Consider the following 57671-nt stretch of genomic DNA (forward strand, 5'->3'; position numbering starts at 1 on the left):
CACCACACCGACAACGCACACGGGCTTGACATCGGTGAGGTTTAGGCTGTTCCCTTTTCGCTCGCCACTACTGGGGGAATCTCGATTGATTTCTATTCCTGCAGGTACTGAGATGTTTCACTTCCCTGCGTGGGCTTCGCTCCACCTATGGATTCAGTGGAGGATAGGCGGCATTCATCGCCTGGGTTTCCCCATTCGGAAATCCCCGGATCACGGCCTGCTTGCGGCTCCCCGAGGCTTATCGCAGCTAGCTACGTCCTTCATCGCCTTCTGATGCCAAGGCATTCACCGTACACCCTTAGTAGCTTAACAATTCTCTTTGCTCCTGACACACATGGTCTTCTCAAGACCTATTCAATTTTCAAAGAACAGGAATGAAGGTCCAACCCTCATTCACGACTGAATAGAGCGAGTAACGAACAATCTCGAAACTTTTTTCTTGGTGGAGCTGGGCGGAATTGAACCGCCGACCCTCTGCTTGCAAAGCAGATGCTCTCCCAACTGAGCTACAGCCCCAAGCTTCGCTGGTGGCCCGATCGAGACCGCGGCGGGTTCGATTCCACGCTGCGACTCAGTTGGTGGGCCTAGGTTGAGTCGAACAACCGACCTCACCCTTATCAGGGGTGCGCTCTAGCCAACTGAGCTATAGGCCCAGCCGATCATACTGCCGGCACGGGACAGAGACTTGCGCGCTTGATGTCCCCATCTCGCCCGCGTGGTGACATCGAACCGCTCCCTCGTCGCTATGGGACTTTGGTAAGTGTACTGAAAAGGTGGCCCCCGAATCCTGGTTTTCTGAAGGAGTGTACTCCTTAGAAAGGAGGTGATCCAGCCGCAGGTTCCCCTACGGCTACCTTGTTACGACTTCACCCCAATCACCGGCCATACCGTGGGCGTCTGCCTCCTTGCGGTTGGCGCCAACGACTTCAGGTACAACAGGCTTTCGTGGTGTGACGGGCGGTGTGTACAAGGCCCGGGAACGTATTCACCGCGGCGTGCTGATCCGCGATTACTAGCGATTCCGCCTTCATGAGGTCGAGTTGCAGACCTCAATCTGAACTGAGGCCGGTTTTTTGCGATTGGCTCCCCCTTGCGGGTTTGCAGCGCTTTGTACCGGTCATTGTAGCACGTGTGTGGCCCCAGGCATAAAGGCCATGCTGACTTGACGTCATCCCCACCTTCCTCCCCGTTCTCCTGGGCAGTCCCTTCAGAGTGCTCAGCTTGACCTGGTAGCAACTGAAGACAGGGGTTGCGCTCGTTGCGGGACTTAACCCAACACCTCACGGCACGAGCTGACGACAGCCATGCAGCACCTGAGCACGCTGCCCTTGCGGGCTCATTACCCTTTCAGGCTTTTACTACGTGCATGTCCAACCTGGGTAAGGTTCTTCGCGTTGCGTCGAATTAAACCACATGCTCCACCGCTTGTGCGGGCCCCCGTCAATTCCTTTGAGTTTCAACCTTGCGGCCGTACTTCCCAGGCGGGATACTTACTGCGTTAGCTGCGGCACCGGCGGTAACCCGCCGACACTTAGTATCCATAGTTTAGGGCGTGGACTACCAGGGTATCTAATCCTGTTTGCTCCCCACGCTTTCGTGTCTCAGCGTCAGATACGTTCCAGAGCGCCGCCTTCGCCACCGGCCTTCCTCCCGATCTCTACGCATTTCACCGCTACACCGGGAATTCCGCGCTCCTCTCCCGTCCTCTAGCCTGGCAGTCCCCTCTGCGCTTTCCGGGTTAGGCCCGAAGCTTTCACAAAAGGCTTACCAAACCGCCTACACACCCTGTACGCCCAGTGAATCCGAACAACGCTTGCCACCTTCGTATTACCGCGGCTGCTGGCACGAAGTTGGCCGTGGCTGCTTCTGGAGGTACCGTCCGAGCGGTTGCCCGCCCCATCTTCCCTCCCGAAAGGGGTTTACAATCCGAAGACCTTCATCCCCCACGCGGCGTCGCTGCGTCAGGCTGTCGCCCATTGCGCAATATTCCTTACTGCTGCCTCCCGTAGGAGTCTGGCCCGTGTCGCAGTGCCAGTGTGGCTGATCGTCCTCTCAGACCAGCTACCCGTCAAAGCCTTGGTAGGCCGTTACCCTACCAACAAGCTGATAGGACATGAGCCCATCGAAGAGCGCGATACCCACGGTATCGCTTTCCTTCCGAACCCGAGAATCCGGAAGCGTACGCGGTATTAGCCAGCCTTTCGGCTGGTTATTCCCCACTCGACGGTAGGTTACCCATGTATTCCTCACCCGTTCGCCGCTTTACAAGTGTATTGCTACACCTTCTCGCTCGACTTGCATGTATTAGGCGCGCCGCCAGCGTTCGTTCTGAGCCAGGATCAAACTCTCAAAAAAGGTTTTATTGGAATTGGACCCGAGGGCCACCTTTTCAATACACCTTACCTTGCTCATTACTCACTCTATTCAGTTGTCAAAGAACCGTCGCGTTCATCACGCGAGCCGTGCAATTTACTACTCGCGTGCAGCCCTGTCAAGGGGCTACAAAACAATTTTTTTGATCGGGTGTTTCCTAAGAATCCGCTGCGATGTTTTGGTATCGCGATCGGCCACTAGGCAGGATCAAAAACGTTCATCAAAATAACAATACTTCGCGGAAGAGTCAAGCCCTCTTGCGCCCCGGCTTGAAAGAAGATCTCCTGGATACGTAGAAATATCGCCCACTGACTTAACAGGATAACCTTCATAACCAGCGGCGAGCAACGATCGATGGTTCCGGTCGCAGTTTGCTCACTTGCATACTTGCATGATCACTCGCGATAATAACACGTGAATCGAAACCGGTCTGGCTGTGTGCTGACGATAGGACAGTCGTTGACGATAGGACAGTCGTATGGATGATTGGCTGAAATTGAAGCGACGTACCTTGCTGAAGCTAGGTGGGGTTGCAGCCGTCGCGGGCATGACCGGTGGCTGCGACTCAATTGGTTCCGTGTTCGGTCGCATGTTTGCCATGCCCCCGCGTGACACGAACTACTTCACGCCGAACAACAAATTTTATGTCGTCAACTATTCGGATTCGCCATTCAGCGTGTCGCGCGATCTACGGCAGGATGAATGGAAATTGTTCGTGAAAGGAGAGGTCAGGAAGCCGCTGACGCTCGGCTGGCGGGATCTTTTAAACCGCGATAATTTCGAGCAGGTGTCCACGCTCATGTGCATAGACACGTTGCCCGGCGGAGACAGTCTCGGGAATGCGCGCTGGCGCGGCATCTCACTGAAGAAATTATTGCAGGATGCCGAGGTCGATGAAGAGACGACACGCGACATCATCTTTCGCGGCGCGGATGCCTATGACGACAGCATTCCCTTTGAACGCGCCATGCAGGACGACGTCATGCTCGCATTTCTGATGAACGGCGAGAAGTTGCCGAAGGAGCATGGCTTTCCACTTCGGCTGCTTGTGCCAGGTCTCTACGGCATTAAGAATGTGAAATGGATTGTCGAAATCGAAGCGTACGCTGGAGATTACAAAGGCTATTGGCAGCGCAAGGGATGGACTGACGACGGGACGATCAAGATTTTCTCTCGTATCGATTCGCCCGGACATTATCAGGCGTTGCGCGGCCCCGACCAGCGATTCCGCGGGATCGCCTTCGGCGGACCAAATTCCATCAGCAAAGTGGAAATCAGTTTCGATTCGGCCAAGACGTGGGATTCGTGCGAACTCGAAACGCCGATGTCGCCCTATTCGTGGGTGATTTGGAACTACACCTGGCGTCCACCACACCGGGGCAAGTTCCAAGTTGCAGTGCGCGCCTGGGATACGAAGGGGCAGCTTCAGATTGCCGAACTCATTCGGCCTCAACCGGCCGGTTCGAGCGGGCTGCACACGATCATTGCAGATGTGGAAAGTGTAGAGAAACCGGCCTGATTGCTTGCGCTCAAGGCCAGAGCCATTTCGGTCCGCCGTAAGAACTCGCAAGGTAATGCATTCCGTTTCCTGCGTGCTCGTCTAGCTGCTGTAACGCGTAGAAACCCGGCTGCGGTTCCCCCATCCCCCACATCAGAATGTGGAGGTTTCCCGATCCGCGCAGCGCGGTCGGACCTCGCTCGGGTTTCTGCTGCGAACATCAGCACGGCTCACCCGCAATGTCACGGAATGCACCACCTTGCGTGATTCACAGCATGCCAAGCGGAATATAAATACAGAGTTTTGCGCCGCCCATTACCTAGAATAAGGGCACCCATTCAAAAACTCCTCAAGCCGGTGTCTTCCAAGATTTTTGAGAGGCGCTCCGTTTTCGGAAACGAAACAAAAATATTTGACGCTGTCTACATAAATAACCGCCGAATACCCCTTATCAGTAGTAAAGCGAAACGCAATGTCGACCAAAGTTAGAGATTTTCCAAGGTCCTGCAGCCCGATGATCATTTCTCGGTCAACGGGGTCTACAAAAACAATGTTTGGAACCGGTTCCACCGGGAATCTCAACGCCGAGTAGTTTAGATGGACCAACCGGAGATGGATCTGTAAAAACAATTAATGTCCGCCCCATCGAGGCATGAGTGAGAATGCCAAGATCGAAGGCCAAGATATCCCATTCCCTATCCTTAAAAGACTCCTTAGGCCTTGATTGGACGGATAGTCTGTATAACTTCTTCCTCCTGCTGGAAGTCGATTTTCATCGGAAGATCCAGAGGACCAAAACGTGAGTTTCTGCCCTTGAGTAGCTAGCCCAACTACATAAATCCCGTTGACACCACAGAAATTAATATCTTCCTTTGAAAGAGCGCGCAGTAACGTCAATTCGGTTGTACTAAAATTCAGTTCGAGCATCATAGTTGAAATATATCAGGAGCCGTGGCGGCGGGAACTCTTAAGGGTTCGGTTTGAAGCCGTCTGTCACGCAATAGGTGGGGGCGAGTTCACCGCCGTGCCCTTCAGACTTGTGAGTCCAGCGGCGCAGGATGCCTGCTTTATCAAAGGTCAGCACATATTCATCGCACCAGGTCCCCGCGGTTCCCCACTGATTGTAGGGCCCAGGATCTTCATAATATACGTGGTACACCCAGATTGGATTTCCTTCCTTGCCGGTCGCCGTCTGATACGGCTTTCCTAGATGCTGCCGGACCTCTTCCTCAGTGGCATGATTCTGCGCCGATTCAAGGTAGAGGGTTTCCTTCGCGATGAATGCTGAGCAAGCTGTTCCGAGTAGCGCCATGCCGATTAAGGCTGCCTTGGCGATTGCATCCATATGTCTATTGTCTATCCCTGGACCGGCACTGCATCTCTCCCTCCGAGGCTCTACTTATACATACCGCTATCTGAGTGAGGATCTATCTGTCACAGAAACATCCCATTGCGCCGCCTACTTAATCATCTCGCAATTCTATTTCGGTCCCCCTTCCGCCCGCACTTTCGCGAAGGACACGGCAAACTGATCGATGATCGTGCGCAGGCCCTTCCGCACCGCTTCAGAGACTTCATCCTTCGGCCCGTATCCCAGCAGGGCTCGGTTCCACAAGCTGCCCGGCGTATTCAGCGTAATGTAAGACCCCGCGTTGCAATCCACATGATAGGCGACGATGTATTCTTCCCCGACGGTCCACACTTCGCACGTGAAGAAGCCGAGCTGATTGAGCCGTTCTGTCCCGTCCCCGGACGGCCCGCGAGAGCCTTCAAGCGGAATCCCTGGTACTTTGTTGAGAAATGCCGAACGTGTCAAATCGGTGAGATCTCCGCCCTTGAGGCCGATCTTTTCCGCCGTTCCCTGCGTCTGCACCTCTACGGAGACAAATTTCTTAATCTGTCTTAAATCCGAAAAAGGGGCCGGTTCAGGACTCGCTCCTTGGGTGGGCGTGACAGACAATAAATCCATCGCGCAGATCAACAGAAGACTCACTACGAGCGTCACACATGCCGCATGCCTCAATATCATTTCTCCCTGCCTTGGCAACAACCACAAGAACACAACGCTTACTGCTACTGTAGTTTGCCATAAGTCCGTTCAGCTATTCATCATAGTCCAATGGAAAGTTCATCGCAAAACGCTTGCGAGTTTCCTATGCCACTCGGCATACCTACTCCACCGCTTGTTCTAACACTTTTCCCACCGGATCAAGCCGAGCCGACAGGTCCGGCGGCAGGCCGTGCCGCTCTTGCAGCAGCGTTGAAGCGTTATAGGTCAGCCACACCTTTCCGTCCTTGTCTTCCCACGCCAAGGCCTTCATCGGGAGATCGATGGCGGTTGTCGGCTTGGCCACCATTAAAGCAGTTCCTCCTTTGGGATTGCCGAAAATCAGTAGCTCCGTCGGCTTCATTTCCAACCCCGCCTTCTTTGCTTCTTCCGCGTGATCGATGCGGGCAAAAATCGCCATGCCTTTCGCCGTCACGGCCTGTTCGATCCGGTGGATTGTGTCCGGAACAGAATATTTACTGGCCTTTGTTATCAAGTTGTCGCCCGCGTGCGCAGTGCCGGCACAGAGCGCCGCGAAACTCACGCCGACATAAATCAGGCCCCGCAATCCTTCATCAACGATTCTCATGGTCGCTCCTTTCTTGGAGGAAACATGCTCACTCGTGCCATACCATATTCGCCGGCTTCAGGATAGAGGGACACGGAGCAAGCCATGGGCGAAACACGCGTCGATTTCGAGCATCTTGTGGAAGACCTGCGGGATGCCTATCCATTCAGCACGAAGAAACGATGCTGACCGAGATCATCGCCAGCTCATTGGATTCCGGCGCGGTCGAATCATCATCACGGTAGGTCTTGAACAAAACTTTCACCACCGTAGATGACGGCTCGAGCATGCGGCGCGCCGAGATTCGGCGATATCACGACATCGCGGCCAGCACCAAAAATCCGCGGACATGGGATCGGGTTTGCCGGCGTGGGCATCAAGCTAGACTTGCTGGTGTGCGAAGAAGTCATCACCGAAACCAACCGAGGAAGACGCATATTGCCACTAGATGACATTCGGCCTCACGGCCTCGTGCGCCGTGGAATTGGCTGCCTCCGCCGGGTTGATGCCCGAGCGGGGCACGGCGATGCGACTCCGGTTGCACACGCCGCCCTCTTCGCTTCTGGATTCCGGCTTTGTCGAAGAAGTGCGCCGTGGATGGTAGGTCTACATCGGTTTAGCTTCGCTTACACTTGGTGGCGGAATGCTGCTTCCCTCGGGACCCGATGTCTTTTAAGCATTTCGGCCTCCGTCGCCGTTGTTTCTCGCCATTCGCCAGGCTTCAGCTCACCTAGCCTAATCGGCCCGATCGCGATCCGAATCAGTCGCAAGGTCGGATGCCCGGCGGCTGCGGTCATCCGACGCACCTGGCGATTCATCCCTTCATGCAGCGTGATTTCCAGCCAGGCGGTCGGCACCTGTTTACGGAACCGGATCGGCACCGGCCGCTCTGGAAGCTGCGGCTCATTGACATGCAATCGGACTTCAGCAGGTCTCGTCCGCCGGCCGCTCAGCATCACGCCACGGCGCAATTCCTGCAATGCTTCATCGCTTGGAAACCGTTCCACCTGCGCCAAATACACTTTCGAAAGCTCATGCCGGGGATCGGTGATCGCATGCGCCAACCTCCCGTCAGACGTTAAGATCATGAGACCTTCACTGTCCTGATCCAGTCGCCCTGCGGCATAGACGCCGGAAATCTTGACGTATTGAGCCAATGTCGCTCGCCCGTGTGAATCGGTAAAGCATGGCAGGACTCCATAAGGTTTATTAAACGCTATCGTATGAATCACGGAGCGCCTCCTCTTCACAATGCTGATGAGCCAATGAAACAGACGGCTATGAGAAGTTGCGAACGGCCTCGCCGTCGGTTATGTTGTGTCGGCGATCGAATCCTCTCATCTCGTGGACGACTATTCACTTATGAAGACAATCCCAAAGACTGCACTTTTGATCGGCCTGTTGACAAACCTGCTGCTTGCTGACCCGGCACTGGCCGGTGTCATCCGCGTCTCTCTTCTACTCACGGGAGGCGGATGTAACGCTCAGCGCCAGACCCTGTCCGACCAGCTCAGCAAGATTCACGGTATCGTGTCGGTGGACGGCCGGAGTGTCCCCGATCACCTTCTGATCGATGTCGAGGATAATACGGCGACAGCGGAACAGCTGGTACTCCGGGCAAACGAGGTTCTGGTCACCACCGCCTGCAAAGCGGAAGAAATGAAGTCCTGTATCAGCGCTGAACTTTCCTTCGATCAGAGTAGACCTACGCAACAATAGCGCACACGGTCGCTGTGAATAAATTCCTGATCATTTTTCGCGTGCCGGATTTTCATTGACCCATCTCATATCCCGCGCTCCAGATCCACCTGCTCCTACTCATTCCTTGGGCGGTTCGCTATCGGCCTGTGATCGAAAGGGCCTACGACGGGTCAGGCTTTCGCGCTTGCGCAGCTACCGGACCATTTCTACAATAGCCTTATCCAGGCCGCTGGTATCGAAACCTTAACAAGGAGCAAGCCATGGCACGCACGCTGTTGCAACTGGCCGGTGTATTGTCCTTGAGTCTGTACCTGGGTGGGTGCTCAACCACGGAAACCGTCAGTGATTTTCTTTCCTCCACCACCCCAGGCGATTGGTACACGCGTGACGGACTGCCCAAGGCAGAACACAGAGTGGATGTATTCCTGGCGACGAACCTCAATAACGTCATGACCGATATGGCCAGAGGGAACGGAGAATATCTCGACTCGCTTGCACGACTACTGCAGATGGATTCCACCGGTCACGCACTGTTTGCCGCCAGACTTCAAGCGCACTATCCTCTTCTGGCCGACAAGGATTGGATAGCTGTCGGCAAGACAGTAGCGGCTATATCGCAAGCCTCCGCTGACTGATAAAAGGCTCCGTGACCAGCCACCTGAGTCTGTATTTCTGGTCTTGTCTGGGTGAGGATGCCGGAACAGAGGGGTCAATTGAGACGCCGAAACCTGGCCCCGTACGTCTCGACGGCAACTTCCTCGGCAAGAAGGCTGGATTTATGCGCCGCGCGAATGTTGGTTTGAACGATCAATGTGCCGTCTCGCTCAACTTTCAGGTTCCGCGCGGTCCTCGTGATTCGCCATAATTGCTCAAAGCTGCTTCCCCGCGATTCTCTTGCCTGCCGGATGGTGATTTCGCCGTGCGAGCACACGACCGAATCTCCCGGCAGCAATGGCATACGTCCCGCAGCTCCACGGTCGTAGAGCACGCTGGCTAATTCGATGGTCTCATCCTGCACGAGCTGGACCTCATAGGGTTTGACGCCGTCTTCGGCCGGCCAATCCAGTCCCAGTAAACGATCCAGCGTCACCTTCGCCGTGACTTTGTGAAAGTACGGCGGCATGCCGGGCAAGGGGTCGCCAAACATCTCATAGGTTCCGTTCAGATTCGGACAAGCGGGATCCGACAGGTTCGCCATAGGTGCTTGGCCGGCAGGAACGACTCCAGGTCGCTGACAAGCCGTGATAAGAGGAAACAAAAGGAGGAGAAAAACGACTGATCTGAGTCGCAGCATAGGTATGGCGATCCCTGTGGTGGAGGCCAAAGTCTACCGGATACCGCTCCAGCATGTCCAGCTTACTTCCATACCTTCTTGCCCCGCTTATCCACCTTTTTCCATATCGACCGGAAGGACGCCCGCACCTTTTCTCGCCGTTGCCGTTGACGCTCCACCAGTTGTCCTGCCGCAAAGGCCGCGCGTTGCCCTTTGGATTCCGCGAACAAAGCCCGCACCTGCTGCTCACCGACCACCGCATCCTGGTGCTTGCCCAACTCGTCCTGCAACACCTTCACACAGCGAATGAATTTCGCGGCGCCCTTCCCCGCTGTCGATTGCGCCAGTTCCGCGGCATAGCGGGCTCGCTTTGCCTTAATGCGCACCCGATGCAATTCAACATCGGTCGGCACTGGATCCAACCGTTCGGCCGCCTTGCGCAACTTCTTGAACTCTCTGGCGGCGATGTCGTTGAGGGTCACATCAGTATCGATCAGGCTCGGCGCTTTCGCCGCCCCCATCATCCGATCAATAAATTCGAGATACCGCTCGCTGCGCAGACCGGCGACAAGATCTCCTTGCTTCGCTTGCCGCTCCGATTGAAGCTTTCTCATAAACCGGACGAGCGGCAGACGATCCTGCGGATCCAAGGCTTTGGCGTCCCGGCGGAACGAGGCAATCTGCACGTCAAGGTCTCGCACCTGCCCGAGAAGACCACCAAGCCAGGTGAGGTCCTTGCGAAGCGGATCGGCCCATGCCTGCGCCACCAGCGGTTGAGCAGCTCGAAGAATAGCGCGCAGCCGGCGCGTCGCAACCCGCATCTGGTGTAGCTCCTCGGAATCGCCGCCCCATCGAGTCCCCGGGTCGTGAGCAAGCAAGGCCTGGAGTTGCCGCATCAAGCTGTACGACAAATGGTCGCTGGGTGGAGCATCATGCGCCGGTGCCTGCGGCGCCGGGCGTATCGGAAGGTCCAACGCCCGGAACAGCTTGGGCCTGCCGTCGTGGTCCTCGGCCCCGGCCTTTCGGAGCGCCTCCTCTAACTCCGCAAGGATGCTCGCCCTACCCTTCACCAGCTCTACTTCAATCTCACGGAAGCGGCGGTCAACTCGTCGGCCATCCAGCAGGCTGACTTGATCTAGCACGACATCCGCGACACTCCCATCGCCCTTTGTCACCCGGATGCCTTTTCGCGCTGTTCCAAGCGATGCAATTTCCGTTAACGGCTCCTTCCGAACATGGACGAGCAATAGATCCTGGAACGGCGCGGGCGGAATCCCCGAGGGCCCCGCCATTTCCAGTTCTCTGCGCGCTCCCGTGACCGGAAGCTTGAGTTGCCACACCCCTGTGCGCTGTTCGGTCCGGCGGCGAAGCGTGATGCCGGCATATGCCAGCCGATAATCGCCTGTATCGTAATACTTCGAGGTGAACCGGCGAGTCGGCAGCGGCTTGCCGAGTTCGGGAGGGATTGTGAAGGAGGGGCCGGTAGCCAGCTTAAGCTCGCGTTCGACCAAGGCTTTGATCGGAACGCTGACCGGGGATGGGCTTCTGGATGAAGATGAAGAGGTTCGACCGGACTTTGGCATGTACGCCCCCGCAGAACTGAACGGAGTTGTAACAGATTTCGGGCCCGTTATTCACGTCTCGACCCACCGCATTCGGCTCCTTACCGGATGAGCTGCGCCTTGCAGGAGGCGGAATTCATCCGGTGGTCCCTGCGAAGGAGGTTCCGCCGTGCGCTTGACTTGTCCGTACCGTTGCGTCACGCTGGCACGCTGGTTGTTGTTGTCTCCACCGAATCCGGTCAGGTCGCGATGCGCTGGCAGGGGCAGAGGGAAAGCGGGAATATTGAAGATCGCCGCGGGATGACGCCGGCGCGCGGCGCGGGCATCGGGTTGGGCGGGATCGTTCTCGTGCTGGCCGTGAGCTTTCTTACCGGAACTAATCCGCTTCAGATCCTCAACCTAATAAGCGGTGTACAGGAAATGACCGGGCCGTCCATCGATCAAGAGCCCGGCCCTATCGGAGCACCGAAGGATCAATTGGGCCGGTTCGCGGCCGTCGTGCTGGCGGATACGGAGGACACCTGGGAACAACTTCTCCCTACGATTGGTCGGCAATATCAAGAGCCTCGGCTGGTGCTCTTTACAGGCGCCGTGCATTCCGCCTGCGGGACGGCCTCATCGGCGGTGGGCCCCTTCTATTGTCCGGGAGATCGCAAGGTCTATTTGGATTTGACATTTTTTCGTGATTTGAATCAACAGCTCGGCGCGCCGGGAGATTTTGCCCAGGCTTACGTGATCGCCCATGAGATCGGCCATCACGTCCAAAACCTGCTCGGCACCGCGGAGAAGGTCACCAGACTCCAGCGTCAGGCTTCGAATTCCGAGGCGAACGCACTGTCCGTCCGCATGGAGCTCCAGGCGGACTGCTACGCCGGCGTCTGGGGATACCATGCTCGGCGAGGCAAGAATCTGATTGAGCCGGGAGATTTCGAGGAAGGATTGCGCGCCGCATCCGCCATCGGCGACGACCGTCTGCAACAAGCCGGACAGGGGTATGTTCAGTCGGAAAGCTGGACGCATGGATCGTCAGAGCAACGGATGACGTGGTTGCGTCGCGGCCTCCAAAGCGGTGATCCCGCGGCGTGCAATACGTTTGCGGACAGCCGGCTGTAAGGCCCGACAGCCAAGGACCACAAGCAATACCTGTCAGGCCTTGAGAATACGTCTTATCGCCTCTTGATAGACTGCTAGATCTTCTCACTTGCCGATCGCCACAACCTCCACGATGACTTTCAATTCCACGATCCGGTAGACGATCCGGATGGATTTCTTCGTTACATACAACTTGGTATTAGCCGGGAAGATCAAGACCGGCCTCTTTCCCAAGGTGCTCTCCGAGGTGAAGAGAAGTTTCCAGTTTTTTTAATTGGCGGGCGACGTGCTCCTTCACCGAGCCGTCAGGTTTTCTGAAATCATTCGCGGCATCCGCCCCAAGTTTCTCGAGTCAGAATCACACAGCAGAGCAATAGAGAGGCACGATTGAGGCGGGACGTTTGAATTCACGCTGAACCAGCCAGGCAGGTTTTGTGTCCGAATAGAGAAATCCGATCGGCTTCTTTAGGCCGGTTTCAAAATCGGGGAACATGTCGATAGACTGGATGGCGCGTAGGATGGTCGGTGGGCCTACCGGCTCCAAGCGTAACGGGATGACGACACTCCCGTTTTCGCTGGATAATTGTCGTGTAAGGACGGCGGTCCATCCGCGTTGGACTGATTGTGATTGCAGAGAAACCTTCGATAGTAAGGCAAGTAGATATCCGGCTTCCGTAAGTGCCTCATCGACCTTCTTGACCCAGTTCTGGGCGGGAACCCATCAGCACCCGGTAAATTCCCGCTTCTGCGGGAATCACGAGAATGTGCGCCGCGTTTTTCGCAGCCGCACTAAGGTTACGCGGCAGATTGGAAGATCGATGAGTGGAAAAGGAAGCGCGTGAAAAAATGGAGGGACTAGAACCCCGTCCCGATACTGATGCCGCCGCCGGTTCGCGTGCCGCCGCCTCCCCCAAATCCAAACACACCCCCGAAGACGCCAAAGACCGGTCCGCGGCTCCGTCCATACGGGTCAGGTTGGTCTTTCCAAACGTAGAGATGTTTGATGTCCATCGTCGGATAGCGGTACTCCGACTCATCCAACCGCCCCGTGTCGACTCCCGTGACCTCGGCCACCATTGTGATCGGCGTGCCGCCCGGCAACGTGGCCGGGTCTGTAAACTGATGATCCAGCGCCAACAGACGTCCCTGTGACTCAGTCCGCTGCGCCACCGGCCGCTGGTCGCTATCAAGCGGAAGCTGGAGAATCTCAAGTTGCGTACCGTCTTTCAGGCGTTTCGTCGTCAATACTTCGCCGCCCACCACGAAGGTCCGTCCCCGGTACGAATCAGGACTCGCAATGACTTGGTCAAAGGTCAGAGTTTTATCGATCTGCGGTTCCAATGAGTCTGGGATGACATCGGACGACGCGCAACCGGCCCATGGCAGGATACAGCTTGACAGAACAAAGAATAAAGCAAATGCGCGCATAGCGTAGTCTCGTCTCTTCTTCTTTCTTATCGAGTTATCGGAGCTTGTTCAACCATGGTTCCAGTCACACTCCTACTCCGACTATACTGCATATCGCTATCCGGTATCCAACAATGGGAAAGGACCTCTCTATGTCTGCTACATCGAAGTTCACCTTGAACCGGCTCTTACGAGCGTGGCATGGCCCCGCACTTCTTTTCAGCGCTGTAACTCTGGCGGTCTCGCCCATGGCCCGTGCCGAATCAGATCACTTCAGCGCCGCACTTGATCGCGCGAAACGCGCCACGATTGGCGTCTTGGAAGAGACGCAGGATCAGCGGACTCCTGACAAGCCGGGAAAAATCGCGATTCGGGGGACGGGATTTCACCTCCGCGACGGCTATCTCGTCACGGCGCGCCACGCCGTCGAGAGGAACGGCTCGATGGGCAAGACTATTCCTCCCCAAATCCGCGTCATGACCACGGACCTGCAGGAGTTGCCCGCAACACTCGTCGGAGATAACGCGTATGTGGACGTCGTCGTCTATCGCGTCCCCGACCAATATCGGCCAGCCCTCGGAGCGGCCACCGGCTTTGCCGCAGCCGAAGGCAAACCGGGCGACGAGGTGTTCACCGTGGGCTATCCTATGGGATGGGGACCGACCATGGCATTTGGACGACTCGGAAATACCAACACTTTTCTCCAGACAGTCGATACCCGCCTGCTTCAAGCCGACCTGTCCGTATGTAGCGGGAACTCGGGAGGAGCCCTGTACAATTCCGCCGGCGAGGTCGTGGGCCTCATGCATGCCATCATTCAAACGGAAAAGGATCCGAAGGAAGCGCACTGCAGCCGAATGGCGTTTGCCGTCCCCGCTCCACTCGCGCAACGCATCGTTCAGGCCGCACTCGACGGCAAGCCGCTATCGTTTTCGCGCCTCGGAATTCACATGACAAGCGTGAAGGAGGGGACGAAGTGGCGCGTGGCGGTGCGCGAGGCGGTCGAACCGGCTAAATCGGCGGGCGTGCAGAAGACCGACATCGTTGTAGCAATCGACGACACCGACATCGCCGACGCCGCTCAACTCAAGAATTACCTTATTGAACGAACAACCCCTGGCCAGCAAGTGAAGCTCCGGGTCAGGCGTGGCGACGTGGAGCTGACCTTTCCCATCACGTTGGCCGGTGGATAACTCCTATGACGATGGCCGGCAGAGAGCCAAGCTCAGAACGTGGCCCCTATCCGGGGAACGTTTGATACCAGCCGTCCATGGCAACGATACGGACCGGCATGTCGAACAGATCGGTAAGGACGGGCGCCGTCAACATCGCCTGTTTGTCGCCGTCCGCTATGACTCGACCCTTCTTGAGCAGGACCACGCGGGTGACCTCGGGCGGAATTTCGTGAATGTGATGCGTGACGAGAATCACGGTTTTCCCTTTGCTCATGAGAGCACGGATAATCTGCAAATAATGAAAACAGGCTTGCAGATCGAGTCCGCTCGTCGGCTCGTCAAGCACCAACGCCTCCGGATCGTGCACGAGCGCCCGTCCCAATAGAAAGCGCCGCTGCTCGCCGGTGGACATTTCACCGAACGGCCGGTCTTGCAGATGGACGATCCCCAGGTCTTCCATGACTTCGACCGCCCGGGCCAAATCCCCATAGCTGAAGGCCTGATGCTGATAGGTGTCGACACTGGCGTAGTGTCCGGACAGGATGACGTGGATCCCGTGGGCTCCGTCCAAATACCGGTGTTGCAGGTCGTTCGAAATAATACCCAGGCGCCGCCGTAGTTCCCACACGTCCCATCGATCGCAACCAAACAGTTGAAACATCGTCTGGTCGCGCGGCATCGGATGCGTCTCAAGCGACAAGAGCCTCAAGAGGGTGGATTTGCCCGCCCCGTTCGGGCCAAGGATCGCCGTATGGATACCCGACGATATGCGCAGAGAGAGATCGGCCAGAACCTCCCGTTCTCCACGACAGACCGAAGCATGTCGGATATCCACGATCGTCACAATGCCGGCTTCTCCACGCCGCGTGTCGAATTACAGGATATGGGCATCAATTCTCCGCCATGCACGAAGGACTGATGCTGCCAGTCCCGCAGGATTCCTTCCTTGTCGAACCGCAACGTATACTCGTCGCACCATGAACCAAGCGTGGACCACGAGCTTTGGCTCATCGGTTCAATGTCCCGTACTTCATAGATCCAAACCGGCTCCCCGGTATTGGTCATGCTCATCAGGTGTGGCTGGCCGAGATGCTGCCTCACCTGCTCCTGGGTGGCTTGATTCATTGCGCTGCGCAAATACATGGTTTCCTTCGAGTGAAAGAGCGCGCATCCGAGCGTGATCAGCAGGCTGCCCACCGACAGGATGGCCACGACAACCCGCATATGCGCCTCCTATGCCTGTAGACCGGGATAACTAAGTCTCATCCGGCAATTCAATCGCTTTTTGTCACTGCAAGCCGGTATTCGATGTCGCTGCGATCGGCGCCTTGCCCTCGCCGGATACGCAAGAATCCGGCATCAGTTCCCCGCCATGGAATTGAGACTTGTGCGTCCAGCTCTGCAAAATCGACTGATCGTCAAAAGTCAGAACATACTCGTCGCACCAGAGGCCCGTCGATGTCCAACGGTTTCCTGGATCTTGTTCCCGAAACTGGTAGATCCACATTTCCTTGCCGTGGAACCCACGGGTCTTTATAAGGGGCATGCCGAGGTTCTGTATGACCTCGCCTTGACCGGCTCGACCTTCCGCACTGCGCAAATATCGGGTCTCCTTCGGGAGCACCAACGCGCAACCGGACAGCATCGCGACCATCACGAGAGATACAGGAGCGAAGCGCTTCATCCTGCACCTCCTTTGCCAGACGTATGCCATTCTACCCGCCCGCGGGACCGTGAACCAGCGGCGGCGGAGCTGGACTGGGACAAGGTTTTCTAGCGACTTGTTGAATGTAATTGACCGGGCGACAGCTGCCTGCTCCATACAGACAGCAGGTCATTCGCACCATCGTGGCGAATTAGGCAGGAATGGGTACTAAGGAAGCCCGGAGTAAGAAACATTGCACGGTGGAGACCGGAACTTTTTATCGAGCACGGATAACGATCCAACATTGGCCACGTTGTGTGCCAATGTTAAAGCCCCGCCGGGGACTTGACGCCGTCACGCTACTCGATCAGATCTAGCTTGATGCGGAGCTCTTTTAACTGTTCCGGACTGACGGCGGAGGGCGCCTCGGTCATCGGACATTGCGCCTTCTGCGTCTTGGGGAAGGCAATGACATCGCGAATCGAATCGGCTCCGCCGAGCAACATGATCAGCCGGTCCAAGCCGAACGCGATCCCGCCGTGCGGCGGCGCGCCATAATCGAGCGCCTCCAGGAGGAAGCCGAACTTGGCGTGCGCCTGATCCTTCGTGATGCCGAGGAGGTCCAAAATGCGAAGCTGGATATCGCTCCGATGATTACGGATGCTGCCGCCGCCGATTTCGCTTCCGTTCAATACCATATCGTAAGCCTTGGCCCGGGCTTTCAGCGGGTCGCTGTCGAGGTACGGCAAATCCTCATCCATCGGCGCGGCAAACGGGTTGTGCATGAAGATATAGCGCTTCTCTTCCGGAGAATAGTCGAGCAGCGGAAATTCCGTTACCCATAGGGGTCGCCAAACGGTCGTATCGATCAGATTCAATTCTTCTCCGAGCAGCAGACGAATCCGCCCGAGCACATCGTGCACGACTGCGGCCTGATCCGCTCCAAACAGAATCAAGTCTCCCGATGCCGCCTCGGGCAAGGCCCCTCGCAGTCCCGGGGCATTCAAAAATTTCGCGATGACCGATTCGAGCTGACCGTCCGCGGCAATCTTCACCCAGGCCAATCCTTTGGCCCCGAAACTTTTGGCCGTCTCTCCCAGCGCATCAATGCGGCTGCGGGCGATGGTCGCTCCGCCTTTGACGATCAACGCCTTGACCACGCCGCCTTTGGCAGCTGCCTCCTTGAAGACTTTGAATTGGCTGGCCGCCGCAAAGGAAGTCACATCGTGGAGCGGCATCTCGAACCGCAAGTCCGGTTTATCCGAGCCGTAGCGCCCCATCGCCTCCGCATAAGTCAAGCGGGGAAACGGCTGCGGAAGCAGGACCCCGCCGGCTTCGTTGAAGACCGAGCAGATCATCCCCTCCATCAACCCCATGACCTGCTCACGCTCGACGAAGGACATTTCCACATCGATCTGCGTAAACTCCGGCTGCCGGTCGTTGCGAAGATCTTCATCGCGGAAACAGCGGGCGATCTGGTAGTACCGATCCATGCCGCCGATCATCAGAACCTGCTTGAATAGTTGTGGCGATTGCGGCAGCGCGAAAAACATGCCCGGATTGACACGGCTGGGCACGAGGTAATCGCGTGCACCTTCCGGGGTGCTCTTCGTCAAGACCGGGGTCTCGATCTCCAGAAATCCTTCGTGGTTCAGAAACGTCCGCACCGATTGAGTCACCGCATGTCGCAACCCCACCAAACGCTGCATCCTGGGGCGGCGTAGATCAAGATAGCGGTATTTGAGCCGGATCGCCTCCGTCACATCCGCCTCATCTTCGATAACAAACGGCGGTGTCTTGGCTTCATTGAGCACCTCCACCGCATCGGCTACCAGTTCAACCTCGCCAGTCGGCAAGTTCTGATTCTTCGACTCTTCCGGCCGGAGGGCCACTATTCCTTCCACGGACACGACACATTCGCTTCGGAGGGCATGCGCCGCGTCATGGACCGCCGCATTGCGCTCGGCGTTAAACACCACTTGCGTAATACCGGTCCGATCACGCAAGTCGATAAACATGACGGTTCCGTGATCACGACGCCGCTGGACCCAGCCCTGCAGCACGACATGCTCTCCGGCCTGTTCCCGTGTTAATTCTCCGCATCGATGGGTACGCTGTTTCATGCCGTTCTCCTCATGGCGGGGCGCGCGCCGCCATGACTCCGCTGCCGCGCCGGACGCCGGCGATTCTCCGACTCCGGGGTCATTCGTTTTTTCACCAGATCGCGCAAGGTATTGGCTTCGCGGTCGGACAGAAACCGATACTCGCCAGGTGCCATGTTTCCCAGCGTCAATGATCCCATGCGGACACGCACCAGCTTCAGCACCGGATGTCCCACGGCCTCCAACATACGCTTCACTTGATGCTTGCGTCCCTCGTGAATCGTGATTTCGATCCAGGAATTGCTTTCAGCCTTTCGGATCTTTTTCACGTGAGCCGGCGCCGTCACGCCGTCATCAAGTTGCACTCCGGCCTCGAGCGCCTGGATATCTTCTTCCTTCAGCACGCCTTTGACCTTCACCAGATAGGTCTTGGGCACGTGATACTTCGGGTGGAGGAGCGTCTGCGCCAACGAGCCGTTGTTCGTCAACAACATCAGGCCTTCGCTGTCAAAATCGAGCCGGCCCACGGGGAAGACCCGCACCGTGACGCCCGGAAGGAAATCCTTCACGGTGGGCCGCCCCTCGGGATCCTGCAAGGTCGACATCACGTTCTTCGGTTTGTGCAACAGTACATAGACATAGGGCTGGGCGGCTCTGATGTGGCGCCCGTCCACTTTGACATGGTCTTTGTCCGCATCGACTTTCGTCCCCAGCTCGCGCACGACTTTGCCGTTCACCGTCACACGGCCGGCCGTAATCATCTTCTCGGCCTTCCGCCGCGAGGCGAGGCCGGTCCCGGCAATGAGTTTTTGTAGTCTGATTTCCATTTCCGCGCCTACATCACCAACTGGCCTTGGCACGAGTCACTCGCGACATTCGCCGAAGGAGCGGAATCGCCTTTCGGGATTTTGCGAGGGGGAAAGCTGGAACTGACTGAGGAACCACGGTCCACAAGGACCGTGACGAAGAAATTCCAGAAGGCTTCCGCTCGCCAAATCCTGAAAGGCCGCTCCGAAAGGCGCGAAGCGATGAGTCGTGCCAAGGCCTATTCCCATTCGATGGTGCTCGGCGGTTTCGAGCTGATGTCATAGACGACCCGATTGACGCCCTTCACTTCATTGATAATGCGGTTTGAAATGGTGCCGAGCAATTCCGGCGGGATCCTCGCCCAGTCGGCGGTCATTCCATCCAGGCTCGTCACCGCCCTGATCGCGATGACGTGATCATACGTGCGCTGATCTCCCATGACGCCGACCGTCCGGATCGGGAGCAAGACGGCGAAGGCCTGCCAAATGTCGCGATAGAGCTGAGCCGCCCGTATCTCCTGGTCCACGATGACTTCCGCCGCTCGGAGGATAGTCAGCCGTTCCTTCGTCACGGCGCCCAGCACGCGGATGGCGAGTCCGGGACCGGGAAACGGCTGGCGCCAAATGATGTCATCCGGCAATCCCAATTCCTTGCCCAATACCCGCACTTCGTCCTTGAATAACTCCCGCAACGGCTCGACCAGCTTCAATCTCATTTTGGTCGGCAGCCCGCCCACGTTATGATGTGTCTTGATGGTTGCCGACGGCCCCTTGAAACTGATGCTCTCAATGACGTCCGGATACAACGTGCCTTGCACCAGGAATTTCACGCCCTTCAGTTTCTTGGCTTCCTGTTCAAAATTCTTGATGAACAAGCGGCCGATAATTTTGCGTTTGCGCTCCGGGTCGATCACATTCATGAGCCCGCGTATGAATTCATCGGATCGATCCAGAAAGCGCAGATTCAACTTCAGATGCGCACTGAACATCTTCTGAACTTGCTCTCCTTCTCCACTTCTCAAGAGTCCGTTATCCACGAAGACGCAGGTCAACTGGTCGCCGATGGCCCGATGTGTGAGGACCGCCGCGACCGATGAATCGACGCCGCCGCTCAACGCACAGATCACCCGTTCCTTGCCGACATCCTGCTTGATCTGTTCTATCGCCGCTTCGACGTATGATCGCATGGTCCAAGTCGGCCGGCATCCGCAGATGTCATAGACGAAGTTGCGCAGGATGGTCGAGCCTTCGGCCGTATGGGCAACTTCGGGATGGAATTGCAGGCAATATACCCGTTGTTTTGCATCATCTCGCTTCATCGCGGCAACGGGCGAGTTGCCGGTGTGGGCGATTGATCTGAATCCCGGTGGCATGCGCTCGATGCGGTCCCCGTGGGACATCCAGACGACCGTGGCTCCGCTTCCTCCCACGCCTCTAAAGAGGTCCGATTGATCGTCGATGTGCAGCTCGGCTCGGCCGAACTCCCGGTGCGCAGCTTTCCCGACGTCGCCGCCGGCCAAATGCGTAATCAACTGCATGCCGTAACAAATACCGAGGATCGGAATACCCTGGTCAAACAACGCCCTGGGGACCATCGGCGCCTTTTTCTCGTAGACGCTCGACGGACCGCCGGACAGGACAATACCAGCCGGACGATAGGCCAGGATGGTGGCAAGAGGGACGGTGCAAGGAAGAATTTGGCTGTAGACCTGCGCTTCGCGGATGCGCCGGGCAATCAGTTGCGTGTACTGCGAGCCGAAATCCAGAACAAGAATTCTATCGTGCCAGAGTTCCATTGGGGTCGTTCTTCGTGAAGCGTGAAGCGTCGTTCGTCTTGTGAGGGAATCCGGGTCGCAAGATACGCTTCACGAGGGACGATTCACGCGAGGTCATTCCCAATCGGTACGGTAGTTCGGAGCTTCCTTGGTAATGATGACATCGTGGACATGACCTTCCCGAAGCCCGGCGACTGTCTGCCGAATAAATGTGGCCTTTTCTTGAAGTTCGGGAATGGTCTTACAACCGCAGTATCCCATTCCGGATTTCACCCCGCCCACCAACTGGTAGATGTGGGGCGCCAAGGCACCCTTATAGGGAACCCGTCCTTCGATGCCTTCGGGCACGAGTTTGGGCGCCGGTCGCCCTCCCTGCCCGTACCGATCGCCACCGCCGCGCTCCATGGCGCCGATTGATCCCATACCGCGATACACTTTATAGGTCCTTGCCTGGTACAACACGGTCTCACCCGGTGATTCTTCGGTTCCGGCAAGGAGGCTGCCTAGCATGACGGCTGACGCGCCCGCCGCCAGCGCCTTCGTGATATCACCGGAATACTTGATACCTCCGTCAGCGACGACGGGAATCCCGCTGCCCGCCAAGGCCTTGGCGCAATCCGCAATGGCGGTAAGTTGCGGCATCCCGGCACCCGAAACAATGCGCGTGGTACAAATCGACCCGGGTCCTACCCCTACTTTGACGGCGTCGACACCCACTTTCCGAAGGTCCCGGGCTGCCTCCGCTGTAGCGATATTTCCTGCCACGACCTCCAGATGAGCATAGTGTTTCTTGATCATTTTGACGGTATCGAGCACCGCCTGCGAATGTCCGTGGGCTGTATCGACGACGACTACATCAGCGCCGGCCTTCGCCAATTCTTCGACTCGTTCCCTAGTGTCGGAACCGACACCCACCGCGGCACCCACGCGCAGTCGACCATGACCGTCTTTGCAGGCGTTCGGGTATCTAATGCGTTTTTCGATATCCTTGATTGTTATCAAACCTTTGAGGTCGAAATTCTTGTTGACCACCGGCAGTTTTTCGATCCGATGCTCATGGAGGATTTCCCGCGCTTTTTCCAGGCTCGTGCCTTCAGGAGCCGTGATCAGCTTTTCACGCTTCATAACCTGCGAGACTTTCAGTTCCATCCGCGTTTCGAATCGCAAATCGCGATTGGTCAAAATTCCGACGAGTTTGCCCTCTTTAGTCACCGGGATGCCGGAGATCCGGTATTTTGCCATGAGGTTGTGAGCGTCACGAATCGTTTGATCCGGCGCAATCGTCACTGGGTCAAGAATCATCCCGCTCTCCGATTTCTTGACCTTATCGACCTCCGCCGCCTGATCCTGCGGCGTCAACACTCGATGAATGATGCCGATCCCGCCCTCCCGCGCCAGCGCGATCGCCATGCGCGCCTCGGTCACGGTATCCATTGCCGAACTGACGATTGGAATGTTAATGCGGATATTGCGGGAAAAAATCGTCTTGGTGTCGACTTGACTGGGGACGACCTGCGATCTCGCCGGCACCAGAACCACGTCATCGAATGTCAGCCCGACCCGCACCTCTTTATCGAGCATCCATCACTCCATTCCGGCACCGATGGTTGAAATCGGCATTGCTTACGGCCTCGCCACTTTCTCGGTGCCTTCCAGTTCGGCCGCCGCCTCGGCCTCTTCCTGGAGTCGTTCACCGCCTTCTTCAGCCGGCATAAACTGCTGCACCCGCGTATTGCCGCTGTCGACGACGAAGACGCTGCCCCTTGCATCGACTACGATGCCATATGGGAAATTAAACTGGCCGTCGCCGTTCCCGAAGCCGCCCCACTGTGTAATGAAGTTCCCGTTACGGTCAAATTTCTCGACGCGATGGTTTCCCGTGTCCGTCACATACACATCGCCTGCCCCATCAACCGCGATGCCCCACGGAGATCGCAATTGACCGGCTTCCTGCGCCAACGGGCTGCTCGCATGACCCGGCTCCGAACTTCCGCCCCATTTCGTCAGCAACTGCGGGAGCACATTCGTGCTCGTATCGAACTTCTGAATGCGGTGGTTGCCCATATCAACAACGTAGACCGATCCATCCGCCTGATCAACGGCGATGCCGCGCGGGAAATAGAATTGGCCGTCGTTGTTTCCGAAGCTGCCCCACTGCATGATGAATTCGCCGCCCATATCAAATTTCTGCACACGGAAGTTCGCGCTGTCGACGACATAGACATAGCCACGCACCCGATCGACCGCAATGCCCCAGGGGGCGTTGAATTGGCCCTCTCCGTTACCTCGCGATCCGAATTTCAGGATATACCCGCCCAGTTTGCCGTCGAATTTCTGCACCCGGTGGTTATTCGTATCCACGACATAGACGTCGCCCTTGGCATCGCAAGCCACACCGGTGGGATTATGGAAATTCGAATTGGCCGACCCGAAATTCCCCCAGAGGATAATGAAATTTCCCGCATTGTCGAATTTCTGCACGCGATTGTTGCCGTTGTCCACCACGAAGAGGCTGCCCTGTTGGTCGATGGTCAAGCCGTATAAGGGCGCCATGAATTCGCCGCCGTGCAGTAGGGATGCGCCACGGCCCGGTTTTCCCCATTTTGACACGCAGAGATAGCCGGATGTGTTGATCAAAATCGTGGCGCTGGCCGGCGTCGAGATGTTATGGCCGACATCCTTGAACCAGACATAAATGGTCTTCTGTCCGTCTCCGGGAGACAAGATGAACGGGACGGTCGCGCCGAACTTGTGCGCCGGAGTCACCTCCACCCAACCGGGCGTGCCGGCCATCGGCGTCATCGGACTCTCCGAGATGTAGTATGCAGCGACCCCGGTGTCCAAGTCGTTGGCCGAAACCGTCACCACGACTTCGGGAGTGTTCGTCATAAAGCCGCCGTGATTGATAACCGCATAGGGCGTTTGCGGCGCCGTGATGTCGATGAGCACAGGAGTGGCGGTCACTTCCTCAGACAGCGCGCTTTCGGCTTCATCTTCATAGACCGCCGAAACCGCGTAAAAGTACGCCGTGTCATTAGTCAAACCGGTGTGATTGTAGGGCGACGTGACACCCTCAACCTTCGTAGCCGATTGTAGAGTCAGGTCCGGCTGCGTATTGAAGTACAGGTTATAGGAGACGGCACCCGGGACGTCCATCCAACTGAGAAACGTCTCGGTGTCGCCGGCTTTCACCGCGACGTTTCGCGGAGCCGGATACTTGACGGTCTGGGTCTTTTCCTGCTTCTGCTCTTTTCCGCGGTTCAGTTCTTCTTCGGTGGGCAGGTACTTGATAATGCGATGGTTGCCGCTATCGACAATGTAGACGGCGCCTTCCTTATCCACCGCAATCCCCGACGGGAAATTCAGCTGGCCTTCTGTTTTGCCCCGATTGCCCCAGGCGCAGAGGAAGGCCCCGTTTGGATCGAACTTCTGGATCCGGTGATTGCCCTGATCGACAACATAGACATTGCCGAGTGCATCGCAGGCCACGCCCCAGGGCGCCTTGAACTGGCCGGGCCCGCTGCCTTCGCGGCCCCACTTCGTGAGAAAGCTCCCGCGGGTGTCGAATTTTTGAATTCGATTGTTGCCTTCGTCAGTCACATAAATATTGCCGACGAAATCCACGCAGATGCCTCTAGGAAAGAAAAATGCTCCGTCAAAGCTGCCGTCCCGTCCCCATTTCAAGAGAGGCGTCCCGTCTCCCTTGAATTTTTGTATCCGCGCATTGTTGGTGTCGGTGACGTAAATATTGCCTTCTTGGTCGGTGGTGACCCCCCACGGTGCATCGAACTTGTTGAGATCCGCGCCGCGCCAGGCAAAACCGAATTTGCCCCAGGCCTTCATTGGATTGCCGTCGGCATCGAGACGTTGGACGCGATTGTTCCCCGTGTCGGCCACGTATACATGGCCATCCGCATTGGTGGTGAGACCGCGTGGATAATAATAGGCGCCTTCCTGCGAACTGGCTTCACCACCCCATCGCCCGACGAATTTTCCTTCCTTATCGAACTTTTGAACCGAATGGTTGTCGGTATCGGCTACGTAAATATTGCCATCCTTGTCGACGGCAATGCCGGTCGGCGAACTGAGTTCCCCCTCATCGACGCCTTCTTGACCAAAGATTTTATCGATCCGATACGGAGCCGGAATCGCCATTGCCTCCTGCGATTCAGGACTTTCCCCCTTCGGAGTCACGACCGTGACGACGTAGTGGTAGCAACTTCCGTTCGCCAAATCGTCATGGACAAAGGGCGATGCGGCACCTTCAATGCAGGTTGCCTTATCTTTTTTGACTCCGATGACGGATTTGAAATCATCCGCGCTCGCAATGGGCCGGGTCAGTTCGGAAAACTTGATCTGGACGCCCTTGGTCGTCTGAAAATACAGGTTGTAATACATCGCCTCCGGCACCGGCTCCCATGTCAGTGTCACCCGGCCATTGCCCGGCTTGGCGGTCAGCCCCGACGGCGGTGGAGGCAGGTCTTCCTCTTCCGCGACAGAATCCCCGGCGCCCCATTCCCCTTGCAAGCTGTCCGCAGTCAATTCATGCCGACGGAAACGAAACATTTCCTCAAGCAGCCAGGCCTTGATCATGGTGTTCCTCGCGGTGCTAGTTTGGTGAAGAGTTCGATGTTTTCAATGAGTTAGATCGCGCAGTCTAACAAAGCGGAAAGAACCGAGTCAAGGTAAGAGGCGGCGGTCGACAAGCCGGCCGGCATCCCACTGCCGGCCTTGCCGCAAGCTTCAAGAGAATCACGATCTCAGTCCCTCCGAACGCTGTATGGACCGTCATTGCCGCTTATCATAGGGTCACCAAAAGACGACTCGAAATGGCGTGCTGCAACGAGTTATGATTGTACGAACCGGAGGTGTCCCATGAGGTCACATCACTATCCACTATGCACGGTCACCTTGCTTATCCTTTTCATTGGTTTTTTCCCCGCCTTGTCAAACGCTTCTACCGACGCCGAGATCTGGCAATGTCCGGGTCCGGACGACACTCCTCTCTATACAAACAAGGAGCGGCCCGGCTGCCAGGCAATGGATCTCAAGCCCCTCTCGACCGCACCGAGCCTTCCGTCGCTAGCCAATCATTCCCTTTCCGACAGACCAGGGAGCCAGCGGTACGATGCGTCCTCTGGAAACGACGGCTTTTCCTACGATACGCCCGTCGGAGCCTTACGCAATTTGCAATCGGTTCCAGATTGGGCAAGAGAATGGCAAGCGAGCAACAGCATTTCCGGTCCAGCCCAAAGCGAAGTTTGCAGTATGTATGGAGAGTGGCTCAGGCTGAATGAAAAGAGCCGGGGCTTCTTCTTTGGCACAGACCCATCCTATGGCGGCGATCCGACGGGGCGCGCGTTCAGGGCACCGAGCTTCTCGTTCTACGACAATGCCAGATGGATGACGCTCTCAAGAATGTTTGGCGCGGGTTTCGTTCCGATCGGGTGTCTGTGAGAAACCGTGCGAAGGCCAATCCTTCGGACAGATGCAAGCTGCATCATGCTGCCGCGACAACGCGGCAGCGCCGGCTAACCGGGATGGACCGACTCTTCCAGTAGGGATTCGGCCGGTTCTGAATCTGCTGCCATACCCTCGCCGTCCTCCGTTGGTTCTTCACTCTCGTCGACTGTCAGCCGAGCCTGTGTTTCTTCCAAGCCTGGCTCCTCCTCCATCGGCAAGGTCGCCTGTTCCGATTCACCCAGTTCTTTGAATTCCCGCAGAGGCGGCAGTTGCGAAAGATCACGGAGTCCAAAATGTTCGAGAAAGAATTTCGTCGTGCCGTACATAATAGGCCGGCCCGGCTCCTCTTTACGCCCGACAATCCGCACTAGTTTACGTTCGAGCAACGTTCGAAGCACACCGGAAGTCTCCACTCCACGAATTTGCTCGATTTCCGCCCGCACTATCGGTTGCTTGTACGCGATAATGGCGAGCGATTCCAGAGCGGACCGTGACAATTTCGCCGGTGGTTTGACCTTATCCAACCGTTTGATCCAAGGCGCATAGTCCGGTTTGGTGACGATACGATACCCACCGGCAATTTCGGCCAAATGCAGCCCTCTACCTTCCTGAGCGTAGTCTTCCTTCAATCTCGTCAACGCCAGCTCGATCTCATGCTTCGGAACGGCACCCAAGAGCGCCACGATCCGGTTTATGGGAAGGGGGTCGGCAACCATGAAGAGCAGGGCTTCCAGGATTCCGGTCAGCTCGCGTATTTCGGAAACCGATGGCGTAACGGATGACATTTCTGACGATGTTTCTAGAGAAGCCGCGGTGCCTTTTGATTCGAACTTACCATCCGAACCATTGAGCGTCGCCTCGGATATGGAAGCTGTCTCTTCGATCGCCGGGTCTTCCATCCGCACCTGCTCCTCGGCAACATCTTCAATTGTTTCCGCCATGCCGCTGGCCCTCATAGATTCCTCCATTCGGTATCCTCCGCGGGATCCGTATCACAGACGGTCGTAAAAGCCCGAGAGACAAGGATCGCCCCGAACGTCTCGCTCTGAAACACTTTGACAACGCGGATACGAATCAGTTCCAACAGAGCCAGAAACGTGACGATGACGACAATGCGATGACTGGCCGCCTCGAACAACGAAATGAAATTGACCGCCTCTTGTCCCTCCAGGGCTTCAATAATGGCATTCATACGATCCCGCACCGTCATATTATCGGGGATAATTTCCACCATGCGCTTCCCCGGATGTCGCGCAAGGACTTCCTGCAGGACATCGACTAAGTCGAATAACGACACATCGTCGAGCAAGGCCTCATCGGCCTGCACCTCGATCGGCGGAGGTGCTTCCCGGGCAAACATGTCGCGCCATAGCCGCTCTTTTCCATCCAACTGGGAAGCGGCCTCTTTGAATTGCTTGTATTCCAGCAGGCGGCGTACCAATTCTTCCCGCGGATCCGGCCCGTCCTCTTCTTCGTCCGGTGCTTCGTTTGCCGGAAGCAGCATGCGCGACTTGATGTGAAGCAACGTGGCCGCCATTACGAGAAATTCACCCGCGACGGCGAGGTTCAGTTCTTTCATGACCGAGAGATAATCGAGGTATTGCCGGGCGATCAGCGCGATGGGGATGTCGTAGATATTGATTTCATTCTTCTTGATGAGATGGAGAAGAAGATCCAGCGGCCCTTCGAACTTCTCGATCCTGACATGGTAAGGAAGTTCGGTTTGATCCATCCCGTCCGCTAGACCAGGGCGCCGTAAAGCTCATCACCTTATATCAGCTTATAGGGGCCCCCGCAAGCCCCAAAACTATATGTGGTGGTTTCCCCTTACCACGGATTATTTATGCGGGCCGGTCATTTGATCTTGAAGAGCCAGCCGAGCAGGAGGAGCGATCCCACCAGGAGAGCACCGGTGACTCCGTACTGCTCCATCCAAGTCGGCGGCGTAGCCGGAGTTGACACCTCGGCCTTTATCGAGCCTGGTAACCGGGGCGCTCTCGAAAAGACCGCCTGCTCGAGATCCTGTCCATCGGTGAACACTGCGTCGGAGAAATCCGCTACCGTTTGAAAGGTTGTCCCGCGAAATCTTCCTTCCTTTTCAAAGCGCGTAAATAAAAAGTACACATCCCCCTCGAATTGCGCGTCGAGAAAATCGCCGGTGCCGTTGAACCGGCTGCCGGAAAAGCCGGTGCCCGAAAGAAATTGTGCCCCGGAAAAGCTCGCTCCCTGCTCAAATGATACCTCCAGGAATTCCGCTAGGCCGTTAAAATGGGCATGATAGAAATTCGCCACGCCGCCGAACACGGACCGATGAAATCTCGTATGAGGGCCGAAAGAAGCTTGGGTGAAGAGGGCGGGCTGCTGAAAACGGCCTTGGACGAAATAGGTTTCTTTCGAAAAGGTGGCCGATGAGCAGTCGACGACACCGAGAAACACGGTCCTCGAAAGATCCACAACGTCTTCGAAGTGGGTTCCCGAAAGGATGACCGAACCGGAAATGACCAGCATGTCTTCCTTCGTCCGATTAATAATGCGCCCACGGACGTCGGAATCACGAATAGAGACTGTGCCGTCCACCAAGCGGATAGCCTCTGCGTTGAGACGTTCCACGATCTGCCGGTCGTCCGATGATAGCGCGGGGAGTACCTTGGCCAATGACTTGATCGGAAGATCATTCAGAACGAGATCGCCGATGATAATCACACCCGAAAGATCGACGGATCGCCCCTTTTTCAGTGCCTCCATAATGTGACCAGCTTGGATCGCCCGCGCCTCCCGCTCCTGTTTTGAGCAGGCCTTATCGAGATGTCGGATAAAGGCCTTTCCCGCTCCTGTCTTCGACTTTTCCTCCCGACAGGGACTTGATACTTCGCCGGGCCACAGCAGGGATGGAACAGCTAAAAACACCAGACATCCTATGATGCAGACACCGGCAAGGCGAAACAACCGGGGACGATTCCCGGCGGCGGGTCTCTTACAGGGATAGATCTCGCTTGATTCTTTACAAGATGGAGCCGCCTGATACACTGAATAACCTCAGGGAAATTCGATCCATATTATGCTCCGCTTATGTGGCCGAAGCATCCGCTGTCTGCTGACTGCCAGCTTCCTGGTGGCCGCAGGCCCCGCGCCGGTCCAAGCGGAACATGTCATCGAACTTCCCATCCTCGCGGCTATCAAGTCAAACAACCTGGGTGTCTTCGAGATTCTCCTGCTCCAATGGGACCAGAAATCCGTCCCGACTCCTCCATCCTTGCAGTGGCGGACTGGGAATGTCGTGCTCGGCGATACCCATCTCGGTTCCATGGCCGAGGCGTTCCGCTATGCGATGGAACGTACCCCTTCGGTGCAGCATTCAGGAACCGTCACCGCCGTCGGCTTGGCCTATAGGCCGACTGGGAGTGATGGACCAAGTGCCGGCGCCGCGATGGCGGTCGGCTTTATCGCTCTTTTTAAGGGAGACCCCATTTATCGCGGTGTGGCGCTGACCGGGACCCTTCATTCGGATGGAAGCGTGGGGCCTGTGGGCTCAATTCCGGATAAGATTCGTGCCGCCGCTCGGGAAGGCTATCGGACTATTCTGATTCCTTCGGGTCAGCTGAACAATTCGTATTGGGGCCTGACTCGCCTTAGCATGGAGCTCAATGTGGATCTTAAGGAGGTGAGCACAATCGATGAAGCCTACCGGTTAATGACCGGCCGCTCACTCTAGTGGATTCCGGCCTAGGAGAGCATCGAGGCTCGAGACTGCTCCGTCGCCGGGCTTAATTCACTGAGCAGCGACCGGTATTCTTCTTCCGTGAGTCGATGCATGCCCAACGTCAATCGCCGAGTCAATTCCGCCTGGTCCGGCACATTCAATACCGACTGCATGAGCGCCTGGCTCTGTCCCGCAGAGGAGCGATATCGGCTCAGGACCTCGATCCGGACAAAGCCGTATCGAGCCTCCGTCCTGAGTTCATCTTTGAGTAAATCATCCAGCGCCGCGTAAGGCTGGATACCGGAAACAATGCGGAAGTCCGCACAAATCCCAGTTTTCAGCACATAGACCAACCCATGAGATTGAGGGGTAAGAAACCGCTCCAGATTGTCACGGATCAGCCCGGTACACAGACCCCAGATACCGGCGGACAGCTGACATTCCGCGCTTTCCACCGAGCTCCGCTCTCGTAACGCGCCCGCGATAAACAGAAAATGACTACTCATGGACAGTGAAGTTCGGCGGCCGCGCAGATTGCGCCGCTACAGTCAAGTTTAGTGCGTTCGATAGTCATCGCCTTCATCAAGAAGGTCTTCCGATTTTTCAAGATAGTCGACGTCGTCGTCTTCATCGTCGAGCGCCAACTCTTCCTCCATGTCGTCCTCAATCTCGTCCGACATGTCATCATCGATTTCTTCAGCAATCTCATCTTCCTCAAGGTCAATCTGCTTGGGCTCAATTTCCGCTTTCGTCGGCTTATCGACCGCGTGTTTTGCCGTCCGCTCTTCAGCCGCGGGAGTCTTTGCCGCCTTCTTGGCGGCTGCCGGCTGCCTCTTGGGAGCTTTAGCCGTCCCTTGCTTTTTTGCCTTGGCCGGCGAGGACTTTTTCGTGGTTTTCGTTGCTGTCTTTTTGGCAGTCTTTTTCGGGGCAGCCGTTTTCTTCCCCGACTTGGCTTTTGTGCTGCGTGCTGCTTTCTTCGCCGGCTGTTTTTTCTTCTTCGCCATTACGATGCCTCCTCTACAGTCATCTCAACGAGCTTCGGCTTCGGGCCACCATCTAGCATGAACCAGGAACCTCTTGCAACCTCCTCACAAACCATGTTCTGCGGCCCCGTCTACGGGTCGATCCAGACATCGACCGTCGAGATTTCGCTATCCGCGCCCTTGATGGAATCCGGCCCCCGCATATCAGTCACGCGCAGCTTGAACTGGAGGAGCCGCCTGGCGGTCACATGAGGGGCCATAAACGCTGCTTTAGCCTCCCCATGGTTCATTAACGTGACCTTATTCCCTCGCGTCTGCTTCCATTCATAGCGAAGCGGGTCTCCATCCGGATCACGGCTTTGCAAACCATCCAGGACGATCTTCTGCCCTCCTTGGCCCTCGATCCGATCCGGGACCCGAGCAATCGGGGAGCGATTGGGTTCTTCATCCGCCATGACCACAACATCTATGACGCCCTCTTTCTCTTGATTCACGACGGTGATCCATGCGCGCCCGTTGCCTTTCACATGAGCCAGGCCCTCCGGTGAAACGGCCACAATCGACTCGTCAGAAGAATGATATCGGCTGCCGGCAAATTTTCCTGCAAGGCTTCTCTCGACGTTGTCGGCAAACTGGCCAATGACCGGAACCGGTACGATCTTTCCGATTGTGTCGAGGCGCCACGGCTTTTCAACGGCGAACTCAATGCCGGTCAATTCGGTAGGCGGATCGACTCGGAGCACTCGTTCGTCAAAATCCTCCTGTCCCGCCATACGCCCTCTCGTCATGGTGCCGACGGCAAGCAAACGAACCAGGCCGATGGCGTCATCCGGCACAGTCAGCGTCCCCCCATAGGGAGGAGTAGAAGACCCCGTCGCCGTCAGGGCCGGTTCCGCTTGCGAGGTCGCCATCGGCTCTTCATCGTCGCGATACCAGTAGTAGCGGACCTGACGAACCCCGATACCCGCCGGCACATCAATCGCCACGGACATGGCTTGCCCGGCCGTTACAGTCGTTTGCGTTTCCGGCAGTACCAAGGAAAATGGAGAGGCCGCCGAAGGAAAGCTGATGCCAACCAGGAGGGCCATGATCGAATAGGCTCTGAAACTTAATTTGAGCCGCTGCTTGAGCCACCCCCGTAAGCGATTCATGTCAATATGGAGCATCATACAATGATCAGGCTGGGTCAAGAGCCCGGCGCCGGATTCCAATAGGATGCATCGTCTAGCCGCTCAAAAGAACATGCGGGTGGGCTCCAGCAATTTCTGAAGGATGCGGCAGAATCCTTTATGGCAGCCTTGACTCTAATGAATAGAGCCTTACAATGATGGTATGACTGGTATGCTCATGCGCACGCTTCTCATGTCGGCTGTCTTGTTATTGGGGGTTTGGCCCTCCGGCGCCACACCGCCGCAAGGTCGCGTACTGATGGACAGTGGATCGCCGTATTACGTGCCCGCAGCGGTGACTGTGACAAGCGGAGCCTCCATCCGATGGGACAATCCGACCCCTACCCACCACACCGTCACCCATGACGGATGTTTTGACGAGGGAGACCGGTGCAGCTTTGATTCCGGCGCCGTTGACCCCGGAGGCAGCTATACCATTCCAAATCTTCCCCCTGGTCGTTATCCCTATCAATGCAGAATCCATCCCATCATGCGGGGGATGATTATCGTGACAGAGGCGGCCGGGCTTCCATCTCAAACATAAATTTGTCCGAACACTTCCAGATCTCGCAATTTCGGTCCCTGCCGTTAGCTGAGGCTCTTGTTGAACCAATGGGCGCATGACCGCTAATCAGCTCCTCTCTAACTAGTGTTGAATGGTCTTCCTTGCCTGTTGAGTCCTCGCCTCGCCTCAAGCTTGAGTGAAGGTCCCCGCATGAAGAGGTACTGGTTCTTGCAGGTCACCGTGGCCCTCGTGTAGTCTCGTATCGCCTATGAAACCAGCGGCCGCAGTCCAGGCACCGATTCGTCTGGCTGGAGAGATTCTCCAACTGAGAGCCTGGCGAATTCCCGATCTTGTGGCCTATCAGCACTCGCATGATGACTGGTGGTTGGCTCCCCTTGACGACAATTATCCGCTCGTGCGGGTCAATCGCACCGGCATTGAGATGCTCGCCGCCATGAACGGTCACATCACGGTCGGCGCCTTGGCGGAAAAGTACGGAGACAAGATCTGCGGTCCGGACGGCCAACCGGGCACCTGGCATTTGGAACGGTGGTCGCTCCCTAATTATTCCCTCTGTTACTTCGGATCGGAAGCGCCCGGAGGGCATCGTCACAAGGCTAAGTGGGATGTCCTGCTCCAACAGATCCGTGAAGGCTGGTCGGGAGAAGCGGAATTCGAAGGTGAAGATCACTTGGAAGAGTTCCATGTCCACGAACTGAAGGAAAGCGGAGAAGACGACGGGCACTTCGATCTGATCGAAACCACCGTCTCCCATCTGTTTCGGGAGCCGAGCGAGGCGCTGGGTGGCTCGACCTACGGTCGCCTGCTCATGAGACAACTGCGCCGGCTCGGCTGGTTCAAGCCGAAGCCGAAAGTCATTCTTGAGGTCGGAGGCGGTCTGGGCTACGTGGCGCGCGAACTGGGACAGGAACTCTTGCCATTCGAGAAACAAGGGATTCAGTACGTCTCCCTGGACGTGACGCGACCCTTCCTTAAATTGCAGGTCAATCGTGCCCGCGCAGGAGGCTGGTCCTGCACCGGTGCCCAGGCGAACGGCGAGTCCTTGCCTTTCAAAGATGGTGTCATCGACCTCGTGATCGACAACGAAAACATGGCGGACATGACGCCGGTCAAATTATCAAAGCGCGAGCTGCAGCAAGACAAAGGGGACACCGCCCAACATCAGGAAGCGTTGGATTGGATCAGACGCCTCCGCTTGCCATTGGGCGCCGACTTACCGGACGACGTGATCTTCAATCTCGGTCCCATTCGATTTGTCGCCGAGTTATGGCGAGTCCTTAAGCCGGGCGGTCGCGCATTCCTCACCGAGTTCGGGATTGAAGAAGGCTGGCCGGCTCCGGTGAAATTACCGCATCACACGGAGTATGAAGTCCAGTACAGCCATCTACGCCAGGCCGTCCGCTGGCTCGGCTTTCAAGAGCGGTATGTGCCTCTTCCGCAATTTCTTGCGATCAAACCGGACACCAAAGTACTCTGCACCGGCGCCGCCTACACCATACAACGGTTCTGCGAGGCCTTAGGAAAGTCCTTCGCCGTGCGCGCCTATACCGAACAGGAACTCACGCGGACGCTCGGGGACATGTTGCCCAAGCTGCAGGGCTGCCATTATCACGACATCTCAGATCCCGCCTGGTTCGGCCTCATCGACTTCAAAGTGCTGCTCCTGGAAAAGCCGGGCGGCGCCCCGCAGACGACCTTTACTGAGCAAAAAGGCTTTCGCTGGTATTCGCAAAGGTAAGGGGAACCCGCTCACGGTTGAGATCGAGTCTGGTTTTCCATCCTTCGACATAGCGCCTAATCCACATCGAGTTCGTCTTGGCGAGCGTGTATCTTTTCAAGATCAGCTTGATCTTAGAGACAATCAGCCATGGTTTTAGCAGAATCAAATCATCGATCATTAGAATCGGCACCTGCAACAGATCGAATCGAATGACTCGCCTGCGCACGAGCCCTGTCTTGATATTCTGAATCGGCCAAAAGAAAATCGACGACCACTTCTCGGTCAGCGAAATCCCGACGCTTCACCAAGTCGAGATGCCGTGAAATACCATCGGCGCAGGGCGAACAATGGTTGAATCAAAGAGGCCTGATAATAGAGACTGTACGCCGATCCACACTTGTATTCTAAGACCTATCGCGGCTTGACTAGCGCACTGAAGGCCACCCGCCGGCAAGCCCCTACTCGATCCCTCGCCGATTATAATCGGAAATAAGACCGGAGAGGGCCTGAACTAGGAAGGTCTCTGCCGCCATGCCCGTTCTTTCGCTCGCCTGATCTCGAGCATCACTTCGGCCATGACATCACCATCCGAGCTGCCTTGCCGCAACACCGACTCACGCAAGGCCAACCCCAATTCGGTCACTCAATGGCGCGGCGCAAGTTATCGGCAATCGGCGCATTTTCATTGTCGTCGTCTGGTCGTTGCATGGGTGGTTGGTGAAAAGCTTCCTACGCCTGGCGTTCTAATCTGAGTCGTCCATGCGCCGCTTTGGATTCAGAGCCGATTACCTACCGTGTCAAGTGCCGTGCTGCGGCGACAAGCGGAAAGGTTGTTTCAGGATCCGTTTCCTGTGAGTCTGTCGTATAGATGAAACGTAAACAGCCACGGTCTATGCTGCTCTATCTACTATCGATACGAAAGCCCATGCTGCATGAGATCCTTATCAAGATCGGCTTGTGCCTTGGCAAGAGCATGCCGCCCCCAAAATGTCTTGAGCTTTCGAACGTACTTAGACACTTCGGAATGCTTTATTGCATTGCGTGGGTTAAGCGGACTATGCATTAGCGCCATATCAGTAAACCAGAACTTTCATGGGGCACTCGCTTTTCTTGGACTACGCTCCCTCAACTCGAGGACGAAGACCCTCCGAGGAACAGACGCGACTCGATAATCAGCTACAAGAGGTGCAAGAGAAGGCACAGCCACAGGTATGCACAGATGAGACAGATCGGCTTCTTCACTATTGCCTCATTCTATTCGCCATATCGATCAACACCCCTTCGCGCAAGCCCAAGTCGCTCACGAGGATAGTCGTCACTTCTAACGTCTCCATTACGGTCCGCAGAATGATCGCCCCGGCGGCGATCACTTCCTCACGGCCCGGTTCCAAGCCCGGCATCCCTGCTCGTTGCCCTTTCGACCGGCTGAGCAGCCGCTGTTCCAGTTCCTTGGCCATTTCGAATGCCAACTTGTAATTATGGATCCTTGCCGGCTCATAGGCCGTTAATTCCTGGGCCATCGCGGCGAGTGACGTAATCGCTCCGGCCGTGCCTACGAATGTGAGGCCAGCCGTTCCGGGCATCTCCGCGACAGTCACCATGGCTTCTTTCCGAACCCACTCACGCGCTTGGTTAACCTCTTCGAAGGTCGGCGGATCATGATGCAACAGGCGCTCGTTTAATCTCACCACTCCGATATCAATGGAGCGCACGATCGGCGGTTTGCCCGGCTGATCCAGGATGAATTCTGTGCTGCCGCCGCCGATGTCCAAGGCGAGCATGTCGGTCACACCAGACGGCAGACCGGAGCGGATCCCCAGCATCGTCCGACGGGCCTCCTCATCCCCGGTGATCAGCTGAACAGCAACTCCGGTTTCACTTTTGACACGATCAAGAAACTCATCGCGGTTCACGGCATCACGCACCGCACTGGTTGCCACCGCCGTTACGGCATCGACATGATAATCGTCAATCACCTCGCGCCATTCCTTCAACGTTGCCATCACCCGCTCCATCGCGTCGGCACGAAGCCGGCGTTCTTTGTCGACTCCTTGGCCGAGGCGAAGGATACGGCGCTCCGATCGGAGTTCCTTCAACCGGCCGGCTGATGAGAGTTCGGCAATGAGCAAGCGACAAGTCAGTGTACCGATATCGATCCCGGCGAGAACTTTTGGCGGAACGGTCGGCGATGCATCCATGAAGCGAGTGTCACTGTCCATCAGTGGAAATATCGTTCATCTCCAGTAGGAGTTTGGTTCGCTCATCTTGCAGTGCCCTGGCTTGTTTCATGAGACGGCCGACCTCTCCGTCATAGAGGATCCGCTCCATCGCTTCCCCACGGTCATGTAATTCCAAGGTCCGCTCACCGAGATCCCCATACACATCCTCAAGCTGTTGGTCGACTTTGCGGAGTTCCAGTCGATAGCGAAGGAGTTCCGTTTCTTCGAGGGCACGATTGGCAACTTGGGCCGTCCCATGACGGAGCGTCGCCCATCCGGCTTTCAAATCGTGTTTCAGGCGTTGAATCAATTCCAACATGATTGGAGAAGCTTAGCTGACGAACCCCAGATCGAGCTTTGTCCGCCAGCGTCGCAGCATTCTTGTTCTGAGCATCCGATGTTGCGGAGCACGCAAGCGGGGATCCTCTTCGAGCAAGGCAAAGGCGGCCTGACGGGCTTGCTGCAAGAGATCTGCATCGCGTATCAGATCGGCTGCCTTGAACTCCGGCAGTCCCCATTGCCGCAGGCCGAACCATTCGCCCGGTCCTCTGATGCGCAAGTCTTCTTCCGCCATGCTGAATCCATCGTTCGACTTGACCATTGCTTCCAAACGTTGCCGGGCAATCGAGGCTTCCTCCGATCCGGCCGGAAATCGTCGGGCTTGTGTAGGGCGCCGATATCCGGTTGTCGTGGACATCAACAGACAGTAGGACTGATGCCCGCTGCGGCCGACACGCCCCCGGAGCTGATGCAGTTGGGCGAGGCCGAACCGATCGGCATGTTCGATGACCATGACGGTCGCATTCGGAACATCGACGCCGACCTCAATGACGGTGGTGGCGGCAAGGATGTCAATCTCGCCGGCCTGAAAGGCCTTCATTGTCCGCTCCTTCTCGACAGACCTCATCTGGCCGTGAAGCAGGCCGACTCGAAAGTCCGGGAAGTCTTCCCGTTGCAGACGATCGGCCGCTTGGAGCGCCGCTTTCAGATCGACCTTTTCCGATTCTTCCACCAGCGGATACACGAAATAGGCTTGACGATGTGCCCTAAGCTCATCGCGGACGATTTGCCATGCCCGGCCGCGTTGGTCGTCGGCAAACAGCCACGTCCGCACCGGCTTCCTCCCCGGTGGCAAGATATCAATGATCGACACATCAAGGTCTCCATAGACCGTCATGGCAAGAGTGCGAGGGATCGGCGTAGCGGTCATTACTAAGACGTCGGGCCGATACCCTTTCCCCATCAAGGTTTTCCGCTGGAGTACGCCGAACTTATGCTGCTCGTCGATAACGGCCAGCCCAAGATTGGTGAATCGGACGTCTTGCTGAATGAGCGCATGCGTCCCAATGGCGACCTCGGCCGCTCCGGCCTCCAATGCCCTTAATCCTTCGGCCCTGCCTTTGGATCGCTTTCCGCCGGTCACGAGGATCGGATGGAGGCCCAAGGCCTCCAGGATCGGCTTGAGGTTGGTGAAATGCTGCTCCGCCAGAATTTCGGTGGGGACCATGAAGGCCGCTTGGTAACCGGATCCGCAAGCCATGACAATGGCGTGAAGGGCGACCATCGTTTTCCCGGACCCGACGTCGCCTTGCAGCAGGCGATTCATCGGCCGGGAAGAGACCATGTCCGCTTGGATTTCGCCGAATGCCCGTTCCTGAGCTGATGTCAGCTTGAAAGGCAAGAGCCGCGATAACCGATTCAAGAGAGGCGTATGCGGATCGAACCGTACGGCTTTCTCCTCTTCTTTCACCCGACGCCGCCGGATCGCCAGAGCCGTCTGAAGCAAGAATAATTCTTCGAAGGCCAAACGCCGCTGCGCCGCCGAAAGGTGATTGTCGAGTAGCGCCACATCCGCTGCCGGCGGAGGGAAATGCGTGTGTTCCAATGCCTGCCGGATAGGGAGGAGGCGATGTCCGGCGCGAATGCGGACCGGCAGCACCTCCTCACAATCTCCGCCGAATTCGTCGAGCAGCGTTCTCATCAACACCCGCATTTGCCTTGAGCTCCAGCCTTTCGTCTCGTGATAAATCGGGACGATCCGTCCGGCATGCAAGGTCGTCTCGACATCCTCTCCGATACCTTCGCAGTGAGTAACGTCCATCCGAAGATTGAGCCACCCCCGATTCCCGGCACTGATGCGTCCCACCTGAAGAAGACGCGCGCCCGCTTTGATCACATCCTCCATGTACGGCTGGTTGAACACCACGATCTGAAGACGACCGGTTCCATCATCAATCACCGCCTCTAACACAGCCATGCGGCGGAATCGCGATCGCGTCGCAACGACATCTACGACCACACCACACACCGTTGCCGTCATCCCGGGCGACAAATTCTTGATTGCCGTGATTTTTGAACGGTCCTCATACCGCCACGGCACATTCCACAAGGCCTCCTCGACCGTCTTGACACCGAGCCGCTCTAAGAGCGTCGCCCGTTTCGGCCCCACTCCCTTCGCAAACTGAATCGGAAACTCCCAGAGAGGCCGGGCCACTTGGTTCATCGACTGCGCGGACTCACGAGGGGTGTCCATGGATTTGCCAAGCCGCGACCGCTCTTCCGTCTCGCCGTTTTGCAGGCGTGCAATGAGCACTCGTGCCTGTTTCAACCGTTCGCGTTGCTGTTCAATAGAAAGGCCGGCATGAAAATCCACGAACAAATTGCGCAACAGCAACAATTCCGTTTCGATGGCGCGGGAATAGGTTCGTTCGGCCAGCGCGGCGATTACTTGAGCCGACACGAATTGTTCCAGATTCGCGAGAGCCCCGAGATAGGCATAGGTGTCCCGGCACGCAAATTCGATCGGTCGAGCAACCCGTTGCAAAAAAGCGTGAAGACGCTCGGGGAGGACCTTCGTGGGACAACGAGGCATCCTGGCGCGGATCGTATCACACCCATTCCGGCGCCTCAATGCGCCGCGGCGTCACCGGCGGCTTGTCCGGCAGCCCTTGTAGGCTTTCGGGACTTTTCTTGGCGGCCTTTGCCACGAGTGATACAGTCAGTCTCGCCACCTTATTTCTTAGGGTCTATTATGTACCGCCGGAACATCACCCATATTCTCGGTCCGTTGGCGCTCGTGCTCGCACTGTTCATTTCTTACCATGCATGGCTGAAGCCGCACTACTTCCCGGATACTCCCCCACCGGCTGCGCCCATCATTCCCAATGAACCGGCATCGACTTCTCGATCGCAAGGCGAAGAGGCGGCCCTGATCATGAGCAAGCAGCCTCGCACGCTCGATCCGATGACGGTGCCCGTTCCCCGGCACATAGATCTCCTCGCGACTATCAATGAAGAATTGGAGAAGGGGAATGCCGCGCCGGTCGAAGCCAAGCTGGCCGATATTCCGGGATCGGTCCTTGCCGAACCCTCAGTCCGCCGCCATGTCGCAATCTTGTGGAATAATCTCGGCATACTGCAAGAACGAGCGGGGGGGACCGAAGCATCCCTCAAGGCCTTTAAAAAGGCCGCCGCGCTTGATCCCAATAATACGATCGCCATGCTGAATTTGGCGCAAGCGTACTGGAGCCTGCGCGATCCTAATTTGACCGTAGGATTCCTCTCCAAAGTGGCGGTGCTGGCTCCAGAGGAAGCGTTTCCCCATCTCGCTCTCGCGGACCTGTTGCAGGAGCAGGACAAGCTGACTGAGGCGAGTGGTCATCTGCGTGAGGCGACAGCCCGGATTCGCAATGATCCCGCCTTGCGATCCTATTTAAAGATCGTCACCGAGAAAGTTCACCGGACCGAGAAAGTCGAAGAAAAATTGGCGTCACGCAGCAGCGTCCACTTCATCGTCAAATTCGATGGTAACGAGGACCAGGCCACCTGGACCACCGTTCTGGATATCTTGGAAGACGCCTATCGCGACATCGGCCAGAAATTCAATTACTTTCCCGAGAAACCGATTACAGTCACCCTTTTGAGCAAAACCGCATTTCAAGGCTCAACGGGCAGCCCGGCGTGGGCTGACGGCCTATTCGATCCGGTGCTCGGTCGGATTCAGGTTCCTACGCAGGGGGCCCTGACAGATCGAGAATGGCTCACGCGCGTCTTGCGGCATGAATTCGTTCATGCGCTGCTTCACCATCAGGTTGGCCCGAACGGCGGATCGATCCCCACATGGCTGAACGAAGGGTTGGCCATGCAGCTGTCTGGAGATTCGTGGCAGGAATTGAATCGGGCTTTGGAGAACGATGTGCAGATGGTGCCGTTGACCGCGTTGGAGGGAAGCTGGGAGCAGTTATCGCCCCATGCGGCCATGGTTGCCTATGTCGAAGCCAGTTCAGCCACTCATTATTTGTTGGAACGATTTGGGATGCATAAGATGCATGAGGTACTCGGACATCTCAAAGCCCGCCAAACCCTCGCCATGGCGATGCAGGACAAGCTCCTGCTGTCCTATGATAGATTTCAACAACAGTGGGCTGAGACATTCCATTCCAGACAGCAGCACACCCAATCATAGCCGGCCCCGGCCGTCCGATGGATGCCAACATGGCCGCATCCCTCTCGTTCCGTAGAGGCACCGCCTGAGGCTCAAGCTGGCGACCACTGTCCCTTTCTGTTCGCTCGATGAGATCGGCATCCTCGAATGAATCCTGCCATAAGAAACGACCTGAGACGCGATCAACCGTGCGGACCACAAGATTGAAGATATGCCCTATCGTCTCCGCCGTTACGAATCGATCGACCGAGCGAAAGCCGGTCCTTTCCGCCCGCCTGCTCGTCGAGACACCGGGAATGAACCTATCTTCCCACACCAGTCTTCCTGTCAATGGGTCAACGGCGCGGAGAGACAGGTTGAGCTGGACAGGCGACCGCCATTCCATTCCAGTTCTCCGTACGATGGACCGGAAAGGCATAATGGTCGCAACCGGCCGGACTCGACGCTCTTCTTTCTGAGGTGTCAGGTTCAGCTGGCCCTGCCACAAGAACTTGCCCGTCAGCGCGTCGTAGGCCCGCAGCAAAAACCGGGGCTGACCGTCGGCATCGACTCCGATTCCTCCGGCAAAGATACGATCGCGCTGTGTTTCCCCCGCGGCCGCCTCCTCCCGAACATTCAGATTGTAGGAATCTTCCGATAGGACCGCCCCCGTTCTTGCCTGGTAGGTTCGAATCGTAATCAAAGATGAAATGGAGGTCTGAAAGCCGAATCCTGCAACAAGAAAATCTCCGTGCTCAGGAGCACTCTCGACTCCGGCGGACGTAGGAGGGCCCTTGTCCACGCCGATGGACTGATCAAAGGATTGTCCAAAGGCGATCAGTGGACCCCACATGGTCATGCCGATCAGTGCCATGGGCATCCACCGCCGCGGCGCACTTTGCAGAAGATGGCGTATTGCAGCGGTTCCAAGCCATCCCGGCATCCTATTCGGCACCTGCAATCGCTTTTTCCGAACCGGTTGCGCTAGATACATCATGTTGCCCTCCGGTTCATGAGACGCAATTCTTTCCCGCATGAAGCGAAGGGTAAATTATTCGGTGGGTCAGCGAACGCCGACTAAAGGGGTATGCAGGACCAACCGCACATGGTTGACCGAGCCGGGTAGAAGCGGGATATGTGAAGGATGTAGATGATGTAATGGAACGCGGGCAGGCCTATCGAACTGCCCCGAACAGACAATACCGGTAGCGGGCAATCAAGCGGTACAGAAGACGTGCCACTGGTTTTAACCACGAAATCCTGACGAGACGACTCAGCACTGCTCCCCCTCTCAGTCCGGGCAAAAGGGGAAGAAAGGCGTCTAATCCCTTCCGAATGCTGCCGTCGGAGTCAATCAGGAAGGCCACATCGGGACGCCCAGGCACATAATCCTTGCCAAGACGCTGCGCGGCTTCCTCGCTTTGGTATGGAATATAGCGTACATGGACCAAATGACCCTTTCCGGCCGCCTTTTCAATCGCGTTCCTGGCCGTCACGCAAAACCGGCACTCGTCGTCATAAATGAGTGTGCAGTCCTGTTCGCTCGGTTGCCTTACAGGCGTTTCATGGTCAGCCATCCATACCTCCGCTCAATATGCGTCTCAGACAAGACGGCATTGTGGCGGACCGCTCACAGCGCTATAGTGTTTTTCATGCTTTGCCGCCGGATTCAGGCGCTTCTCTTGGCGCTCGCTATAACATCAGGCATCTGGCAGATTGCCTTTCCGGCTGATCCTCAGTCCACCGAACCGGCCTCATGGCCATTGATTGCATTCTTAGTCGGAGTACCGGTCCTGTTGGCGGCCTTGCTCGGTTTTCATGTCCGATGGGCCACGATGGTCGTCGTCATGTACGGCACGATTGGTCTGGCGCTCGACATTGCCACACTGGTCCAGGAGCTGAGCAGGCCCAAAGGAGGCACGCTCATGGTCGGCGCAGGGTTGCTGAGCGGAAGCCTTAATTTCTTGCTGATCGTCTGGGGAGGACAGGCTGTGCTCGGCGGGATATCGAATGAACAGCTTGGAGCAAGCCGCCGTCCCAATCCTCCGTCCCCCTTTTCATCTTAAGTGGCTTCACCGTGCTATAGCCGGCTTGACGAAGCCACGACGAGGTCTCGTGGATGGTATAGGTGTTCCCCTGTTCGGTAAACAATAACATTGTAACGGCAAATAAAGTCGCTTCTGCAGGGTACAGACCTTCTTTATCGTGAAGGAATGCATCTTGTATGATAAGCCGCCCACCAGGGTTCAGCGCCTGACGAAGCCTCTTGAACAGAGCCTGGTTCTCTGCCGCGGAATAGATATGCAGCACATTGGAAAACCAGATCACATCGTATCGGCCGGGAACCTGCTCGTTCATGAAATCAACCGCAAGGTAGGAAAGGCGCGTGCCCGCTTTCTCGATGGCCGCCACTTCTCTCGCCACGTCAAGGGCAGCGGGACGGTCGCATACGGTGGCGCTCAATGTCGGATTCTTCTTCAGAAAGGCCAGCGCATACGTTCCCGGTCCACCACCCAGGTCAAGCAAAGATTTGACCTTGCGCAACGAGACCTGCGCGGCCACCCTGGCGGCGACATCGACTGAGCGGTGATGCATGGCCCATGTAAACCGCCGGCGATAGTCGCACTCTTCAGGTTTTTCATGGTCGACGGGCAGACCGGTTCGCACCTGATCGGTGAGGCGGGACCAATCAGACCACTGGTCCTTCAGGAGATCGATATAGGCTGCTCGGCAACGGGGGTGAGCACGGTTCAGTTCGATCACGGCAAAGGTGCTATTGCGATAGAGCTGGCCTCGCTTTGTGAGCAGGCCGCACGCGGCTAGATTGCGGCAGAGAATATCAAGACCTCGCTCGCTGGCACGGAGAGCTTTCGCCAGGTCGGCGATAGACCACGATTCGGTCCCGACCGCGGTGAAGAGGTCCAATTCCAGCGCGGAGACTATGACACGGGGCAATCGATAGGCGGTAATCGCTTCTCGGAATCTTTCAAAATCGGTGATGCCGCCGCGGCTCATGGGAAACTGCAGTCTCTAGGGTCTGATTTTCTGTTGGCACCACCGTACAAGCGCGTGCACTTCATCCAGCTGCTGCCAGTTGATGAATTTCTCAAAGGTGATGGCGACATACTCGTCGTTCATAGCCACTCCTTCTTCAAATCCCTCCTTGACGAGCATAGGACGAAATCTTGCCACGGCAGGCTGAAGAAAATACTTGGCCTGTTTCGCGACCTCATCTGTACCGAGATCTTCGGGCGTACCGTCAGAGATCAGGCTCAGGATGTCATCCATGGCGATGCCGTGTTGGCACATCAACCGGCCGTCAGGGGTGATTTCCAGCAGCCATCCGTCGCTTTCCAGGTCCAATGCGAGGGCGCCGCCCGGCTCAAGATCGTACAGTTGGGGATGATTCCGGACTAAATCAGCCCGTACCTCATTCCACGGATGTGCGGTACCGTCACTCATGGCGAGAACCGAGCGAACGAGAGAGCGGGCGTTCTTCCTCGATCCGCATACGCAGCTGTTCCAGACGTTTCACGTTTTCTTCAAGCTTCGGAAGGCGATATTTTCGATCCATGTGTACCACCTGCTCCAACAGATCGGCTGCTTGGCGATACTGGCCGAGTTCCTCATAACACTGCGCCAGCACATATCGAGATCCACCGACCCGCAATTCATCATGGTTCCGTTCCGCGATCGATTGGCTGGTTTGGCAACAGGCGACTGCATCTTCGTACCGCTTCTGGATAAGGAATGTGCGTCCCATCATGCGCCATGCGTCCGCCACGCCGCCCTGATTGTCGAGTCGCCGCATCAGAACTAATGACTGCTCATAGTAACGGATCGCCTCGTCGAACTGGCCGGTCTCTCTGGCAATGAGACCAAGATCCGAATACAGCACCGCCTTTCCCACCTCGTCATGCGTGCGCGTCATGATGTCCAGCGCTTCCAGATAGTAGGCGCGGGCTCGATCCCATTCTCCGGCGTCGGCTCGCAAATTTCCAAGATTCGCCAATGTCGTCCCGATCCCTTGGTCATCACCCAAGACCTTTTGGAGTTCCAGAACTTCTTGATAATAAGTCTGTGCCGATTCCCGCCGGCCGCTCACCGCGCAAATATTTCCCAGGTTGCCGAGGGTGGCGCTCAACGCCCGTTGATTGCCGGTGAGCCTGTCGCATTCCAGCGCCTTGGCATAGCAGGCATAGGCCTCCGTATAATGGCCTCTCGCAAAATGCGCATTTCCCTGTCGATTCAGTTCCTCGGACAATCCATTGCGCAGCGGCATGTTTTCTTCCCAGCTACTGAAGGGCTCGTTCGACAACCGATTTGGCGCGGGTCATGATGTTTACGCCGTCGCCGACGAGAATTGCATCAAAGTTATACTTGAGCAACCGCCTCAATCCTTCCTTGGCCTTCGCGTAGTCCGCATACTTTTCGGGCGCCAATAGTCGCAGCCCCCCGGGAGGAGCTCCAACCAAGGCGTCTCCAACGATCAGGATGCCTTTGCCCTGCTGGATAAACAGCGCCGACTCCCCCGGCGACTTTTGGTCCTTCAATTGAATGACCCACACGCCTCCGGGAAGCAATTCGCCATCGGCAAAGGTCTTGGTGGGAACCAGCGTCATGAGTGGCGCATCGACCTGGGGAAGATACAATTGACAGTCGAACTCAGCCTGATAGCGAGCTGCTTCTCGCTCGTGATCACGGTTGGTGACGACAATATAGTCGATACCGCCTCCACGCTTGACGACCTGCCGATCACTCTCATCCATCGGCGGCGGATCGATTAATATGTGATGCTCGCCGACTCCAAGATAGAGGCCGTTGAAATCCAACTGTTTCTCTTCAGAGAACCACGACCATTGCCATATGCCGGGGAACAGCGGTTTCATCCTTGCCTCATAAAGCGGAGACCGCGTCCTGGACCGCCTTCGTCACCTTGGCAAGGATCGCAGCGTTTTCCGGAAGATCAATAATGTCATCCTCAGGAAGGGTCATGAATTTTCGATTCGGCCCCTTCGTCAGCGAGATAAGAAATACGCTGTTGGTCGGTTTCGTCGGAATGACCACCTGCACCGATGAATCGATTCGCTGCACGAGGCCGACGAAAGCCTGCTTTCCTTCTTCCCAATCGTCCATACCGGTTTACTCCCTCACGATTTACATTTTACATTGATCCAGCCCCCGTGGCGGCATCCGCCGCCAATAGTTTGTCGACTTCTTGGAGGATGACGTCGCTGCCGGCGAGATCCATATTGCCGACCCGCTGCCAACGGATGACGCCGGCCTGATCAATGACATATACGTTGGGAATGAACTTCCCACCCCCATACAGCTTATCGGTTGTCTTGTTGGGGTCGAGCAAATATGGATATGTCACCTTCACCGGAAACGCGCTCAGAAATTCCCCGACATCGCGTTTGGAATTGCCGGCTGAGTTGATACCGATGACCGCCACATTTTTGCCTTTGGTGGCTTCATAGACCTTCTGTAAGTTGGTGCCTTGAGCCATGCAAGGATCACAGATATGGAATAGCCCCAGCACTACAACCTTTCCTTTCAGCGACTCCAGCGAGACCGGATCGCCGGTAAGCGACGTCAATGCGAAGTTCGGTGCGCGCTCCCCAATTTTGAAAAATCCGGCGGCAAAAACCAGATGCATCGCCATAAAGGGAAGGAACAGGATCGAGATTGCGATGAGGAGCTTTTTCATGGCCCGTCCTCCTGTAAATGTCATTTGATTCTTGTCGATCGCGACCCATCCTAACACGGCATTTTTTTGGGGAGCAACAGGAGATCGGCGAAGTGCTTGGATGGAATGAACTGACCAGCCGTTTACACGAATCGGAACTTACAATACGGCGGCTTCTATCCCGGAGCCACCGGCCACTTCAGAAGCGATTTTCCTTCCCGAAGAAACGCCAAGCACCATGCAGCCGCTCGATGCAATGGATGGACCAGTCGATACAGCATGTTGAGCCGCGCCTGCAGCCGGAACCAAGGAAGTGACTTCTTTACGATTGGATCCCCGGCATGGCATATCGCCAAGGCATAATAGGATTGCTGGATCCATGAGTCCCTGAGAAGAAGATACAGGGCCTCGGCGTCATTCTCGTCAATGCCCTCAGCTCTTCGCTTCAAAAAATCACGCGGCATTGCCTTCGTGAGATCGAAAATATCCCGATCAGCCATGATGGCATGCTGAACCACACGCGGCAACGATGCGTCGAACAGCGTATGAGCCACCGCAAGACCCATCAATAACATCCTGCGACATCGCAATGCATGAGACAAGAACAATACACGGCTCCAGTCCATCGTTCGTCGCCGCCGCAGCAATTCGGACACATCGCAAATCCATTTGAGGTCTTTCCACGCGTGCATCGATCCACTGACACAAAGGACGATCAGCAACTCTTCAGGCGCGAGAGCCATGATGGTGTGCGGGCCTGTCCGTAGCGGTTTCAACTGTTTCCAGAACGGTTCCCGGTCCAAAGGAAATGAAAAGAGACCACGATCCATGGCCCATTGCAGATTAACACGGAAGGTTCCGTTCCGCCTTACGAAGGAGTAAACCGCTTCATCCAGACTGTCGCAACCAGCCGGCGTCTTTCCGACCAGTTGGTATCCTTGCGACCACAGCAATTGCCGAGCTTGGGTGATGGAGGATCGCTCGACGATCAGGTCAACGTCACCGGATTCGCGTAGCGTGAGATCTCCATATGCCGCAGCGGCCAACGTGGGGCCACTGAACGGGATCACGCGAATGCCTTTCGCCGCAAAGGCCTCGACCAATGTCACCAGCTCACCCGTCAATAAGCTGCTCACAATGGCATTGGTTTGCGCCTTCCGGCGAAAAGTTTCCAATATATCGCTGGGAACCGAGCTGCACCCATGGGCGAGCAACATCCGATACACCAATGCAGCCACACCGTGAGACTCGGCAAGGTGCCAGAGGACGCTCCAATCGACGCCGTCGCGCAATCGATCCTGAATCTCCACCTGAAGGGTTCCATTCGCTGATGTTCGCGCCAGAAGAACGAGAAGTTGAGCCTCGATGGTCAAGTGGGAAAGATTGAATCGAAACAGAGAATCGGTGGTATGAGGTCGAGGGTTCCGCGTGGATGGGACGATCTGAGGCATGCCATCCTCCGAATCACACTCATTGACGGTTTGTGGGAAAGCGCAGCCGCCTTAACCCTTTCGAGCCAAGGCGGGACCATAATCAAATTCGTCTTTCCAGGCCAATTCCCATCCCGGTGGGAATGTTCCCTCCTTGGCGGAAGGAAGGTCGTGGAATCGAATGTGAAATCGCTCCAGCCCGGCGCTTAGCGTCGGAATACGCGGCGGGGAACTGGATTGCTGATGGAGTCCGATTATTCAAAGAGAACGGGATAGACGACGTCTCCCCATCATTTCATGGTATAGGGCCCCGTAGGCATGCGAGTATTCCTCGGCGTGGCGGATATTGTTGTAGGATGTCAAACGCAACGGGCACTCAATGAGAGGCTTCGAACAACCCAAGCTGGAGCTCTTCGGCACGGGTGAAAGAGATCGGATAGCGTTCGGTAAAGCAGGCGGTACAGTAATGGTCAGCCTGATTCGGAGCGGCCTTCAACATACCATCCAGACTCAGGTAGGCCAAGCTGTCGGCCGTGATATATTTGCGGATCTCCTCTTTCCGGTGAGAAGAAGCAATCAGCTCCTTTTTCGTCGGCGTATCAATGCCATAAAAGCACGGGGCTACAATCGGCGGCGAACTGATTCGCATATGGACTTCTTTTGCGCCGGCATGGCGCAACATCTTCACAATTTTCCGGCTCGTCGTCCCTCGGACGAGCGAATCATCGACCACCACAACACGTTTTCCTTTGAGCACCTCCGGGACGGCATTGAGTTTCACTTTTACGCCGAAGTGGCGGATAGACTGTTCCGGCTCGATAAAGGTGCGGCCGACATAATGATTGCGGATCAGGCCGGTTTCAAAGGGAATGCCCGACCCCTCGGCATAACCCAAAGCAGCCGGAACACCGGAATCGGGAACCGGAACCACGATATCGGCCGGCACCCAGGATTCCTGCGCCAATTGGCGTCCCAGCGCCTTTCGAATCGCATACACAGCGCTGCCGCCAAAAATCCGGCTATCGGGCCGCGAAAAATACACATACTCAAAAACGCACATCGCCGGCTTGACCTGCGGGAAGGGTTTGTAGCTCGTGACACCCTTATGGTCGAGTACCACTAACTCACCGGGCTCGATTTCACGCACATAGTCGGCTCCAAGCAGATCGAAGGCGCAGGTCTCCGACGCGACGAGCCAGGCATCGCGAAACCGCCCCAGGCATAGCGGCCGAAATCCATGGGGATCGCGTGCGGCAATAATCCCATCGTCTGTCAGCAGAACGACTGAAAATGCGCCGCGGACCTGGTTCAATGCGTCGATTACCCGCGCTAGCAACGTATCCGCCCGGGAATGCGCGATAAGATGAATGATTACTTCGGTATCCGAAGTCGATTGAAAAATAGCGCCGTACGCTTCCAATTCATTCCGCAAGACGGTGGCATTGATCAGATTGCCGTTATGGGCCAGGGCGAGGTTTCCAAAAGCAAAGTTCACCGTCAACGGTTGCACGTTCTTTAAATCGTTGCCGCCGGTGGTCGAATACCGGTTGTGTCCAATCGCTTTATCGCCGGGTAATCGACTCAACTCACGGTTGGAGAAAATATCGGCGACCAGGCCCATCCCTTTCTCCACGTGGAAATGCTCGCCCTCGCTCGACACAATGCCTGACGCTTCCTGTCCGCGATGCTGAAGCGCATACAGCCCGAGATAAGTCAGATTGGAGGCTTCCTTGTGACCATAGATCCCAAAGACAGCGCACTCATCGTGAAACTTATCGGGAGAATGCATGGGTAACAGTTTTTGCATAATTCTCAAACGGGCTAATCCGGATGTGCGAGGCTTCGCTCCAACGAGTGGGTCCAGCGGTCAGAAACCAAGCCAAGGTCAAGATCGATGGCGGCGCCGCCTGCCTGGATGCGGTCGCCGACAATATCAATGATCAATCGCTTCCCTTCCACCGCTCCAACCTTGGCTGCCGGGACGCCCATTTCACCTGCCGCCCGAATGACCTGTTCCACCTGGTCAGATTTCACCGACAGAATGACCCGCGATTGGCTTTCCCCAAACAAAAGGGCGTCTCTACGGAGGCGACCGGCTTGCAATTCTACCATAGCCCCTAGTTTTTGATCAGGACCCGATACGCAGCATTCAGCCAACGCAACCGCCAGACCACCATCCGAACAATCATGAGCCGACTGTACTAATCCATTTCGAATAAGCGTCAACGTGCAAGCCTGAACCGCCTTCTCGGTATCCAAACTGAGGAGCGGGGGCGAACCCTGTTCCCGATGATGCATGACCTTCAGATATTCCGTACCGCCGAGGTCCTCCCTCGTCACGCCCAATACAATGATGGCGTCGCCCGGCTGCTTGAACCATTGTGTGACGGTTCGATCCACATGATCAATGAGCCCCACCATCCCTATCATCGGCGTCGGATAAATCGACAGTCCATTCGTCTCGTTGTACAAACTCACGTTGCCGCTGACGACCGGCACGTTCAGCGCCTCGCAAGCATCCTTCATCCCTTCAACAGCCAGCACAAACTGCCACATGATTTCCGGCCGTTCGGGATTGCCGAAATTCAAACAATCGGTGACGCCGATCGGCTCCGCGCCTGAACAGACAAGGTTCCGCGCGCATTCGGCAATCGCGATCTTGGCGCCCTCGTACGGGTTGAGCAAACAGTACCGGCTGTTGCAATCGACCGAGACGGCCAAGGCCTTGTCGGTCCCCTTGATTCGCAGCACCGCGGCGTCTGAACCGGGTCGGACAATCGTGTTCGTCCGCACCATATGGTCATATTGTTCATATACCCAGCGCTTGCTCGCGATCGTCGGCGATTCGAGCAATCTCAGCAGCGCCTTGTTCGCATCCGTGACATCGGGCAATGCGTCATAGTTCAACGCCTGCAGCATCTCCTGGAACGCCGGAGGCGCGCTGGGCCGATCATATCGTGGCCCGTCATCCGCCAATGCCTTCGCGGGAATTTCCGCCACGATGTGACCTTCCGTCTTGAGGACGACTTTACCCGTGTCTGTCACGCGACCGATGACAGCGACATCGAGATCCCATTTGCGGCATATCCGTATGACCTCGCCCTCCCGGCCGGCTTTGGCTACCATGAGCATCCGTTCCTGCGATTCCGACAACATGATTTCATACGGAGTCATGCCCGGCTCCCGCAACGGCACCTTCGACAGCTCCAATTCCACCCCGGTCCCCTCCCGCGAAGCCATTTCGCAGGAAGAACTGGTCAGACCGGCGGCCCCCATATCCTGAATGCCGACGAGCAAATCGCCGGACATCAGTTCGAGACAGGCCTCGAGAAGGAGCTTTTCGGTGAAGGGATCACCGACCTGCACCGTCGGCCGCTTCTGTTCCGATTCATGATCGAACGAATCCGACGCCATCGTCGCGCCGTGAATCCCATCCCTGCCCGTCTTCGATCCCACGTAGATCACTGGATTGCCGACGCCGGCCGCCTTACCGAGAAAAATTTTGTCCTTGTGCGCTATCCCGAGACAAAAGACATTAACAAGAGGATTCAGTGAGTAAATATCGTTGAAGACGATCTCGCCGCCCACCGTCGGCACGCCCATGCAGTTGCCATATCCCGCTATACCGGCCACCACGCCGCGAAGCAGATGGCGATTTTTTGCCGATTCCAATCCGCCGAATCGCAGCGAATCGAGCAAGGCGATTGGCCTCGCCCCCATCGTAAAGATATCGCGCAAAATTCCTCCCACGCCAGTCGCCGCGCCTTGGTAGGGCTCGATGAAGGACGGATGATTGTGGGATTCCATCTTGAAAACGGCGCACAATCCATCCCCGATATCGACCGCGCCCGCGTTTTCTCCCGGCCCTTGGACCACCCGAGGACCCGTCGTGGGCAATTTCTTGAGATGGATGCGCGAGCTTTTATATGAGCAATGCTCCGACCACATGACGGAGAACATGCCCAACTCGGTGAGATTCGGCTCCCGTCCCAGAATCTCCAGGATCTTCTTATACTCCTCGTCGGTCAGATTATGCTGGGCGAGGAGGTCTTTGACAGGCGATTGCTGAGGCATCATCGTACCTTTCGCACTTCCCAAGGAATAATCTGTCCGGACTCCAGCAGATCGAATAAGTTTTCCTTGCCTACGTACTTCATAAATCGTTGGAGAGCGGATTTCCAGAGCCCCTCCAACTCTCATGTCCAAATTCCAGCATCCTCTCTGTTCTCCCTGCTCAGATCAAAATCCTCGCACAACGTTCGAATATTACCTCTAGTCGTTCTGATACCCTTTTAAAGAAGTACGAGGTGATATTCTCCATGCGGCCAAGTCCTCCTGGCGCAATCACACGGAGCCTCGTCTGCACTTCTTAGCCACGAACGTTCGTGTGCGAGGATATGTTCCGGCGCGACATTGCCGACAGCGGTCGGGACTCAACGAGAGTGAGCCGGGAAGGAAGCTGGAACTGTCTGGGGCACTGCGGTCGCAGACCTCAGCGAAGGAATTCCAGAAGGCTCCGCCCGGCAAACTCCAAAAGGGTGACCGCGGAGGCACAGGAGGGCACAGGAGCGACGGGTCATGCCCTCACACCATCGCCAACCTTTTTTTCTTCAGCGTATCCAACATCGAAAGCAGGATCAACCGGCCGTCGGCATTGCCCAGAATCTGCTCCGCGTTCCGCTCGGGATGTGGCATCATGCCCAGCACATTGCCCTGCGCATTGATGATCCCGGCAATATTGTCCAGCGAGCCGTTCGGATTAGCGTCCGGCGTCACCGTGCCGTCCGCCGTGCAATAGCGCAACACCACCTGCGCATTAGCCTTCAGGCCGGCCAATGTCACCGGGTCGGTATAGTAGTTGCCGTCGGCATGGGCGATCGGAATTTTCAAGACCTGACCGGATTCGCAACGGTTCGTAAAACTGGTTGCCGCATTCTCGACTTTGATGTACGCATCCTTGCAAATAAAATTGAGCGAAGCGTTCCTTAGCATGGCACCCGGCAACAGTCCCGCCTCAAGCAGAATCTGAAACCCATTACAAATCCCGAGGACCAGGCCGCCTTTTCTCGCGAAGTCCTGCACCAATCCCATGACGGGCGAGAATCTGGCGATCGCCCCTGTGCGAAGATAATCGCCATAGGAAAATCCTCCGGGCAACACCATCGCATCGAGGCCCGACAGTGACGTGTGCTTGTGCCAAATCATGTCGACCGACTGCCCGAGCACTTCTTTAAAGACATACTCGCAATCGTGGTCGCAATTACTACCGGGGAAAACGACAATGCCTATACGCATGGCATGCAGGTCATGAGTTAGAAGTTTAGAATCAAGAATCCGCTACGATAAACTATAACCAGCGATTCCTGGATCTGAACCATTCAGCACCCAGAACTCACAATTCAGAACTCGAACTCACCGTCCTCTACTGTCCGGTGAGCTCGTACCGGTATTCTTCGATGATCGTATTCGCCAACAATTTCTCGCACATGGATTTCAGCGCCTGCTCGGCCTTGTCCCTGTCCGATTCGTTCAGGTCCAGCTCCATGTACTTACCGACCCGGACATTTGTCGCGTCCTTGAATCCCAGCGAGTCCAACGCATGCTCGATCGCCTTTCCCTGAGGATCGAGGATGCCCTGCTTCAAGGTCACGTGAATTTTTGCTTTCAAGGCTTGGACTCCTGTTGTGGCAGCTTGTCGTTTATCGCATTGACATATTTTCTAATCCACAGAATGACTCCTACCGTCCCGAGGCCTCCGACTGACAAGGCGGCAAAGGCCCATCGCCACGGCGAATCCGTCAAATGGTACGCCATGAGGCCGACGGCCGCGGCCCATACCAGAATCGCCGCAATGAGCCCGTAGTTCATGAAGAACTCAAGAAACCGAGTCATCGCGCCAAACTTCCTTAAGAGAGTTCTCTATCGTCCTTCCTTTACACGTTCGGAAGCACCGAGCCCCACTGCGCCATGCATGACTTCGCGGGCACCGCACTCGCCGAACAGATGCGGTCCACTGAAAGTGGACGACGAGGACTGTCCGCAGTTCCGTTCGAGTACCACTCGGCACGGAACAAGTCCCGCACCCGACCAGATACGAGGCATAGTGCGGTCGGGACGTCGTGCCTGAGCAAAGGGGATCGGCACAACCGCTATCCATAGACCCTCTTCAACACCTCCTGATACGCCTCTTCGATCCTTCCCAAGTCCTTTCTGAATCGATCCTTGTCCATCGATTCCCCGGTGCCCATATCCCAGAAGCGACAGGTATCGGGAGAAATTTCGTCCGCCAGAATCAGCGCATCATGATGCAGACCAAACTCCAACTTGAAATCCACCAATTTCATGCGGCGCTCACGAAAAAACGGCAGCAGCAAGCCGTTCACTTTCAATGCCAGCTCCTTGATCTGCCGGACTACCGGGGGCGCAGCCAGCTTCAACAAACGCACATGGTCCTCGGTGATCAACGGATCACCGAGCGCGTCGTTCTTATAATAGAACTCCACGAGCGCCGGTTCGATCGGCTCTCCTTCCTTTAACGCCAGCCTCTTGGCCAGGCTTCCGGCGACGGTATTGCGGACGACCACCTCGATCGGCACGATGTTCACCTTCTTGGTCAGCATCTCGCGATCGCTCAGCCGTTCAATGAAATGCGTCGGAACGCCCCCCTGCTCCAAGAGCCGGAACAGCCGCTCCGAAACTTTGTTATTGATGACGCCCTTGTCCGCGATGGTGCCGCGCTTTTGCGCGTTAAAGGCCGTCGCATCATCCTTGAAGTACTGAATCACCTGATCGGGGTCGGCCGTCTCAAAAATCTTCTTGGCCTTGCCCTCGTAGAGTTGTGTCCCGATCGCCATGCATCACCGTCCAACTATCTCGGCCAACTCATCCCAGGATCTCTTCGTCCCGACCAGCGTCGGATGCCCGAATCGCCGATTGTGTTTGTTCTCCTTGACCTCTTCCAAGGCCAGGATGAGCTGATGGAACTCTTCCATCTTGGACGTTTCAAAATAGGTGATAAAGTCCACATCATCCAGCCCGCTCGAGTGATAGAGCTTGCGCTTCACGGTTTTCAAATACGGCAGCGCGGCCCCTGTATGCTCCAACATGAGCGCCGTACGCTTTTCCTGGTCCAACGCCCACCATTCGGCATCCTTCCGAATCGGGATCACAATCGCATAGGGGGTCGGTCCCGGGTCATCAGTCGGCGTTTTCAAATCGTTCTTGATCTGGTCCGGAAAACCCGGCACATAATTGGCTTTCTTGGTCAGTCCGTTCAGAAGTATCGAGACGCGCACATGCTTTCCGAACGATGTCGCGAGCAGATCAATGATCAGGCTCTGAATGTCCCGCAACTCGCGTCCATGCACACGGATCATGACATCGGCATGATCAGATAGGCCTCTCAACAGATACGAGTCAATAGCGAGGTTCTCGCCATGCCGAGCCAGCACTGACTTGGCTTCCGCAAGAGCCGCTTGCTTAACGGCCGGCTCAAGATTCCACCAATCGTGATCCGCTTGAAACGCCGCGAACGTGGCAAAAATCCCTGGTTCCGTCAGCAGTTGATTCCGCTCCGCCGCGTTCGAGGGAGAGATCCACACCAGACCGAACAACAACCCCAGCATGCCGATGGCCTGGATCAGTTTGGTCATTTTTTCCGTCTCCCTCTGCGACGTGGCGATGTGCCGAAGACCCGTCGATAAATTTCCTCGAGATGCCGAAGATAGTACGCCGGATTAAAACAGGACGCGATGTCCGCGGCCGTCAAATGGCGGGTGATAAAAGCATCTTTGCCGATCAAATCAGAAAACGTTCCCCCACCCTTCCAGGCCGCCATCGCATTCCGCTGGACCGCTTCATAGGATTCCTTGCGTTGCGCGCCCTTCTCGATCAAAGCCAGCAACAACCGCTGCGAATAGACCAGTCCACCCGTCAGTTCGAGATTCCGCTTCATCCGTTCCGGATAGACGACCAGATGCGTGATGAGGTCTGAGACCCGGGCCAGCATGTAATCGACGAGAATCGTGCTGTCCGGCATGATGACCCGCTCGACCGACGAATGGCTGATGTCCCGCTCATGCCACAAGGCGACGTTTTCCATCGCCGCCAGACTGTTCGCGCGGACCAGACGGGCCAACCCACAAAGATTCTCCGAGACGATCGGGTTCCGTTTGTGGGGCATCGCCGACGAGCCCTTTTGGCCTTCTGAGAAAAATTCCTCCACCTCCAAGACTTCGGTCCGCTGGAGATGGCGAATCTCCGTGGCGATCTTCTCGATCGTCGCCGCCAAGAGGGCCAAGGCGGCGGCATAAGCCGCATGGCGATCCCGCTGCACCACCTGATTGGACACCGGATCCGGCTTGAGACCGAGCTTGCGGCAGACAAATTCTTCAACTCTGGGAGCCTGATGCGCAAAGGTCCCCATCGCCCCGGACAATTTTCCCACGGCGATGTCTTCCCGCGCCGCCTGCAAACGTGTGCGATGGCGGCGGATTTCCTCATGCCAGATCGCCAATTTAAAGCCAAACGAGATCGGTTCTCCGTGAATTCCATGAGAACGGCCCACCATGATCGTGTTGCGATGCTCCATCGCCCGCCGCTTCAGGGCCTCGGCCAAGCTGTTCACGCCCTCAAGGATGAGATCGAGCGCTTCCGTCATCTGCACGGCCAGCGACGTATCGACGATATCCGAGGACGTGAGTCCCATATGGAGATACCGGTGGTCCCGCCCCACGGCGCCTGCCAACGACTCGAGAAATGCGATCACGTCATGTTTCGTGACCTGTTCAATCTCGGCGATCCGGTCCACGTCGATTTTGGCTTTCTTCCGGATGCGCGCGCTCGTTCCCCGCGGAACCTGTCCCGCTTGTTCAAACGCCGCGCAGGCCTGCAGCTCGACCTCCAACCAAATCTCATATTTGTGCTTGAGATGCCAGAGGGCCTTCATGCGCGGGCGGCTGTATCGGTCAATCATCGCGTCTCATCCCGGTTACTCGTCGCTCGCATCTCAAACACCCGTCACTCGTCGTTCGTCTCTCGTATCTCGTCGGTCACAAACCGTCGCTAGTCGCTCGTCACTCGTGTCTCGCCAGCTATGAGGGTTCCTTTCTTCACACTTCACGGCTCCCGAACACCGGCAGTTCAGGATGAGCCCGTTTTCGATCGAGGCGGGCATCGGAACTCAAGATCCTATCCAACACGCCGTTGACGAACTTCGATGCTTCATCATCGCCGAAGCTTTTGGCCAATTCGATCGCTTCGTTCATCGTCACTTTGGCCGGCACGTCCGGCAGATAGAGCAGCTCATAACAACCGGCCCGCAGGA

The 57671-nt window shown here is 56.5% G+C and carries 53 protein-coding genes, 2 tRNA genes, 2 rRNA genes and 1 pseudogene (2 of these 58 running past the window's edge); 9 read left to right on the forward strand and 49 right to left on the reverse strand.

The window, feature by feature from the left end:
- The 4 genes from ACWGXE_RS15110 to ACWGXE_RS15125 all read right to left on the reverse strand — a co-directional run.
- A 23S ribosomal RNA gene (locus ACWGXE_RS15110) occupies positions 1–312 on the reverse strand (it extends 2697 nt beyond the left edge of the window).
- Positions 313–440: 128 nt separating this feature from the next.
- A tRNA-Ala gene (locus tag ACWGXE_RS15115) sits at positions 441–516 on the reverse strand.
- Between the two features lie 60 nt (positions 517–576).
- Positions 577–653, reverse strand: a tRNA-Ile gene (locus ACWGXE_RS15120).
- Between the two features lie 163 nt (positions 654–816).
- Positions 817–2355 (reverse strand): 16S ribosomal RNA (locus ACWGXE_RS15125).
- The 16S and 23S rRNA genes sit together here with 2 tRNA genes alongside, the layout of an rRNA operon.
- Positions 2356–2851: 496 nt before the next feature.
- On the opposite strand from ACWGXE_RS15125, the gene ACWGXE_RS15130 reads away from it, so the two are divergent.
- Complete coding sequence (locus ACWGXE_RS15130) at positions 2852–3892, forward strand: molybdopterin-dependent oxidoreductase (protein WP_447598715.1); 1041 nt, start codon at positions 2852–2854, stop codon at positions 3890–3892.
- A gap of 946 nt (positions 3893–4838) precedes the next feature.
- On the opposite strand, the gene ACWGXE_RS15135 is transcribed toward ACWGXE_RS15130, so the two are convergent.
- The 4 genes from ACWGXE_RS15135 to ACWGXE_RS15150 form a co-directional block, all read right to left on the reverse strand.
- On the reverse strand, positions 4839–5216 hold the full coding sequence (locus tag ACWGXE_RS15135) for a hypothetical protein (protein WP_447598717.1): 378 nt from the start codon (positions 5214–5216) through the stop codon (positions 4839–4841).
- 135 nt (positions 5217–5351) lie between these two features.
- Positions 5352–5876 (reverse strand): hypothetical protein, encoded by a 525-nt coding sequence (locus ACWGXE_RS15140; protein ID WP_447598719.1) that lies wholly within the window; start codon positions 5874–5876, stop codon positions 5352–5354.
- Between the two features lie 166 nt (positions 5877–6042).
- On the reverse strand, positions 6043–6507 hold the full coding sequence (locus ACWGXE_RS15145) for a DUF302 domain-containing protein (protein WP_447598721.1): 465 nt from the start codon (positions 6505–6507) through the stop codon (positions 6043–6045).
- 605 nt (positions 6508–7112) lie between these two features.
- On the reverse strand, positions 7113–7718 hold the full coding sequence (locus ACWGXE_RS15150) for a pseudouridine synthase (RefSeq protein ID WP_447598723.1): 606 nt from the start codon (positions 7716–7718) through the stop codon (positions 7113–7115).
- 130 nt (positions 7719–7848) lie between these two features.
- Between ACWGXE_RS15150 and ACWGXE_RS15155 the strand changes: the two genes are divergently transcribed.
- Together ACWGXE_RS15155 and ACWGXE_RS15160 are read left to right on the forward strand one after the other, a co-directional pair.
- Entirely contained in the window at positions 7849–8205 is a 357-nt protein-coding gene (locus tag ACWGXE_RS15155; protein WP_447598724.1) for a hypothetical protein, read from the forward strand.
- Between the two features lie 242 nt (positions 8206–8447).
- Positions 8448–8822 carry a DUF3015 family protein gene (locus ACWGXE_RS15160; RefSeq protein ID WP_447598726.1) on the forward strand — a complete coding sequence of 125 codons (375 nt, stop codon included), beginning with the start codon at positions 8448–8450 and terminating at the stop codon, positions 8820–8822.
- A gap of 74 nt (positions 8823–8896) precedes the next feature.
- On the opposite strand, the gene ACWGXE_RS15165 is transcribed toward ACWGXE_RS15160, so the two are convergent.
- The gene (locus tag ACWGXE_RS15165) at positions 8897–9385 is read right to left on the reverse strand and encodes a hypothetical protein (RefSeq protein WP_447598728.1); all 489 of its coding nucleotides are present in this window, start codon (positions 9383–9385) and stop codon (positions 8897–8899) included.
- A 158-nt stretch (positions 9386–9543) separates the two neighbouring features.
- Positions 9544–11043: a CYTH and CHAD domain-containing protein gene (locus ACWGXE_RS15170; RefSeq protein WP_447598729.1), complete on the reverse strand. Its 1500-nt coding sequence runs from the start codon at positions 11041–11043 to the stop codon at positions 9544–9546.
- A gap of 228 nt (positions 11044–11271) precedes the next feature.
- Here ACWGXE_RS15170 and ypfJ point away from each other — a divergent pair, with 228 nt between their 5' ends.
- On the forward strand, positions 11272–12135 hold the full coding sequence (gene ypfJ / locus ACWGXE_RS15175) for a KPN_02809 family neutral zinc metallopeptidase (protein WP_447603753.1): 864 nt from the start codon (positions 11272–11274) through the stop codon (positions 12133–12135).
- Between the two features lie 84 nt (positions 12136–12219).
- Here the strand turns inward: ypfJ and ACWGXE_RS15180 are convergent, their stop codons facing one another.
- The 3 genes and pseudogenes from ACWGXE_RS15180 to ACWGXE_RS15190 all read right to left on the reverse strand — a co-directional run bounded on the left by ACWGXE_RS15180 (position 12220) and on the right by ACWGXE_RS15190 (position 13542).
- Entirely contained in the window at positions 12220–12348 is a 129-nt protein-coding gene (locus ACWGXE_RS15180) for a hypothetical protein (protein WP_447598731.1), read from the reverse strand.
- Between the two features lie 124 nt (positions 12349–12472).
- Positions 12473–12772: pseudogene (locus ACWGXE_RS15185) on the reverse strand (toll/interleukin-1 receptor domain-containing protein); the annotation flags it as partial.
- A gap of 197 nt (positions 12773–12969) precedes the next feature.
- Positions 12970–13542 (reverse strand): Slp family lipoprotein, encoded by a 573-nt coding sequence (locus ACWGXE_RS15190; RefSeq protein ID WP_447598733.1) that lies wholly within the window; start codon positions 13540–13542, stop codon positions 12970–12972.
- Between the two features lie 131 nt (positions 13543–13673).
- Here ACWGXE_RS15190 and ACWGXE_RS15195 point away from each other — a divergent pair, with 131 nt between their 5' ends.
- The gene (locus ACWGXE_RS15195; protein ID WP_447598734.1) at positions 13674–14714 is read left to right on the forward strand and encodes a S1C family serine protease; all 1041 of its coding nucleotides are present in this window, start codon (positions 13674–13676) and stop codon (positions 14712–14714) included.
- A gap of 46 nt (positions 14715–14760) precedes the next feature.
- On the opposite strand, the gene ACWGXE_RS15200 is transcribed toward ACWGXE_RS15195, so the two are convergent.
- From ACWGXE_RS15200 to ACWGXE_RS15250, 11 genes are all read right to left on the reverse strand, one after another.
- Complete coding sequence (locus ACWGXE_RS15200; RefSeq protein WP_447598735.1) at positions 14761–15540, reverse strand: ABC transporter ATP-binding protein; 780 nt, start codon at positions 15538–15540, stop codon at positions 14761–14763.
- The gene (locus ACWGXE_RS15205; RefSeq protein ID WP_447598736.1) at positions 15537–15920 is read right to left on the reverse strand and encodes a hypothetical protein; all 384 of its coding nucleotides are present in this window, start codon (positions 15918–15920) and stop codon (positions 15537–15539) included. Before ACWGXE_RS15205 ends, ACWGXE_RS15200 begins: the two co-directional genes overlap by 4 nt.
- Positions 15921–15984: 64 nt before the next feature.
- Positions 15985–16380 carry a hypothetical protein gene (locus tag ACWGXE_RS15210; RefSeq protein WP_447598737.1) on the reverse strand — a complete coding sequence of 132 codons (396 nt, stop codon included), beginning with the start codon at positions 16378–16380 and terminating at the stop codon, positions 15985–15987.
- 320 nt (positions 16381–16700) lie between these two features.
- A complete protein-coding gene (gene aspS, locus ACWGXE_RS15215; protein ID WP_447598739.1) occupies positions 16701–18464 on the reverse strand; it encodes an aspartate--tRNA ligase in 1764 nt (587 codons plus the stop codon).
- Positions 18461–19270, reverse strand: a complete 810-nt coding sequence (locus ACWGXE_RS15220; RefSeq protein WP_447598740.1) for a pseudouridine synthase — start codon at positions 19268–19270, stop codon at positions 18461–18463. Before ACWGXE_RS15220 ends, aspS begins: the two co-directional genes overlap by 4 nt.
- A gap of 218 nt (positions 19271–19488) precedes the next feature.
- Positions 19489–21045 (reverse strand): glutamine-hydrolyzing GMP synthase, encoded by a 1557-nt coding sequence (gene guaA / locus ACWGXE_RS15225; protein ID WP_447598741.1) that lies wholly within the window; start codon positions 21043–21045, stop codon positions 19489–19491.
- A gap of 93 nt (positions 21046–21138) precedes the next feature.
- Positions 21139–22605, reverse strand: a complete 1467-nt coding sequence (gene guaB, locus ACWGXE_RS15230; protein ID WP_447598742.1) for an IMP dehydrogenase — start codon at positions 22603–22605, stop codon at positions 21139–21141.
- Positions 22606–22647: 42 nt separating this feature from the next.
- Positions 22648–25617, reverse strand: coding sequence for a 6-bladed beta-propeller (locus tag ACWGXE_RS15235; protein ID WP_447598743.1), 2970 nt, complete (start codon positions 25615–25617; stop codon positions 22648–22650).
- Positions 25618–26555: 938 nt separating this feature from the next.
- Positions 26556–27443, reverse strand: coding sequence for an SMC-Scp complex subunit ScpB (scpB, locus tag ACWGXE_RS15240; RefSeq protein ID WP_447598744.1), 888 nt, complete (start codon positions 27441–27443; stop codon positions 26556–26558).
- On the reverse strand, positions 27440–28219 hold the full coding sequence (locus ACWGXE_RS15245) for a segregation and condensation protein A (protein WP_447598746.1): 780 nt from the start codon (positions 28217–28219) through the stop codon (positions 27440–27442). Before ACWGXE_RS15245 ends, scpB begins: the two co-directional genes overlap by 4 nt.
- 122 nt (positions 28220–28341) lie before the next feature.
- Positions 28342–29394 (reverse strand): pentapeptide repeat-containing protein, encoded by a 1053-nt coding sequence (locus tag ACWGXE_RS15250; protein ID WP_447598747.1) that lies wholly within the window; start codon positions 29392–29394, stop codon positions 28342–28344.
- Positions 29395–29545: 151 nt separating this feature from the next.
- Here ACWGXE_RS15250 and ACWGXE_RS15255 point away from each other — a divergent pair, with 151 nt between their 5' ends.
- The gene (locus tag ACWGXE_RS15255; protein ID WP_447598748.1) at positions 29546–30199 is read left to right on the forward strand and encodes a S16 family serine protease; all 654 of its coding nucleotides are present in this window, start codon (positions 29546–29548) and stop codon (positions 30197–30199) included.
- 11 nt (positions 30200–30210) lie between these two features.
- Here ACWGXE_RS15255 and ACWGXE_RS15260 read toward each other — a convergent pair whose 3' ends face one another.
- The 3 genes from ACWGXE_RS15260 to ACWGXE_RS15270 all read right to left on the reverse strand — a co-directional run bounded on the left by ACWGXE_RS15260 (position 30211) and on the right by ACWGXE_RS15270 (position 32339).
- Complete coding sequence (locus tag ACWGXE_RS15260) at positions 30211–30693, reverse strand: hypothetical protein (protein WP_447598749.1); 483 nt, start codon at positions 30691–30693, stop codon at positions 30211–30213.
- Between the two features lie 48 nt (positions 30694–30741).
- Positions 30742–31191: a hypothetical protein gene (locus ACWGXE_RS15265; protein ID WP_447598750.1), complete on the reverse strand. Its 450-nt coding sequence runs from the start codon at positions 31189–31191 to the stop codon at positions 30742–30744.
- A 110-nt stretch (positions 31192–31301) separates the two neighbouring features.
- The gene (locus ACWGXE_RS15270; RefSeq protein ID WP_447598752.1) at positions 31302–32339 is read right to left on the reverse strand and encodes a PKD domain-containing protein; all 1038 of its coding nucleotides are present in this window, start codon (positions 32337–32339) and stop codon (positions 31302–31304) included.
- Between the two features lie 163 nt (positions 32340–32502).
- Here ACWGXE_RS15270 and ACWGXE_RS15275 point away from each other — a divergent pair, with 163 nt between their 5' ends.
- Together ACWGXE_RS15275 and ACWGXE_RS15280 are read left to right on the forward strand one after the other, a co-directional pair.
- Entirely contained in the window at positions 32503–32883 is a 381-nt protein-coding gene (locus ACWGXE_RS15275; RefSeq protein ID WP_447598753.1) for a cupredoxin domain-containing protein, read from the forward strand.
- Between the two features lie 229 nt (positions 32884–33112).
- Entirely contained in the window at positions 33113–34603 is a 1491-nt protein-coding gene (locus ACWGXE_RS15280; RefSeq protein WP_447598754.1) for a class I SAM-dependent methyltransferase, read from the forward strand.
- Here the strand turns inward: ACWGXE_RS15280 and ACWGXE_RS15285 are convergent.
- From ACWGXE_RS15285 to recG, 4 genes are all read right to left on the reverse strand, one after another.
- Entirely contained in the window at positions 34563–34811 is a 249-nt protein-coding gene (locus ACWGXE_RS15285) for a hypothetical protein (RefSeq protein ID WP_447598755.1), read from the reverse strand. The two genes, ACWGXE_RS15280 and ACWGXE_RS15285, sit on opposite strands and share 41 nt — an antisense overlap.
- A 1015-nt stretch (positions 34812–35826) precedes the next feature.
- Positions 35827–36804 carry a Ppx/GppA phosphatase family protein gene (locus ACWGXE_RS15290; protein ID WP_447598757.1) on the reverse strand — a complete coding sequence of 326 codons (978 nt, stop codon included), beginning with the start codon at positions 36802–36804 and terminating at the stop codon, positions 35827–35829.
- Entirely contained in the window at positions 36794–37123 is a 330-nt protein-coding gene (locus tag ACWGXE_RS15295) for a hypothetical protein (protein ID WP_447598758.1), read from the reverse strand. Before ACWGXE_RS15295 ends, ACWGXE_RS15290 begins: the two co-directional genes overlap by 11 nt.
- Before the next feature lie 12 nt (positions 37124–37135).
- Complete coding sequence (recG, locus tag ACWGXE_RS15300) at positions 37136–39676, reverse strand: ATP-dependent DNA helicase RecG (protein WP_447598759.1); 2541 nt, start codon at positions 39674–39676, stop codon at positions 37136–37138.
- A gap of 159 nt (positions 39677–39835) precedes the next feature.
- Between recG and ACWGXE_RS15305 the strand changes: the two genes are divergently transcribed.
- A complete protein-coding gene (locus tag ACWGXE_RS15305; protein ID WP_447598760.1) occupies positions 39836–41269 on the forward strand; it encodes a peptidase MA family metallohydrolase in 1434 nt (477 codons plus the stop codon).
- Here ACWGXE_RS15305 and ACWGXE_RS15310 read toward each other — a convergent pair.
- The 18 genes from ACWGXE_RS15310 to nusB all read right to left on the reverse strand — a co-directional run.
- Positions 41151–42224 (reverse strand): hypothetical protein, encoded by a 1074-nt coding sequence (locus tag ACWGXE_RS15310; protein ID WP_447598761.1) that lies wholly within the window; start codon positions 42222–42224, stop codon positions 41151–41153. The genes ACWGXE_RS15305 and ACWGXE_RS15310 overlap by 119 nt on opposite strands.
- 178 nt (positions 42225–42402) lie before the next feature.
- Positions 42403–42804: a thiol-disulfide oxidoreductase DCC family protein gene (locus ACWGXE_RS15315; RefSeq protein WP_447598762.1), complete on the reverse strand. Its 402-nt coding sequence runs from the start codon at positions 42802–42804 to the stop codon at positions 42403–42405.
- A gap of 379 nt (positions 42805–43183) precedes the next feature.
- Positions 43184–44242, reverse strand: a complete 1059-nt coding sequence (locus tag ACWGXE_RS15320) for a methyltransferase (protein ID WP_447598763.1) — start codon at positions 44240–44242, stop codon at positions 43184–43186.
- A 15-nt stretch (positions 44243–44257) separates the two neighbouring features.
- Entirely contained in the window at positions 44258–44689 is a 432-nt protein-coding gene (locus ACWGXE_RS15325) for a hypothetical protein (protein WP_447598764.1), read from the reverse strand.
- Positions 44682–45509 (reverse strand): tetratricopeptide repeat protein, encoded by an 828-nt coding sequence (locus ACWGXE_RS15330; protein ID WP_447598765.1) that lies wholly within the window; start codon positions 45507–45509, stop codon positions 44682–44684. Before ACWGXE_RS15330 ends, ACWGXE_RS15325 begins: the two co-directional genes overlap by 8 nt.
- Positions 45510–45522: 13 nt before the next feature.
- Positions 45523–46116 carry a hypothetical protein gene (locus ACWGXE_RS15335; RefSeq protein WP_447598766.1) on the reverse strand — a complete coding sequence of 198 codons (594 nt, stop codon included), beginning with the start codon at positions 46114–46116 and terminating at the stop codon, positions 45523–45525.
- A gap of 7 nt (positions 46117–46123) precedes the next feature.
- Entirely contained in the window at positions 46124–46363 is a 240-nt protein-coding gene (locus ACWGXE_RS15340; RefSeq protein WP_447598767.1) for a hypothetical protein, read from the reverse strand.
- A gap of 28 nt (positions 46364–46391) precedes the next feature.
- A complete protein-coding gene (locus ACWGXE_RS15345; RefSeq protein WP_447598768.1) occupies positions 46392–46937 on the reverse strand; it encodes a peroxiredoxin family protein in 546 nt (181 codons plus the stop codon).
- A 155-nt stretch (positions 46938–47092) separates the two neighbouring features.
- A complete protein-coding gene (locus tag ACWGXE_RS15350; RefSeq protein ID WP_447598770.1) occupies positions 47093–48367 on the reverse strand; it encodes a nucleotidyltransferase domain-containing protein in 1275 nt (424 codons plus the stop codon).
- Between the two features lie 355 nt (positions 48368–48722).
- Entirely contained in the window at positions 48723–50153 is a 1431-nt protein-coding gene (gene purF, locus ACWGXE_RS15355; protein WP_447598771.1) for an amidophosphoribosyltransferase, read from the reverse strand.
- Positions 50154–50167: 14 nt separating this feature from the next.
- Positions 50168–52423: a phosphoribosylformylglycinamidine synthase subunit PurL gene (purL, locus tag ACWGXE_RS15360; RefSeq protein WP_447598773.1), complete on the reverse strand. Its 2256-nt coding sequence runs from the start codon at positions 52421–52423 to the stop codon at positions 50168–50170.
- A 507-nt stretch (positions 52424–52930) separates the two neighbouring features.
- Positions 52931–53641, reverse strand: coding sequence for a phosphoribosylformylglycinamidine synthase subunit PurQ (gene purQ / locus ACWGXE_RS15365; RefSeq protein WP_447598774.1), 711 nt, complete (start codon positions 53639–53641; stop codon positions 52931–52933).
- Between the two features lie 127 nt (positions 53642–53768).
- Entirely contained in the window at positions 53769–54014 is a 246-nt protein-coding gene (gene purS, locus ACWGXE_RS15370; protein WP_447598775.1) for a phosphoribosylformylglycinamidine synthase subunit PurS, read from the reverse strand.
- Entirely contained in the window at positions 54011–54238 is a 228-nt protein-coding gene (locus ACWGXE_RS15375; protein ID WP_447598777.1) for a hypothetical protein, read from the reverse strand. The genes purS and ACWGXE_RS15375 overlap by 4 nt, the downstream gene beginning before the upstream one ends.
- Before the next feature lie 257 nt (positions 54239–54495).
- Positions 54496–55200, reverse strand: a complete 705-nt coding sequence (purC, locus tag ACWGXE_RS15380) for a phosphoribosylaminoimidazolesuccinocarboxamide synthase (protein ID WP_447598778.1) — start codon at positions 55198–55200, stop codon at positions 54496–54498.
- Positions 55201–55203: 3 nt separating this feature from the next.
- Positions 55204–55998: a chlorite dismutase family protein gene (locus ACWGXE_RS15385; protein ID WP_447598779.1), complete on the reverse strand. Its 795-nt coding sequence runs from the start codon at positions 55996–55998 to the stop codon at positions 55204–55206.
- On the reverse strand, positions 55995–57320 hold the full coding sequence (purB, locus tag ACWGXE_RS15390; RefSeq protein WP_447598781.1) for an adenylosuccinate lyase: 1326 nt from the start codon (positions 57318–57320) through the stop codon (positions 55995–55997). Before purB ends, ACWGXE_RS15385 begins: the two co-directional genes overlap by 4 nt.
- 136 nt (positions 57321–57456) lie before the next feature.
- Positions 57457–57671 carry the 3' end of a transcription antitermination factor NusB gene (gene nusB, locus ACWGXE_RS15395; RefSeq protein WP_447598782.1) on the reverse strand. It continues 244 nt past the right edge of the window, so only the last 215 of its 459 coding nucleotides appear in the window; its start codon lies beyond the right edge, outside the window; its stop codon occupies positions 57457–57459.

The organism is Nitrospira sp. Nam80 (assembly GCF_965152575.1).

What these genes read in the sequence shown, in the direction of transcription:
- ACWGXE_RS15195 (WP_447598734.1), top strand. Translation starts at nt 13,674, where the DNA reads ATGTCTGCTACATCGAAGTTCACCTTGAACCGGCTCTTACGAGCGTGG.
- ACWGXE_RS15280 (WP_447598754.1), top strand. Translation starts at nt 33,113, where the DNA reads ATGAAACCAGCGGCCGCAGTCCAGGCACCGATTCGTCTGGCTGGAGAG.
- purF (WP_447598771.1), bottom strand. Translation starts at nt 50,153, where the DNA reads ATGCAAAAACTGTTACCCATGCATTCTCCCGATAAGTTTCACGATGAG.
- ACWGXE_RS15275 (WP_447598753.1), top strand. Translation starts at nt 32,503, where the DNA reads ATGACTGGTATGCTCATGCGCACGCTTCTCATGTCGGCTGTCTTGTTA.
- purB (WP_447598781.1), bottom strand. Translation starts at nt 57,320, where the DNA reads ATGATTGACCGATACAGCCGCCCGCGCATGAAGGCCCTCTGGCATCTC.
- ACWGXE_RS15205 (WP_447598736.1), bottom strand. Translation starts at nt 15,920, where the DNA reads ATGCGGGTTGTCGTGGCCATCCTGTCGGTGGGCAGCCTGCTGATCACG.
- ACWGXE_RS15295 (WP_447598758.1), bottom strand. Translation starts at nt 37,123, where the DNA reads ATGTTGGAATTGATTCAACGCCTGAAACACGATTTGAAAGCCGGATGG.
- ACWGXE_RS15165 (WP_447598728.1), bottom strand. Translation starts at nt 9,385, where the DNA reads ATGGCGAACCTGTCGGATCCCGCTTGTCCGAATCTGAACGGAACCTAT.
- ACWGXE_RS15340 (WP_447598767.1), bottom strand. Translation starts at nt 46,363, where the DNA reads ATGGACGATTGGGAAGAAGGAAAGCAGGCTTTCGTCGGCCTCGTGCAG.
- recG (WP_447598759.1), bottom strand. Translation starts at nt 39,676, where the DNA reads ATGCCTCGTTGTCCCACGAAGGTCCTCCCCGAGCGTCTTCACGCTTTT.
- ACWGXE_RS15320 (WP_447598763.1), bottom strand. Translation starts at nt 44,242, where the DNA reads ATGAGCCGCGGCGGCATCACCGATTTTGAAAGATTCCGAGAAGCGATT.
- ACWGXE_RS15135 (WP_447598717.1), bottom strand. Translation starts at nt 5,216, where the DNA reads ATGGATGCAATCGCCAAGGCAGCCTTAATCGGCATGGCGCTACTCGGA.
- ACWGXE_RS15160 (WP_447598726.1), top strand. Translation starts at nt 8,448, where the DNA reads ATGGCACGCACGCTGTTGCAACTGGCCGGTGTATTGTCCTTGAGTCTG.
- ACWGXE_RS15345 (WP_447598768.1), bottom strand. Translation starts at nt 46,937, where the DNA reads ATGAAAAAGCTCCTCATCGCAATCTCGATCCTGTTCCTTCCCTTTATG.
- ACWGXE_RS15325 (WP_447598764.1), bottom strand. Translation starts at nt 44,689, where the DNA reads ATGAGTGACGGTACCGCACATCCGTGGAATGAGGTACGGGCTGATTTA.
- guaB (WP_447598742.1), bottom strand. Translation starts at nt 22,605, where the DNA reads ATGCTCGATAAAGAGGTGCGGGTCGGGCTGACATTCGATGACGTGGTT.
- purC (WP_447598778.1), bottom strand. Translation starts at nt 55,200, where the DNA reads ATGGCGATCGGGACACAACTCTACGAGGGCAAGGCCAAGAAGATTTTT.
- ACWGXE_RS15310 (WP_447598761.1), bottom strand. Translation starts at nt 42,224, where the DNA reads ATGATGTATCTAGCGCAACCGGTTCGGAAAAAGCGATTGCAGGTGCCG.
- ACWGXE_RS15255 (WP_447598748.1), top strand. Translation starts at nt 29,546, where the DNA reads ATGCTCCGCTTATGTGGCCGAAGCATCCGCTGTCTGCTGACTGCCAGC.
- ACWGXE_RS15235 (WP_447598743.1), bottom strand. Translation starts at nt 25,617, where the DNA reads ATGATCAAGGCCTGGCTGCTTGAGGAAATGTTTCGTTTCCGTCGGCAT.
- ACWGXE_RS15290 (WP_447598757.1), bottom strand. Translation starts at nt 36,804, where the DNA reads ATGGACAGTGACACTCGCTTCATGGATGCATCGCCGACCGTTCCGCCA.
- ACWGXE_RS15315 (WP_447598762.1), bottom strand. Translation starts at nt 42,804, where the DNA reads ATGGCTGACCATGAAACGCCTGTAAGGCAACCGAGCGAACAGGACTGC.
- ACWGXE_RS15245 (WP_447598746.1), bottom strand. Translation starts at nt 28,219, where the DNA reads ATGGATCAAACCGAACTTCCTTACCATGTCAGGATCGAGAAGTTCGAA.
- ACWGXE_RS15210 (WP_447598737.1), bottom strand. Translation starts at nt 16,380, where the DNA reads ATGAAGCGCTTCGCTCCTGTATCTCTCGTGATGGTCGCGATGCTGTCC.
- purQ (WP_447598774.1), bottom strand. Translation starts at nt 53,641, where the DNA reads ATGCGTATAGGCATTGTCGTTTTCCCCGGTAGTAATTGCGACCACGAT.
- ACWGXE_RS15155 (WP_447598724.1), top strand. Translation starts at nt 7,849, where the DNA reads ATGAAGACAATCCCAAAGACTGCACTTTTGATCGGCCTGTTGACAAAC.
- ACWGXE_RS15335 (WP_447598766.1), bottom strand. Translation starts at nt 46,116, where the DNA reads ATGAAACCGCTGTTCCCCGGCATATGGCAATGGTCGTGGTTCTCTGAA.
- ACWGXE_RS15170 (WP_447598729.1), bottom strand. Translation starts at nt 11,043, where the DNA reads ATGCCAAAGTCCGGTCGAACCTCTTCATCTTCATCCAGAAGCCCATCC.
- scpB (WP_447598744.1), bottom strand. Translation starts at nt 27,443, where the DNA reads ATGAGGGCCAGCGGCATGGCGGAAACAATTGAAGATGTTGCCGAGGAG.
- ACWGXE_RS15305 (WP_447598760.1), top strand. Translation starts at nt 39,836, where the DNA reads ATGTACCGCCGGAACATCACCCATATTCTCGGTCCGTTGGCGCTCGTG.
- ACWGXE_RS15330 (WP_447598765.1), bottom strand. Translation starts at nt 45,509, where the DNA reads ATGCCGCTGCGCAATGGATTGTCCGAGGAACTGAATCGACAGGGAAAT.
- ACWGXE_RS15130 (WP_447598715.1), top strand. Translation starts at nt 2,852, where the DNA reads ATGGATGATTGGCTGAAATTGAAGCGACGTACCTTGCTGAAGCTAGGT.
- aspS (WP_447598739.1), bottom strand. Translation starts at nt 18,464, where the DNA reads ATGAAACAGCGTACCCATCGATGCGGAGAATTAACACGGGAACAGGCC.
- ACWGXE_RS15270 (WP_447598752.1), bottom strand. Translation starts at nt 32,339, where the DNA reads ATGATGCTCCATATTGACATGAATCGCTTACGGGGGTGGCTCAAGCAG.
- guaA (WP_447598741.1), bottom strand. Translation starts at nt 21,045, where the DNA reads ATGGAACTCTGGCACGATAGAATTCTTGTTCTGGATTTCGGCTCGCAG.
- ACWGXE_RS15145 (WP_447598721.1), bottom strand. Translation starts at nt 6,507, where the DNA reads ATGAGAATCGTTGATGAAGGATTGCGGGGCCTGATTTATGTCGGCGTG.
- ACWGXE_RS15265 (WP_447598750.1), bottom strand. Translation starts at nt 31,191, where the DNA reads ATGGCGAAGAAGAAAAAACAGCCGGCGAAGAAAGCAGCACGCAGCACA.
- ypfJ (WP_447603753.1), top strand. Translation starts at nt 11,272, where the DNA reads ATGCGCTGGCAGGGGCAGAGGGAAAGCGGGAATATTGAAGATCGCCGC.
- ACWGXE_RS15385 (WP_447598779.1), bottom strand. Translation starts at nt 55,998, where the DNA reads ATGACCAAACTGATCCAGGCCATCGGCATGCTGGGGTTGTTGTTCGGT.
- ACWGXE_RS15190 (WP_447598733.1), bottom strand. Translation starts at nt 13,542, where the DNA reads ATGCGCGCATTTGCTTTATTCTTTGTTCTGTCAAGCTGTATCCTGCCA.
- purL (WP_447598773.1), bottom strand. Translation starts at nt 52,423, where the DNA reads ATGATGCCTCAGCAATCGCCTGTCAAAGACCTCCTCGCCCAGCATAAT.
- ACWGXE_RS15220 (WP_447598740.1), bottom strand. Translation starts at nt 19,270, where the DNA reads ATGGAAATCAGACTACAAAAACTCATTGCCGGGACCGGCCTCGCCTCG.
- ACWGXE_RS15375 (WP_447598777.1), bottom strand. Translation starts at nt 54,238, where the DNA reads ATGACTCGGTTTCTTGAGTTCTTCATGAACTACGGGCTCATTGCGGCG.
- ACWGXE_RS15260 (WP_447598749.1), bottom strand. Translation starts at nt 30,693, where the DNA reads ATGAGTAGTCATTTTCTGTTTATCGCGGGCGCGTTACGAGAGCGGAGC.
- ACWGXE_RS15350 (WP_447598770.1), bottom strand. Translation starts at nt 48,367, where the DNA reads ATGCCTCAGATCGTCCCATCCACGCGGAACCCTCGACCTCATACCACC.